We start from the raw sequence: 57,671 nt of genomic DNA, 5'->3' as shown, positions 1-57,671 counted from the left end.
CAGCGGCAAAGGCTTGCCGTCCTTGCCCAGCTCCTTGCCGTCGTGCAGATAATGGCCGGGCGAGTAATTTAGCTTGCCTTCGGTCAGCTTGCCGGCCACGCGGAATTCGCCGTGGGTCTTGTCGCCGGGGTTGTCGGCGTTGAACGGGAAGTGCGCCAGATCGCCGCGCAGGCGCAGCGTGACATCGTTGGCGACGCCGCCCTCAAGCGCGCCGGTCAGCCAGGCCCGCAGCTCGTGCGGCGTCTGCATCGGCAGGTAGTTGTCGATGCGGTCCAGCTGGAAGCCGTTCAGCGTGCCGGTGAAGTCGACCTTGCCCATGCCCTTGCCGGCCAGCGGCATCGTGTGCGAGCCCTGCAGCGTGCCGCTCAGTCCCTGCTGCAGGAAGTCCATGCTGTCGACCTGGAACAGCAGCTGGTTGTCCGGCTCGAAGGACCAGCGCGCCATCAGGTTCAGCTTGTCGAACGGCATCGACGGTTCGCTGAAGTAGTCCGGCATCTGCAGCACCAGCTGCTCCGAAGCCAGCGCGAAGCTGCCGCCCTTGTCGGTGGCGTCGATGCTGCCGCTCAGGTTGTCGAAACCGGGGATGGCCGGCATGCCCGCGATGGCCGGCGACTTGGCCGTCTTCGGTTGCGCCAGGCGCGGCGGCTGCGGCTTCAGCCCCAGCCCGACCAGGTCGCCCTTGAAGCGGTAGGATTGCAAGGCCGGATAAGCGCCCTGCCACTCGGCGGAGAAATTCTGCAACAGCCCGCGCGGCGCGAAATCGGCCAGCAGCTTGCGCTGGTGGTCGTTCAGCGGCAGGCGCTCGGCCAGGCCGGCCATGGTTTGCAGGTCCAGCTGGCGCGCGCGGATTTCAAAGCGCTCCGGCTTGGCGCCGGCGGCGGCCGTGTAGTGTTCGGACAGCGAGGTCGGCGCCATCACCAGGCCGTCGCTGGTGGTCAGGGTCAGGTTGCTCAGTTCGATGCTGTGGCCGCGCGCGCCGAAGCGCGGCTTGACCGCGCCCTGCTTGACCAGCGGCGCCACGGGCGACGTGTCTTCGCGGGCGGCGAGGCGGCCGGTCAGCTGGCGCAGGTCCAGCCGCGGCAATTCCTTGCCCAGCACGGCGGACACGTTGACCAGGCCGACATCGGCGGTCACGCTGGTCACGCGCGACTGGTCGATGCCGATCCAGGTCCGCAGCGAACCGCCACCGCTGTTCAGCTCAAACGGAAAATCCAGCCAGGGTTTCCACGTCGCCAGATCGGTGTTGCGGATGTCGGCATAGACCTCGCCCTTCCACATCGAGACGTTCGACACGCGGGCGCCGAAGGCAGGATGGGAGAAATCGGCGCGCAGGTCCAGCGGTGCGGCCAGCGCGGCCGGCGGCGTCGCCTTGAGCGCCAGCTGATGATGCAGCCACTGGTTGCGCAGCAGGATGTTGACGCCTTCCAGCGCCAGCGGCGGCGCCGAACGCATGCTGTCGGTCCATTGCAGCCGGCCTTCGCGGATGACGATCTCGCGCTGGGACAGCAGCCAGTCGGCGCCCTTGCCGTCGCTCGGCTTGTTCAGGTCGATGTAGATGCCGGCCACGTACAGGCGGCCGTCGGCTTCGCGGCGGACGGCGAGGTCGGGCCGGGTCAGCTCCAGCGTTTCGAAGCGCACGTCGGCCGCCACCACGCTCCACCACGACAGCGTGGCCGACACGCTCGGCAAGGTCAGCGCCTGGTTGCCCAGCGGATCGTGCAGCACGACGTCGCCCAGGAACAGGCTGGGGCGCAGGCCCTTCCACGAAGCGTAGATGCGGGAAATGGTGACCGGATTGCCCACCGCGCGGCTGGCGAGGCGCTCGATATCGCCCTTGTAGTGGTCGATATTCGGCAGCACGGCGTAGCGCAGCGTCAGGAACAGGATGGCGAAGGCGAAATACAGCAGCAGGAACAGCTTGACGGTGAAGCCGAGCACATGATGGGTGGCCAGGTTGCAGACGCGATAGGCCGCACTGAGCCGGTGCCAGCGCGCAGCCAAAGGGCCCTCGTCTGTCACAGTCTCCTCATCTTGTTTTTGCATCAATAAGCTAATAAATCAGGCCATGCGTCAAATAAATCGCTAAACTCGGTTCCAAGCTTTTATGCCTGCGCAGCAATTCTACCGCATCAGGTGGGCAAACCAGCGCCACTTAAGGCGGATTTACACGGATTACATCTCATTACAGCCTATGACCGCACCATCGATTGCTCCCACCGTTTCACGTTTTTACCAGCGCTGGCTGGCCGCCGCTCCCGACCGCGGCGGCAAGATTGATGAATTGGCGCAATTATCGCTTGCCCAGATCGATCTTGCTGACTATTTGACCAAAGAATCCCTCTCCGTGCCGGACGGCGCGCCGCCATTGCCGCTGCCGCGCGCGATGCGCCGGCTGCGCAACCTGCTGGTGTGCGGCCTGATCCGGCGCGACCTGGCCGGCAAGGCCAACCTGGCCGAGGTGGTGGAGGCGATGACGCGCTTCGCCGATTTCGCGATCCAGCAGCACCTGCGGGCGCTGACCGCGGAAATGGTGGCCGCCCACGGCACGCCGATCGGCCGCGATTCCGGCCTGCCGCAGGAGCTGATGGTGCTGGCGATGGGCAAGCAGGGCGGCGGCGAGCTGAACGTCTCGTCAGATATCGACCTGATCTTCGTCTACCCGGAGGACGGCGACACCGCCGCCACCGGGGCGGGCCAGCGCAGCCTGTCGAACCACGAATTCTTTATCCGCCTGGGCAAGAAACTGATCGCCGCTTTGGCGGAGATCACAGAAGATGGCTACACGTTCCGGGTGGATATGGCCTTGCGGCCGAACGGCGGCTCGGGCCCGCTGGCCGCCAGCCTGAGCATGGTGGAGCAGTATCTGATCGTCCAGGGCCGCGAATGGGAGCGCTATGCCTGGGTCAAGGCGCGCGCCGTCACCGGCCGCGGCGAGGATATCGCCGCGCTGGACGCCATCGTGCGGCCGTTCTGCTTCCGCCGCTACCTGGACTTCGGCGTCATCGACGCCATCCGCAATATGCACGCGCAGATCCGCGCCGAGGTCAACCGCCAGGAGCGGCTGCACCCGGACCGCAGCAACAACGTCAAGCTGGGGCGCGGCGGCATCCGCGAAATCGAGTTCCTGGCCCAGGTGTTCCAGCTGATACGCGGCGGCCGCGACGCCGCGCTGCGCGACCGCTCGACCCGCACCACGCTGCGCATCATCGCTGAAAAGGGTTTACTAAGTCACGCCATCGTCTATCAACTGCTGGCTTCCTACACCTTCCTGCGCAATCTCGAGCACCGCTTGCAATATATCGACGACGCCCAGACCCATACGCTGCCGGCCAACGACGCCGACCGCCTGCTGGTGGCGCAAATGATGGGGCTGCCAGACGTCGCCACCCTGCTGACCCAGCTGGAAGCGCACCGCCAGTTTGTCGCCGGCCAGTTCGACGAAATGTTCTCGGACAAGAGCAACGGCGGTGGCGAGAACGACATCAACCCGCAATCAAGCAATGAATGCGCCGATCCGGACAACCGCGAATCCATGGTGGCGCAGTTTGCCGCGCTCGGCTTCGACGATCCGGAAGGCGCGGCCAAGCGGCTGATCGCCACCTGGCAGGCGCCGCGCCTGCAATCGCTGCCGGAAGCCAGCCGCAACCGGCTGCTGGGTCTGGTCAACGCGGCGCTGCCGCTGATCGTCCAGGCTTCGCGCGAGTCCAGCGGCGGCAACCAGCAGGCCACCTTGGGCCGGCTGCTCGATTTCCTCGAGGCGATCGCGCGCCGCTCGGCCTACCTGTCGCTGCTGACCGAGTACCCGCACACGCTGGCGCGCGTGATCCGCATGGTGCACGCCAGCGGCTGGGCCGCGCAATTCCTCAGCCAGCACCCCATCCTGCTGGACGAATTGCTGGACGACCGGGTGCGCAACGCCGTCTTCGATCCGGTGGCGCTGGCCGCCGACCTGGAGCTGCAACTGGCCGCGGCGCCGGGCGACACCGAGCGCCAGATGGATATCCTGCGAGAAATCCACCACGCCCAGCTGTTCCACCTGCTGGCGCAGGACCTGGCCGGCGACCTGACGGTGGAAAAACTGGCCGACTACCTGTCGTCGCTGGCCGACACCATCGTCGCCGCCGCCATCAAGGCGGTATGGCAGACGGTGGCCACGCGCCACCGCGAGGTGCCGCAGTTCGCCGTCATCGCCTACGGCAAGCTGGGCGGCAAGGAACTGGGCTATGTCTCCGACCTGGACGTGATCTTCCTGTACGACGACGCCGACCAGGAAGCGCCGGCCCAGTACGCCAAACTGGCGCAGCGCTTTATTACCTGGATGACCTCGCACACCTCGGCCGGCATCCTGTTCGACATCGATACCGCGCTGCGCCCGGACGGCGCCAGCGGCATGCTGGTGTCGAGCGTGTCGGCGTTTGAAAAATACCAGAGCAACTCGGCCTGGGTGTGGGAGCACCAGGCGCTGACCCGCGCCCGATTCTGCGCCGGCGACGCCGCCATCGGCCGCCGCTTCGATGAAATCCGCGAAGCCGTGCTGCGCAAGGAACGTCCGGCCGACGGGCCGCTGAAGCAGGAAGTCATTGCAATGCGGAAACGAATGGTCGATGCCAAGCCCAACCTCAGCACGCTGTTCGACCTGAAGCAGGATCCGGGCGGCATGATCGACATCGAATTCATCGTGCAGTTTCTGGTGCTGCAGCACGCCGCGGCCTACCCGCAGCTGACTGGCAATATTGGAAATATTGCCCTTTTAAAAATGTGCGGCGAACTGGGTTTGATCGATGCCGGACTGGCCGCCAGCGTGGCCGACGCCTACCGCCAATTGCGCAAGCTGCAGCACCAATTAAGGCTGCAGGGACAGGATCTGGCGCGCGTCGATCCGGCCCTGGTATCGGCCCACGCGGCGCAGGTAACTGCCTTGTGGAACAGTATATTCGGTGACAACGTTGTCGAATAGCAACGCGCTGTTAATATTGGTGTTATCCTGAGTTAAACTTATCTGAATAAGAGCGCCCAGCGCCGTCACAGTCTTACTCAAACAGGAGAATGATATGAAAGCATTATTTGGTGCGGCGGTATTCGGATTAAGCATGTTTGCGATATCGTCATCCGCGTTGGCTGCCGACAAGGGCACAAAGGAAGAAGCGGTTGCCATGGTTAAAAAGGCCGTGGCCCTGATTAAATCGGACGGCAAGGAAAAGGCATTCGCCGCCATTTCGGATCCGTCGAATACCACCTTCCATGATCGCGACCTGTATATTTACGTGTACGACCTGAATGGCGTCGCTTTAGCTCACGGCAATAACCCTAAAATGGTCGGCAAGCCTTTAATCGGGCTCAAGGATAATGAAGGCAAGCCCATGATTAAAGAAATGGTCGACCTCGCTAAAACCAAGGGCAGCGGATGGGTGGATTTCAAATGGCCAAATCCCGTCACCAAGGCCGTCGAAGCCAAATCCGGCTATGTGGAAAAGGTCGAGGATATGCTGGTCGGCTCCGGCATTTATCAATAAAACCAGCCTGCCATCTGCGCCAGCCGGGACGATGTCCCGGCTTTTTTTCGTCCATGCCCGTGGAACATGCCAGAAACTAGCATGAAAATGCCATATTTGAGCTTGGCTTCGTGAGGAACTCTTAGTCTGACTCGTCTGTCTATCAGCGGTGGCATCCCGTTAATAAACAATAAGGAGTCGGAAATGACGCAAGCAACCATAATCACCCGCTCGGTTCGCATACTCTGCGCCGGCGGCCTGGCCCTTGGCACACAAGCCGCATATGCCCAGGAAACTGCTGAACCCATGCAGAAAGTGCTGATAACCGGCTCCCGTATTGCATCGCCGGCAGCGGAATCTCCTTCGCCATTACAGATATTAAGCTCGGCGGATATTGCCGCGTCCGGTGCAAGCAATCTGCAAGATTTATTGCAGAAGAATCCGACCATGGGCACGCCCACCGTCAGCCGCACCAATTCGAATTTCCTGACATCGAGCGGCGGCGTGTCGACTATTAATCTGCGCAACCTGGGCGATTCAAGAACGCTGGTATTGGTCAATGGCCGGCGTTTTGTTTCCGGCATGCCGGGAGAAAGCGCGGTCGACCTGAATACGATACCCACCGATTTTATCGAGCGGGTGGAACTATTAACCGGCGGCGCCTCTGCGACTTACGGCTCCGATGCGGTGGCTGGTGTGGTGAATATTATTTTGAAGAAAAACTTTAATGGCGTGCTGGTGGATGCGCAGACCGGAAAAAGCAATGAAGGGGATGATTTTAAAAAGAAACTGGCACTGACTTTCGGCACCACCAGCGCCGACGGCGCCAGCAATGTCATGGGCCATTTCGGCTATTCCAAACAGGGCGCGGTGTACTCGCGCGACCGCGATTTCTCGGCCGTCGACCAGACCTCGGCCATCACCCAGGGGCATCCCGAACTTGCCTTCGTGGCAAAAAAACCCAACTACTCCGGCTACGCGCCGCAAGGCCATTTCTTTGGCGACAGCGAGGATTTCACCTATGATGCAAATAACAATATTATCCCGTGGAATCAAAATGGCACGGCCGGCACCGGCGCCGGCGCCACCGGTTTCAACCGCTCGGCCTACCGCCTGATCGCCGTGCCGACCGAGCGCTACCTGTTCGCCACCACCGGCAACTGGGCGTTCAACGAGAACCTCAGCGCCTTCTTCGAGGGCAACTACGCGTCGACCAAGGCCGATACCAACATCGAAGCCTTCCCGCTGGGTTCGGACCAGGTCTACAAGCCCAGCGGCCAGGTGCCGGCGGCTACGCTGATCAACGGCGTGGTGGTCAAGAATCCGCTGGTGCCGCAGTATTTATATGACCGCATCAGCGACACCGACGGCGACGGCGTGCCGGACTACTTCTTCACCCGCCGCCTGTCGGAATTCGGCGCGCGCCGCGCCACCGTCGACCGCGACACCTTCCGCCTGGCCACCGGGCTGAAAGGCACGATCAAGGACTGGAGCTATGAAGCCTTCATCGCCTACGGCAAGACCAAGGAGGCGCAAAGCTCCACCGGCCAGGTCAATGTGATGAGCTTGCGCAACGCGCTGGAAGCCATCCCCGGCCCCGACGGCACGCCGGTCTGCCGCGACGTCCACGCGCGCGAGGAAGGCTGCGTCCCGATCAGCCTGTTCGGCTACAACAGCATCACGCCGGACGCGCTGAAATACGTCACCGCGCCCGGCTCGCTGACCACGGCGATCACGCAGAAACTGGCCGGCGGCTCGGTCAGCGGCGAGCTCCCGCTCGGCCTGGCCGCCGGCCGCATCGGCATCGCCGCCGGCCTCGAGTGGCGCGACGAGGATTCCAGCGCCATTCCCGATCCGCTGACCCAGTCCGGCCTGAACGCGGGCAACGCCCTGCCCCCGACCTTCGGCAGCTTCACCGTGCGCGAGGCGTTTGTCGAAACCCGGGTGCCGCTGCTGAAAGACCAGCCGTTCGCGCGCGAACTGAGCTTCCTCGGCACCGTCCGCCACGGCGACTATTCCACCGTCGGCAGCACCAACAGCTGGAATGCCGGCCTCGAATGGGGCATCACCTCGGACTTCAAGCTGCGCGGCACGCGCGCGCAATCGACGCGGGCGCCGAATATCAACGAGCTGTACCAGGCGCCCAGCCAGGATTTCCCCACCGGACTGGTCGATCCCTGCGAAGGCGTGTCGTCCGGCGGCACCAGCGCGCTGGCCGTCAATTGCCGCAATGCGCCGGGAGTTGCCGCCAATATGGCTGCACATGGCGGCATTTTCACGTTAAATCAGGCCGACCAGCAGGGCATCAGCGGCTATGACCGGGGCAATCCCAACCTCAAGGCGGAAAAAGGCCGCTCCACCACGATAGGCCTGGTGATCACGCCGCGCTCGATTCCCATGCTGAGCCGTTTCACCTTCACGGTCGACTATTTCAACATCAAGATCGCCGACGCCATCGTGCAGACCGACCGCCAGTATGCGCTGGACCAGTGCTACAACCAGAACAACCCAACCTTCTGCAGCTTCATCACGCGCCGCCCCTCCGCCGTCGGCAACCTGAGTTCTGGTTCGATCAAGTACAGCGACGTCGCGGTAAGCAACTCGGGCGGCTTCGGCACCGAGGGCGTGGACCTGACCGGATCGTGGTCGGACAAGGTCGGGCCGGGCAACCTGAGCGCCCGCCTGGCCTGGACCTGGCTGCGCGATTTATGGCAGAAGGCGACGCCGGAGGCGGAGAAGAACTTCGATGTCGGCGAGATCACGGCAGCCAACACCAATGCGCCGCGCAACCGCGCCAACCTGAACCTGGCCTACAAATGGGGGAACTTCGGCGCCACCTGGGTCGCCACCTACACCGGGCCGGTCTCGCTGGACGACCAATTCCTGAAAAGCCTGAGCATCGCGCCCGGCACGGTGGGCGTCGGTTCGCGCACCTACAACGATTTCCAGTTCACCTACGACGTGCGCAAATCGATGCAACTGTACCTGGGCCTGGACAACGCCTTCAACGCCAAGGCACCGCCCATCATCAGCGGCCTGCCCGGCGACAAGACCGGTACCGAAACCGATACCTCGACCTACGACGCCATCGGCCGCCGCTACTACCTCGGCCTGCGGGTCACGCTATAAGGGTGACAGATTTCCGGATTAGTGTTGTTTTTGCATGATTTCGATATGTAATATTGGCAATTTTTCCGATCTGCTAAATATAATCTCAGGGCGCTACACGATCTGTAACGCACACATGCCTAACGGTAATTATATAAAAAGCAAAATCGGGAGTTAGAGTGAAAAAAATTGCACTGAAACAGGGCGTCATCGCGGTCGCGTTGACGCTCGCCTCATCCCACGTGGTATTGGCACAGGACACGGATGCAGCGGGCAAGCCACTGGAAAAGGTCGTCATTACCGGTTCCAACCTGAAACGCATCGACACCGAAACGGCGACGCCGGTCCAGATCCTGCGCCGCGAGGAAATCAACCGCCTCGGCGTCAACTCGGTGCGCGACATGATCGACACCCTGACCTCGTCCAACACCAGCGCCTACGGCAGTTCGCTGTCCGACATCGGCGGCTCCAACTCCTTCGCCGGCGGCGCCTCGTCCGCCTCGCTGCGCAACCTGGGCAAGCAGTCGACGCTGATCCTGCTGAACTCGCGCCGCGTCGCGCCGTATGCGCTGGCCGACTACAACGAAGTGTTCACCAACCTCGATTCGCTGCCGCTGGACGCCATCGACCGCATCGAAGTGCTGCGCAACGGCGGCTCGGCCATCTATGGCTCCGACGCGGTGGCCGGCGTGATCAACATCATCACCCGCAGCGACTTCCAGGGCGTGCAGGTGCGCGCCAACTACCAGCAATCGGTGGCCAACGAACAGTTCAACACCAAGACCGCCAGCATCACCGGCGGCTTCGGCGACTTCAACAAGGACGGCTACAACGTGCTGGCCAACGTCGAAGTGTTCAAGCGCGGCAGCGTGATCTGGCGCGACGTGCTCGACGATATCAATCCCGCCTACGGCGCCAAATTCTCCGCCGTGGCGCCCAAGAGCGGCCTGATGTTCGGCAACCGCGGCGCCCCGTCCACCTACTCCTACCCCGGCAACCTGATCGGCCAGGGCCCGGTCGACGGCTGCACCACCATCAGCGCGGCCGGCCTGTGCGTGTACGACCGCTTTGCCCGCTTCGAAGCCATACCGAAGGCCGACCGCGTCAACGCGCTGGTGTCCGGCAAGCTGAACCTGGGCAACGGCACCGAAGGCTATGCCGAGGTGCTGTACTCGAAAACCAAGACCGAGTACATCGGCGCCGCCGGCACTTATGGTTCGGCCAACCCGGACGTCATCTGGGGCAACCCCAGCAACGGTCAAGGCAAGCTGTTCGGCTACCGCTTCCTGTCGCCGGACTCGCCGCTCAACACCACCGGCGAGCCGCTGGAGCTGCGCTACCGCTGGGCCGACGCGCCGTCCAACAACCCCAACGACAGCGACCAGTACCGCGTGCTGGCCGGCCTGCGCGGCCAGCTGTGGAACAAGTACGACTGGGATACCGCAGTCGGCGTGATGGGCAGCAAGACCAAGTCGCGCAGCTACGGCTCGATCAGCGACAGCGGCTTCAAGGCCGTGGTCGGCGACTACACCAAGACGCTGGCCGGCAATCCCGATTGCGAAGCCAACTTCCCCGGCTATTGCGAATACACGGCCGCCGATCCGAACTTCTTCAACCGCGGCTACAAGCTGGGCCAGAAGAACTCGGCCGAGGTGCTGCGCCAGCTGTTCCCGGAGCAAGGCTATGACGGCAAGATCACCCAGTACTTCATCGACGGCAAGATCACCGGCGAAGTGGGCAAGATCGGCGATCGCGCCATCGGCCTGGCGGTGGGCGGCGAAGTGCGTCACGAGAAATTCAAGATCACGCCGACCGACAATCTGCGCAATGGCGACATCATCGGCTACGGCGCGGCCATGGCGGACGCCAGCCGCTCCACCGAGGCGGTGTTCTCCGAGATCAACCTGCCGGTGACCAGCCAGCTGGAAGTGGTGGGCGCCGCCCGCGTCGACAAATTCCCCGGCTTCAAGACCCATGCGTCGCCGAAGATCGCGGCCCGCTTCGAAGCCACGCCGGCGCTGCTGTTCCGCGCCACCTATGAAGGCGGCTTCCGCGCGCCCAACCTGACCGAGAGCGCGCAGTCGAGCAAGTTCGCGTTCGACAACAGCGTCAACGATCCGAAGCGCTGCAGCCAGGCCCGCAGGCTGGCCGACGATCTGCGCGCGGCGGCCGCGGCGCTGCCGGACAGCGATCCGAACCAGGCGCTGCAACTGGCGCGCGCCGACACCGTGCAGTCGAACGAATGCTCCGGCGGCGTCGCCAGCATCGTGCGCAACAATCCGAACCTGAAGCCGGAAACCACGCACAGCGCCACCGTCGGCTTCGTGCTCGAGCCGGTCAAGGGCAGCAGCCTGTCGCTGGACTACTGGCGCATCGAGCGCAAGGATGAGATCGGCCTGAAATCGACCGCCGACCTGCTGGCGGCGGAAGCCGACCAGGCGCCGGGCGTGATCAACCGCCAGCCGCTGACGCAGGACAAGACCTTCACCGCCGCCGAGCAGGCCAAGTACGGCGTGACGGTCGGTCCGCTGGCCTCGACCTCGGGACAATTCGAAAACGTCTCGCGCACCAAGACCAGCGGCGTCGACCTGGGCGGCACGTCGCGCTTCAATACGCCATATGGCCGGCTGGACCTCGGAGCCAACGCGACCTACCTGCTGAGCCTGAAGAACTTCAGCTCGACGCTGAACAACTACGGCGACAACCTGGCGGGCCGCTACGGCTATTCGAAACTGGTGGCCAACATCAGCGCGACGCTGCAGACGGGCAAGCTCAGCAACAACCTGCGCCTGGTCTACAACAGCAAGACTTCGCTCAACACCGACTACTTCGACGACGTCTACACTTCGGCCGGCTGCACCGACCTGAGGTGGAGCGCCGACGAGTGCCAGGTGAAGGCGTACAAGCGCCTGGACTATAACGTGTCCTACAGCGGCATCAAGGACTTGACGCTGTCGCTGTACGTGCGCAACCTGACCAACCGCCGGCCGCCGCTGGATCTGCGCAACTTCGCCGACGTCGGCGGCGGCGTGATTCCGCAAAACACCGACGACGTCCAGGGACGCATCGTGCGCGTGACGGCGGAATACAAGTTCCGTTAATCGTTAATCGTTAGCCCAAAAGAAAAGCCTCCCGGCGCAAACCGGGAGGCTTTTTTTATTGCAGCGCTTGAATTACTTGGCGGTCATCAAGGCCACGGTGGTGTCCAGCATGCGGTTCGAGAAGCCCCACTCATTGTCGTACCACGACGACACCTTGACCAGGCGGCCCGACACTTTGGTCAGGGTCGAGTCGAAGTTCGACGAGGCCGGGTTGTGGTTGAAGTCGATCGACACCAGCGGTTCGGTCTGGTAGGTCAGCACTTCCTTCAGCGCGCCTTCGGCGGCGGCCTTCATCAGCGCGTTGACTTCGTCCACCGTCGTGTCGCGCTTGGCGATGAACGACAGGTCGACCAGCGACACGTTGATGGTCGGCACGCGGATCGCGAAACCGTCCAGCTTGCCGTTCAGCTCAGGCAGCACCAGGCCGACCGCGGCGGCGGCGCCGGTCTTGGTCGGGATCATGCTCATGGTGGCCGAACGGGCGCGGCGCAGGTCTTCGTGCATCACGTCGCTCAGCACCTGGTCGTTGGTGTAGGCGTGGATGGTGGTCATCAGGCCGGTCTCGACGCCGATGGCGTCGTTCAGCGGCTTGACCAGCGGCGCCAGGCAGTTGGTGGTGCACGAGGCGTTCGAGATCACGGTGTCGCTGGACTTCAGCACGTGCTGGTTGACGCCGTACACGATGGTGGCGTCCACGTCCTTGCCGCCCGGTGCCGAGATGATGACTTTCTTGGCGCCGCCCTTCAGGTGGGCCGACGCTTTTTCCTTGGTGGTGAAGAAGCCGGTGCATTCCAGCACGACGTCCACGCCCAGGTCGCCCCATGGGATTTCAGCAGGGTTGCGCTGTGCAAACACGCGGATCACGTCGCCGTTCACGATCATGTTGTCGCCGTCGACCGTGACGGTGCCGGGGAACTTGCCGTGGGCGGTGTCATAGCGGGTCAGGTGGGCGTTCGACTTGGCATCGCCCAGGTCGTTGATCGCAACGATCTGGATGTCTTGTTTCTTGCCGCCTTCGTAGAAAGCGCGCAGCACATTGCGGCCGATACGGCCGTAGCCGTTGATTGCAACTTTGATCGTCATACTTTGCTCCTAAATATAGTTAATGCAACAAGCAATTATAGATTATGCAATGACAGATTTGACTTTCGCCACGACGTTTTCCACCGTGAAGCCGAAGTGCTTGAACAGCACGCCTGCCGGGGCCGATTCACCGAAGGTATCGATGCCGACCACCGCGCCTTCCAGACCGACGTATTTGTACCAGAAATCGGTCACGCCGGCTTCGATTGCCACACGTGGCAAGCCTTTGGTCAATACGCGGGCCTTGTAGGCGGCGTCTTGACGGTCAAATACATCGGTCGACGGCATCGACACCACGCGCGCGGCGATGCCTTCGGCCGCCAGCGCGGACGCGGCGGCCTGGGCCAGTTCGATTTCCGAACCGGTGGCGATCAGGGTGACCTTGGCGTCGGCCGCGTCGGCCAGCACGTAGCCGCCGCGGGCGATGTCGGCGATCTGCTGGGCCGAACGCTCCTGGTAAGGCAGGTTCTGGCGCGAGAAGATCAAGGTCGACGGGCCATTCTTGCGCTTGACCGCCTCGCCCCACGCCACCATCGATTCGGTGGTGTCGCATGGACGCCAGTTGTCCAGGTTGGGGATCAGGCGCATCGACGAGATGTGCTCGACCGATTGGTGGGTCGGGCCGTCTTCGCCCAGGCCGATCGAGTCGTGGGTGAACACGAAGATCGAGCGCAGCTTCATCAGCGCGGCCATGCGCAGCGCGTTGCGGCTGTAGTCGGAGAAGGTCAGGAAGGTGGCGCCGAACGGGATGTGACCGCCGTGCAGCGTGATGCCGTTCATGATGGCCGACATGCCGAATTCGCGCACGCCGTAGTTGATGTGGTTGCCTGGCTTGCCGGAACGCAGCGCGACGCACTCTTTCCAGTTGGTCAGGTTGGAGCCGGTCAGGTCGGCCGAGCCGCCCAGGAATTCCGGCAGCACCGGGGCCAGCGCCTGGATCGCGTTCTGGCTGGCTTTGCGGGTGGCGATGTTTTCTTTTTTCTCGACGGTGGCGGCGATGCCGGCGGCCAGCGTGGCTTCAAACGAGGCCGGCAGGTCGCCTTGCATGCGGCGGGTCAGCTCGGCCGCTTTGGCCGGGAACTTGGCGCTGTATTCGGCGAACTTGGCGGCCCAGGCGGCTTCCTGCTTGGCGCCGGCGGCTTTCGCGTCCCACGCGCCGTACACATCGGCAGGCACTTCGAACGGCGCGGCGCTCCAGCCGATGTATTCGCGCACGGCGGCGACTTCCTTGTCGCCCAGCGCGGCGCCGTGCACCTTGTCGCCACCCTGCAGGTTGGGCGAACCCTTGCCGATGACGGTCTTGCAGCAGATCAGCGTCGGCTTGCTCGAGGTCTTGGCGGCGGCGATGGCGGCCGAGACGGCGGCGACATCGTGGCCGTCGACGGCGCGGATCACGTTCCAGCCGTAGGCTTCGAAACGGGCCGGGGTGTCGTCGGTGAACCAGCCTTCGACCTTGCCGTCGATCGAGATGCCGTTGTCGTCGTACAGCGCGATCAGCTTGTTCAGGCCCAGGGTGCCGGCCAGCGCGCACACTTCGTGCGAGATGCCCTCCATCAGGCAGCCGTCGCCGACGAAGGCGTAGGTGTAGTGGTTGACGACGTCAAAGCCCGGCTTGTTGAATTCGCTTGCCAGCAGGTACTCGGACAGCGCCATGCCGACCGCGTTGGCGATGCCCTGGCCCAGCGGGCCGGTGGTCGTTTCCACGCCCGGCGTCACGTCCACTTCCGGGTGGCCCGGGGTCTTCGAATGCATCTGGCGGAAAGACTTGATATCGTCCATCGTCACCGCGTAGCCGGACAGGTGCAGCAGCGCGTAGTGCAGCATCGAACCGTGGCCGTTGGACAGCAGGAAGCGGTCGCGGTTCACCCATTTCGGATTGGCCGGGTTGTGGCTGTAATGGCCACTCCACAGCGCAACGGCGATCTCGGCCATGCCCATCGGCATGCCTGGGTGGCCGGAGTTGGCCTTCTGGACGGCGTCCATTGCCAGCGCGCGGATCGCGTTGGCCATTTGGGTGGTGGGAAGCGTAGAAGTCATCGTAGGTCTATCACGGAAGTATGGAAACTGGATGCAAGGGGGCCTGCTGAACCCATTATTTTACCAGACGGACGCGTGCACCATTTAAAATTGCGGAACTTAAACCGACCGGATCAGCGCATGCCCCGCTTTTACATACCCCAGCCCCTGGCCATCGGCCAGCTCGTCAACCTGCCGGAAGCGCTGGCCCACCATATCCAAGTGCTGCGGCTGGCCGAGGGCGACATCGTCACGCTGTTCAACGGCGACGGCGGCGAATACAGCGCCACGCTGGGCCGCGTGGAAAAGCGCAGCGCCGGCGTCGAGATCAAGGCCCACCACCCGCGCGAGGTCGAACTGCCGTTCGCCGTGACCCTGGCCCAGGCATTGCCCGAAGGCACTAAAATGGACTGGATCATCGAGAAGGCGATCGAGCTGGGCGTGTCCGGCTTCCAGCCGCTGGCGGCGCAGCGCTGTGTGGTGCGGCTGTCGGCCGAGCGGGCGGAAAAGAAGATGGCGCACTGGCAGGGCATCATCGAATCGGCGTCCGAGCAGAGCGGGCGCAACCGCCTGGCCCAGCTGGCGCCGCTGCAGGAGTACAAGCAATGGATCACGCAGCAGGACCTGCACCGGCGCATCATCCTGACGCCGCGCGCCGAACAGTCGCTGGCGGACTGGGCGCGCCACCAGGCGCCGCAGGCGGTGACCCTGGTGATCGGCCCCGAAGGCGGCCTCAGCGACGCAGAGGAAGAGGCGGCGATCCGCCACGGCGCGCTGCCTCTGGCGATGGGCCCGCGCATCCTGCGCACCGAGACGGCGGCGCTGGCGGCCGTCAGCGCCCTGAGCGCGGCCTGGGGCGGCATGTAGACCACTCGGACGCATAAAAAAAAGTCCGCGCAACCTTGAGGCTGCGCGGGCTTTTTAACGACTGACCAGCTTAGAACTTCAGGCTGGCGCCGAAGGTCACGTAACGGCCCAGTGCATCGTAGGCGTTAGGGAAGGTGTTGCCACTATCCATGGACGTGGTCGACACGTTCGCACCAACGATAGGCGGTTTCTTGTTAGCCACGTTGTTCAGGCTCAGGTTGAAACGCAGGTTCTTGTTGAAGTTCCATACGCCCGACATGTCAACATAGTTGTACGCGCTGATGTGCGAGTAGGCCGGCAGGAAGGTGCCCGAACCCGGCTCGACATCGACCGCGCTGACATAACGCCAGTTGTAGCCGACGGCAAACGCGCCCACATTCCAGGTCGTGCGCTGGTTGAACTTGCGCTTGTACACCGGTGCGGTCGAGTTGCTGATGCTTGCGCAGGCAACCGAGTAGTAGCCGACGCAGTCACGGTTCACCGAAGTCGGCGTGCCCTGGAACAGGAAGGTCTGGACCTGGTTCAGCGCGAAGGACAGGTCGAAGTTGCCATACTTCGGATCCAGGTTCATCGCCTTGGCCTGCAGCTTGTAGTTCACGTTGAGGTCGAAGCCGCTGGTCGACTGGTTACCCGAGTTCGACAGCGGGGTCGCCACACCTTTCGAATCCGCACCATTGAAGGTACCGTTTGCCGGGTTACGACCAACCAGTGCGCACGCGTCGTTGAACGTGTACGAAGGATTGTTGGTGTAGCAGGCGTCCAGCACGTCGGTGGTGCTCAGGCTCGATACGGCCTTGTCGATCTTGATCTGGTAGTAGTCCAGCGAAACGGCCAGCTTAGGCAAAGGCTCCCACACGAAACCGATGGTCTTGGTTTTCGCTTCCTCAGGGCCCAGCTTAGGATTGCCGCCGGTCAGGTTGTTGATCTGGCCCGACGATGGCACCGGCAACGAACCCAGTTCGCTCAGCGGCACGCCGGTCAGACGGCACAGGTTCGACAGCGTGCCGGCGGTGTTGCCTTGCGCCTGGCTGACCTTGTTGCCCTGGCATGGATCGACCGCCAGGTTCGACAGACCGGTGGTCTGCGGCTGGAACAGTTCGTTCACGTTAGGCGAACGGGTGGCCTTCTGCACGTTGGCGCGGAAGCGGATCGATTTGACCGGTTCCCAGTCGCCGCCCACTTTCCAGCTACCGTAGTTCTTCTTCGTGCCGGCGGTTTCAAACTCGGTTTCGCGATAGCCCAGTTCAGCATTCAGCGCACGCACGAATGGCTTGTCCTTGACCAGCGGGATCGCCGCTTCGGCCGCGTATTCGCGCAGACGGAAGGTACCGGTACGGTCAGGCGTCGGCGCGCCGGTGCCCAGCACTTCGCTCTGGATCTGCGAGGCGGCATCCGATTGGGTGCCGGCCACAACTTTGCGCTGCTCGCCGGTGATCGCCATGGTGATCGGCAGGCCAGCCCATGGGCTGACGATCTTGTTGCCGAAGTCGCCGGAGAAGTTGACCGATGCCACGTCTTGCTGCACGTTCTGCAGCAGGATCGCGCTGGAATTGATGAACGCCAGCTGGGCCGGCGTGATGCTGCCGGCGGCGCCGAACACGTTCAGCGGCACGCAGCCGTTGGCCGGGTTGACGCAGGCGGTGGTGCTCAGCGCGTTCAGTGCCTGCTGCACTTTCGACAGCGAACCCCAGTTCACGCGGGTCTGGATCTGGTCGGCGGTGCCGCGGCTCCAGTAGGCGTCGTAGGTCCAGTCATAGGCGATGTCGCCCTTGACGCCGATGTTGTACTGCAGCGTCTTGTTGTCGAAGTTATTGTAGCGTGGGCCCAGTTCGACGAAGCGGCGGTTGACCGTCATCGGAACCTGAGTGGCGTTGCCCGCCACGCAGCTGGCTGCCGGAATGCCGCGACGTTCGCAAATCTGCTGGCGCGCTGCGTCCGGGATGTATGGGTTACCGATAGGCACGTTGAAGACGTTGCCGAAGGTGCCGGATTCCGCCAGCGTCGAGGCGACCTTGCTGGTGGTGTAGAACACCTCGGCATACACCTCGGCGTAGTCGTTGACCTTGTAGTTGGCCAGCGAGGTGGCTTGGGTGCGATCCAGGCCGGTTGCGTAGTAGTTCAGCGGGTTGGTGTTGTACTGCACCAGCGGGCTCACCAGCTTACCGGTGGTCGGGTTGATCTGCCAGTTGCCGGCCAGCGTATCGGTGCCGCCCGTGCCTTTGCTGATGGCGAAGCCGCCAGGAATGGTGGTGTTGGAGCCGGTGCCCTTGCCGGTCACCGAGCTCAGGCTGACGACGCCATAGTCGCGCGCGCCCTGGGTTACCGGATCGGCGACGGTCTTGCCGATGCTCAGCACCACGTTGCCGCGGCCGTCATCGAGATTGGCGCCCATGGTCAGGTCGGTACGTTTCTTCTTGCCGTCGTGCTGGTCGGCGGTGCCGCCGTAGGACGTGGTGACGTCGATACCGGTGAAGTTTTTCTTCAGGTTGAAGTTGACCACGCCGGCCACGGCGTCGGCGCCGTAGGCCACCGACGCGCCGCCGGTCAGCAGGTCGACGCGGCTCAGCAGCGCGATGGGAATCGAGTTGGTGTCGACCGTGCCGTTCAGGTTGAATGGCACCAGGCGGCGGCCATTGATCATGACCAGGGTGCGATTCGGGCCGAGACCGCGCAGGTCGATGGTGGCGCCACCGGCCGAACCGTTGTTGGTGCCAGGACCGATTGCCGGCACCGCCGCTGGCAGGCCTTTAAAGAATTCTTCAACCGCCACAGGCTGGGCGGACTTGACTTCCTCGGCGTTGACCGACGAAATCGGACTGGTCGAAGTGGTGCCTGGAGTCGTAATGCGGGTACCGGTGACCTGTACCGATTCGATTTTGCCACCCTGGACGGCTTCTTGCGCCAGGGCATTGTGCATCATCGCACTCATGCCCACCAGCATGCTGCCGGCGAAGACGGTGCGCAGCGTGCGCGACATCATTTTTTCTTGAATCATTGTAAAACTCCCATTATTAGACTCCTGTGAAACAGGAGAAACCCAACCGCATCCTAGATGTTCCAAAAAACAAATATCTATTCGAGGCCAGCCTGAAGGATTCTTATTACCTTTTTTGATTTTGCCTTGGAAACCTGGGGGTCTCCGGGTGCATATCGGGTATTGAATCTCGCTATATACGCCTGTCAAATAGTGAATTGCAGGCGCACTGCATGAAACCACTTGCATGCCAAAACTGTCAACCGACGGTCTGAAATGTTTCGCAAAAACAACAACGCCCAAGGACGCGAACAAAGCAAGGACTTTACGCAGGCATTTTTGCCGCATTGCAGCAATTTTCATTATGCATATGTTAATTTTCGATGTAACAACACTTTTGTTTTGTTATCATGTTAGATTATTGAATAAAATATCGATTGTAACGTCTTGCGCCAGATAATATGCTGACATCTGCAGATTGGTATTTCACCAATAATGCTGTGATGCAGCACGAAGAGTGTGTCTTTTTGTTCAATCCAGCTCACTTTTTGCGACCACTTGAGAGAAACCCACGCCACGGCGGAATGTTGCCATTTTGAAATCCCGTTGTTTTATCGCAACACCGCTAATTATTTCCATCTCGTCTATACAAGACTTTCACCCCGCCGTTATTATCTTTTGGACACCTGCATTCCATCCTTTAAATCCGGGATTTAAATAAACGGAGAATAAGAAAAAGCATGGCGTATTAACCCGGGAATTAATCGGAAGGACGGTCGCTCCAAGGTTGGCGCAGGACCGGGCGCTGCGGGTAAAATAGCGGCTGCGGCGGTCTGACGCCGCGCCGCTCTCCGCTAGCTACGGAGCCCCGCAATTTTTTGGACACAGACATCATGCTGCGATTAAACGAAGTAAAACTGCCCCTCAGCCACACCGAGGACCAGCTGCCGGCCGCCATCCTGGCGCGCCTCGACATCCCCGCCGCCGAGCTGCTCGGCTACACCGTCTTCAAGCGCAGCTACGATGCGCGCAAGAAGACCGCGATCGTGCTGATCTATGCGCTCGACGTGCAGGTCAGGGACGAGGCGGCGCTGCTCAAGCGCCTGTCGCACGATGTGCACCTGATGCCGTCGCCGGACACTTCGTATAAATTCGTCGCCAACGGCGAGCAGCTGCAGGGCCACGACCACAACCTGCGCCCGGTGGTCATCGGCACCGGCCCGTGCGGCCTGTTCGCGGCGCTGATCCTGGCGCAGATGGGCCTGCGCCCTATCATCCTCGAACGCGGCAAGCAGGTGCGCGAACGCACCGTCGACACCTTCGGCTTCTGGCGCAAGCGCGAGCTCAACCCGGAGTCGAACGTGCAATACGGCGAAGGCGGCGCCGGCACCTTCTCGGACGGCAAGCTGTACAGCCAGATCAAGGACCCGAAACACTACGGCCGCAAGGTGCTCACCGAGTTCGTCAAGGCCGGCGCGCCGGAGGAAATCATCTACGTCAGCAAGCCGCACATCGGCACCTTCCGCCTGGTCAAGATGGTCGAGCAGATGCGCGCCAACATCGAACAGATGGGCGGCGAATACCGTTTCGAGAGCAAGGTGGTCGACATCGAGATCGAACAGCTCAGTGGCAGCAACCGCGACGGCGGCCAGGTGCGCGGCGTGACGCTGGCCAGCGGCGAGAAGATCGCCACCAACCATGTGGTGCTGGCGATCGGCCACAGCGCGCGCGACACCTTCCAGATGCTGTACGAGCGCGGCGTCTACATCGAGGCCAAGCCGTTCTCGGTCGGCTTCCGCGTCGAGCACCCGCAGTCGCTGATCGACGCCTGCCGCTTCGGCCCCAACGCCGGCCACCCCATCCTGGGCGCGGCCGACTACAAGCTGGTGCACCACGCCTCCAACGGCCGCGCCGTGTACAGCTTCTGCATGTGCCCGGGCGGCACGGTGGTGGCGGCGGCGTCCGAACCGGGCCGCGTGGTCACCAACGGCATGAGCCAATATTCGCGCAACGAGCGCAACGCCAACAGCGCCATCGTGGTCAGCATTTCGCCGGAAGTCGATTACCCGGGCCATCCGCTGGCCGGCATCGAATTCCAGCGCCGGCTGGAGGAAAAGGCGTTCGAGCTGGGCGGCGGCACCTACAACGCGCCGGGCCAGCTGATGGGCGATTTCGTCGCCGGCCGCGCCTCGACCGAATTCGGCAGCGTGGTCCCCTCGTACAAGCCCGGCGTGCACCTGACCGACTTGGCGCAGATCCTGCCGGAGTTCGCCGTGACTGCGCTGCGCGAAGCCTTCCCGGCGTTCGACAAGCAAATCAAGGGCTATTTCAAGCACGACGCCGTACTGACCGGGCTGGAGACACGCACCTCGTCGCCAATCCGCATCAAGCGCCGCGACGACACGCTGCAAAGCCTGAACACGCGCGGCCTGTTCCCGGCCGGCGAAGGCGCCGGCTACGCGGGCGGCATCCTGTCTGCCGGCGTCGACGGCATCAAGGTGGCCGAAGCGGTGGCCCTGTCGATGGCCGCCGACAACGCGTAATCGTCCAAGCCCCCCCTCCCCCGCAGCCGTACCCAGCCCCGTCATTTTGCCCTACCCGACCAGCAGCGCCTCGGCGCGCTGGGCGGCCCGCGCGCGGCCGTCCCTGCTCCCAATATTAACTTTTCGTCACTCGCCGAGCCGCCCCAGCTCATATGAAAGTAGTGCAACGTTTAGATTTCATCTATCATAAATAAAGCATAAACGGCTAACAACTTTGTATTTTTGTGTAAAATAATCGTCTTTTTTTGAAAATACCGCCAAATGTGTTGTTTATTACACGCTTGTTACAGTCCAGCAATTGACCGTGCCAGCCTCAGGTGGTCTGATGACTGCCCTGAATAATCTATTGATGGATTATTCAAACTACGTGTCTTTAAATGACAAAGTAACAATTGGTACCCTCCTAGGAGTTCAAGCAATGATGATGGAAACTGTAATCTCGCGTTCGCTGCGCCTGATGTTTGCGGGCAGCGCCGCTCTGGTGCTGGCACAACCGGCATTTGCCCAAGACGCGCCTATCCAGCGCGTGGAAATCACCGGTTCGTCGGTCAAGCGCGTCGACGCTGAAACCTCGCTGCCAGTGCAAGTCGTAACCAAAGCTGACATCGCCCGTACCGGCGCCACCAGCACTGAAGAACTGCTGCAATCGATCTCGGCCTTCTCCTCGGCCGGCGGCACCACCAACGCCACCGGCGCCGGCACCTCGACCGGCGGCCTGTCGTCGATCTCGCTGCGCGGCCTGGGCTCGACCCGTACCCTGGTGCTGGTCAACGGCCGCCGCCTGGCAGCCTTCGCCGGCAGCGACGGCGCTTCCGTCAACGTCAACGTCATTCCACTGGCCGCCATCGAGCGCGTCGAAGTGCTGAAAGACGGCGCTTCCGGCGTCTACGGTAGCGATGCGGTGGCCGGCGTGGTCAACTTCATCCTGGCCAAGCAGACCGACGGCATCGAAATCACCGGCGGCTACGGCTCCCCATCGCAAAGCGGCGGCGGCCAGAACTCCAAGGCATCGATCACCGGCGGCTTCAACACCGACAAGCTGAATCTGGTTGTTTCGGGCTCCTACGAAAAAGAAAAAGCACTGTTCGGCCGCGACCGCGACTACGCGTCGACCTCGACCAAGCTGCCTTACTACAACGGCACCGCGACCGGCCTGGGCAACATCCAGGGTTCGTTCACGCCAGGCGTCGGCCCTGACGCTGGCTTCAGCTCGGGCGGCTCCGGCTACGGCAACCCGCTGGCCATCGGCGACAAGTGCGGCACCATCCGCATGGGCCTGCTGCCTAACGGCGCCAAAGGCGCACCATACTGCTACTACGACAGCGGCCCGGACGTCGGCCTGACTCCTGATCGCGAGCTGTTCAACTTCACCAGCAACCTGACTTATCAGCTGAACGCGGATCACCAGCTGTTCGGCGACGTGCTGTACTCGCAGAGCAAAGTCACCCAGACCTACCAGGCTTCGCCGGCGCGCGCCAGCTTCTTCGAGACCGACGGCGAGTTCGCCAAGCAAGGCGTGGACGCGGCACTGCTGCTGTACCCAAGCAATCCTGCTTACCAGTCGATCGCCGTGCCTTACCTGCAAAGCCAGGGCTTCACCTCGTTGATCGGCAAACCGCTGTCGATCACCTCGCGCGTGTTTGACTTCGGCCCACGCCAGAACGTCGACACCGCCAAGCAGGCACGTGTTGTCGTCGGCGCCAAGGGCACCATCGGCGCGGTCGACTACGAAGTCGCCCTGACCCACAACGAGTCCAAGCTGAACAGCGCTGTGACCACCGGCTACTTCTCGCAAGTTGCGTACGCCAAGATCATCAACAGCAGCAACTGGAATCCATGGGCTGCAGGCGGCGTGCAAACCGGCGCCCTGGCCGACCAGCTGAAATCGGCAGCGTTCAGCGGCGACTTCCTGGCCGCCAAATCGACCAGCGATTCCTTCGACGCCAAGATCACCGGCGACTTCTGGACCATCGCCGGCATCACCCCGCAATACGCGGTGGGTGCGCAATCGCGTAAAGAGAACTACACCACCAACCCTAGCGCAGCTTACCAGTCGGGCGACATCTCCGGCCTGGGCGGCTCGGTAGTGCCTATCGACCGCGACCGTACCGTGAACTCGGCCTTCGGCGAACTGAGCGTTCCGCTGACGAAGACCCTGGAAGCCAACCTGGCCGTCCGCGACGACCACTACGACGACGTCGGCAACTCGGCCAACTGGAAAGGCAATGTCCGTTGGCAGCCGACCAAGTCCTTCCTGCTGCGTGGTTCCTACGGCACCGGCTTCCGCGCACCGTCGCTGGTTGACCTGTGGACGCCGCAGACCCTGGGCACCTCGGAAACCTTCAACGACCCAGCGACCAAGCAAACCGGCCTGCAGGTGAACTCGCTGACCGGCGGCAACCCTAACCTGAAGCCAGAGAAGTCGAAGCAGTACTCGTTCGGCGCCGTATGGCAGCCGGTTTCGACCGCGAGCATCGGTGTTGACTTCTTCAACATCAACATCCGCGACATCCTGGCCACCCCGTCGGCACAGGAAGTGGTATCGCGCTTCCGCGCCGGCGACCCAGCCTACGCTGGCCTGGTGACCCTGAACGGCAACGACATCGTCAGCATCAAGCAGACGCTGGCCAACACCGGCAACGCCAACGTGCAAGGCCTGGACCTGTTCGCCAACTGGAAGGACAACTTCAGCTTCGGTAAGCTGGACGTCAACCTGAACGGTACCTACATGGATACCTTCGACCAGACCAGCCCGGGCGGCGACATCTCGCACAAGGTCGGCACCATCGTTGACGCTGCTGGCAATCCAGTCATCGGCGCGCAAAACGGCGGCGTGGTCCTGCGTTGGAAGCACCAGCTGGCAGGTACCTGGAGCAAAGGCCCATGGTCGACCACCCTGGTCCAGAACTATCGCACCGGCTACCAGGTTGGCCACGATCTGAACGACAACAAAGTGTTCATTTCGTCGGAAGCAACCTACGATGCCAACGTCACCTTCCGCGGCATCAAGAACCTGACCCTGGCGCTGGGCGTGAAGAACCTGTTCGACAAGCAGCCTGACCCGATTGGCACCGCGGTGACCAACCAGTTCCAGTCCGGCTACGACATCAACCAGTACGATCCACGTGGCCGCTTCGTCTACGTGACCGCTGGCTACAAGTTCAAGTAATCAGTCGTTCATGAAAAAAGCCCGCACGGCTCAGGCCGCGCGGGCTTTTTTTTGTCCTTTTTTTCTACAACCAACCGGCTTTCTTGAAGCGGTGGTGCAGGTACAGGCACACGCCCACCATCACGGATATCGCGAACGGATAGCCGTACTTCCACTCCAGTTCCGGCATGAACTTGAAGTTCATCCCCCACACGCCGGCAAACGCGGTGCAGATCGCAAAGATCGCCGCCCAGGCCGCCAGCCGCTTGTTCACTTCGCTCTCCTCGATCGCCACCATCGACAGGTTGACCTGGATCGCCGTCGCGATCGTGTCGCGTATCGAATCCAGCGAGGCGCTGATCCGGTGCAAATGGTCGTGCACGTCGCGGAAGTATTCCTGCGTGTCCTGGCACATGGCCGGCACGCGGCCGCCGTGCAGCCGCCCCACCGCCTCCATCAACGGCGACACCACGTGGCGCACGATGGTCACCTTGCGCTTGAGTTCATACAGGCGCTGGATGTTGTCGCGCTGCTTGCCCTGGCTGAAGATCAGCTCCTCGATTTCCTCCAGCTCCGTTTCCAGCATGTCCAGCACCGGGAAGTAGCGGTCCACCACCGCGTCCATCAGCGCGTACAGCACGAAGGCCGGGCCCAGGCGCAACATGTGCGGCTCCTTTTCCGCGCGCGCGCGCACGCCGAGGAAGCCCTGCTGGCTATTGCCGTCGCGCGCCGACAGCACGTAGTTGTCGCCGACGAAGATATCCACCTCGCCGACGGCCACCTGGCCGTCGTGGCACTCGATGGTCTTGACCACCACGAACAGCGAATCGCCGTATTCCTCGATCTTCGGCCGCTGGTGCCCGCGCCGCGCGTCTTCCACCGCCAGCTCGTGCAGGCCGAACTCCTCCTGCATGATCGACAGTTCATCCGGCTGCGCATCACGCAAGGCGACCCAGACAAAGGTCTCCGGCTTTTCCACATAGTCGCTGATTTCCTCGACCGGGATGTCCGCCAGCTTCTGCCCGTCCTGATAGGCCACACAATTAATCAGCATACGCATTCCATAAAAAAAAAGCTCCTGGCTTCGTCAGCCAAGAGCTTACCTCAAACCGGTGCAGGGGCTGGTTAAGCCGCGGTTAAATACCGCGCGGCCGGCCTGGTGTGCGACAGGTTGGGCTTGAGCGCCTTGCGCGCCTCATCCATGCGCGCGAAGTCGGCGGCGTCCGGCAGCGAGGGCAAGGTCACCAGCTCGCCCTGGTCCAGGCCGGCCAGCGCGGCGTCGACCAGGTCTTCCGGCGTCATCACGATGTCGCTCGGCAGGTGGCCGATCGAGATGCCGGCGCGGTCCCAGAACGGCGTGCCGATGGCGCCCGGCAGCACCGCCTGCACCTGCACGCCCTTTTCGCCCAGTTCGTGATGCAGCGATTGCGTCAGCGCCAGCACGAAGGCCTTGCTGCCGCCGTAGGTGCCGTTCAGCAGTTCCGGCGCCAGCGCGGCGATCGACGAGATATTGACAATGGTGCCGCCGCCGCGCGCCACCAGGCCGGGCGCCACGGCGCGGGTCAGGCGGGTCAGCGCGGTGATGTTCAGGCTGATCAAGCCATCCAGCTCTTCCGGCGTGGAATCGATCAGCGGCTTGACGGCGCCGATGCCGGCGTTGTTGACCAGCATGGCGATGCTGCTGTCGGTGGCCAGGCGCTGTTCGACGGCGCGCAGGTCGGCCGTCACGTTGAGGTCGGCGCGCAGCACGTCGACCTTGCGGCCGGTGGATGCCTCCAGCCGAGCCGCCAGCGCGGACAACTTGGCGGCGTCGCGCGCCACCAGGATCAGGTCGTAGCCGCGGCGGGCCAGACGGTCTGCGTAGACGGCGCCGATGCCGGTGGATGCGCCTGTGATCAATGCGGTTTTCATGTTGGGTCCTTTAGAGTTGAGTTGACAGGGCACAGTGTAGGGGCGCAAACTAAGGCCCATGTGACGTAGATACCTCTTTTTGGGACATCATGAAAAAATCCATAGGTTTGCTGCTGTTCCCCGGTTTCCAGATCGTCGACATGGTGGCGGTCACCGTGTTCGAAGTCGCCAACCTGATGCCGGGCGGCCCGTTCTACGAGATGACCATGCTGTCCGAGCACGGCGGGCCGGTGCTCAGTTCGGCCGGCGTGCCGGTCGGCACCGAGCGCTTCGGCGATCCCGGCTACGACACCGTCATGGTGGCCGGCACGCTGGAGCCGGCCGCGGCGTCGTCGCCGGCGCTGATCGCCTTCCTGCAGGCGGCCAGCAAGGCGTCGCGCCGCACGGCCAGCATCTGCACCGGCGCCTTCATCCTGGGCGAGGCGGGGCTGCTGGAAGGGCGGCGCGTGACCACGCACTGGGCCGGCGCGCGCGAGCTGCAGCGGCGCTACCCCAAGGCCAAGGTCGACGAGGACCGCATCTACATCGAGCACGACCACGTGTGGAGTTCGGCCGGCATGACGGCCTGCATCGACCTGGCGCTGGCGCTGGTCGAGCAGGACCTGGGCGTCGAGGTGGCGCGCGCGGTGGCGCGCAAGATGGTGGTGTACCACCGGCGCACCGGCGGGCAGTCGCAGTTCTCGGCCCTGCTGGAACTGGAGCCGAAGTCGGACCGCATCCAGAACGCGCTGACCTATGCCAAGCGCAATCTGCGCAAGGCCTTATCGGTGGACGAGCTGGCCGACGCGGCCAACCTGAGCCGCCGCCAGTTCAGCCGCGCGTTCCGGCTGGAGACCGGGCAATCGCCGGCCAAGGCGGTCGAGACACTAAGAGTGGAAGCGGCGCGGGCGATGATAGAGGATGGCAATCACGCGCTGGACGTGGTGGCGAGGGAGAGCGGCTTCGACGACCCCGAGCGGATGCGCCGGGCGTTCATCAGGACTTACGGCGTGCCGCCGCAGGCGATCAAAAGGGCATCGCGCGCGGCGGCGTAATTTTGAAGTTGCGTCAAAATGAGCGCAGCTAGGCGCGGGTGGCGGAGACAGTGCGTTAGCACGGCGAGACGCCCGCAACGACGCTGCGGTCTTTTTGACGCGACTTCAGTCGTCCTTGGCGCCGTCGATGCCCAGTTCCGCGATCTTGCGGGTGATGGTGTTGCGGCCTATGCCCAGCCGCACCGCCGCGTCGTTCTTGCGGCCGTGCGTGTGCTTGAGCGCGGTGCGTATCAGCGCCGATTCGAACTGCCGCCCCAGCACCGCCATCACTTCCTGCTGACCGCCGCTGAGCATGGTGGCGGCCTGCACTTCCAGCAGACCCAGCCATGCATCAGGCGAACCGGACAGCGCATGCATGCTGCCCATGTCCGGCGCCGGGATCGCCGTCACCGTGCCGTGGTGCTGGATCGTGCTGTAGGTTTCCGCCGGCGCCGACGCCAGTGCCGGCAAGGCGTGTCCGCCGCCGCCGCCCTGCTCCTGCGTCAGCTCCAGCGGCAAGTCCTTGACCTCGACCGTCTGCCCCGGCGCCATCACCGTGATCCAGTTGCACAGGTTTTCCAGCTGTCGCACATTGCCAGGCAAGTCCAGGCCGCTGAGGAACTGCAAGGTGGCATCGCTCATGCGCTTGGCTTCCACGCCCAGCTGCTTGGCGCTTTGCACCAGGAAGTGGCGCACCAAAATAGGGATGTCCTCGCGGCGCTCCCTCAAACTGGGCAGACGCAGGCGGATGACGTTGAGGCGGTGGTACAAGTCCTCGCGGAACAAGCCTTCGCGCACGCGCTGCTCGAGGTTCTGGTGCGTCGCCGTGATCACGCGCACATTGGCTTTCAGCGGCTGATGGCCGCCGACGCGGTAGAAGTGGCCGTCCGACAGCACGCGCAGCAAGCGCGTCTGCAAGTCAAAGGGCATGTCGCCGATTTCGTCGAGGAACAGCGTGCCGTTCTCGGCCTGCTCGAAGCGGCCGCGGCGCGTGGTCTGCGCGCCGGTGAAGGCGCCGCGCTCGTGGCCGAACAGTTCGGATTCCAGCAGGTCCTTCGGGATCGCCGCCGTGTTCAGCGCGATGAACGGCTGCGCCGCGCGCGGGCTGTGCTTGTGCAGCGCGCGCGCCACCAGCTCCTTGCCCGAGCCCGATTCACCGGTGATCAGCACCGTCACATTCGATTGCGACAGGCGACCGATGGCGCGGAACACTTCCTGCATCGCCGGCGCCTGGCCCAGGATCTCCGGCGTTTCCGACGGTCCTGATTCAACGCTGGTTTCGCGCAGGCTCTCGTCCAGCGCGCGACGGATCAGCTCGACAGCCTTGTCGATGTCGAACGGTTTCGCCAGGTATTCAAAGGCGCCGCCCTGGAAGGCCGCAACGGCCGAGTCCAGGTCGGAGAAGGCGGTGATGATGATGACCGGCAGGCCCGGGAAGCGCGACTTCACCAGTTGCAGCAGGTCGAGGCCGGAGTCGCCCGGCATGCGGATGTCGGACACCAGCACTTGCGGCGTCTCGAACTCCAGTGCGGCGATCGCGTCGCGCGCATTGGCAAAACTCTTGGTGGCCAGGTTCTCCCGTGCCAGCGCTTTTTCCAGTACCCAGCGAATCGATTCGTCGTCGTCTACTATCCAGATTGGCTTCATGTGTTGTGTGTATCCCGCAATATGGATCGTCAATCAAGGGACTCGGCACCCGCCCCTGTATGCCACGGCTTATGGCAACGGCAACAGGATGCGGAAATCCGTGTATCCAGGCCGGCTCTCGCACTCGATCACCCCCATGTGCTGTTGCACGAAGGTTTGCGCAAGGGTCAATCCCAAGCCGCTGCCGCCTTCCCTGCCCGACACCAGCGGGTAGAAAATCCGGTCGCGGATCTGGGGTGCGATACCCGGTCCATTGTCAATGATATGCAAGTCTAATGCCAGCCCGTAACGGACCTTGGCCAAGGTGACCTGGCGCGCCACGCGCGTCTTGAAAACGATCTCCGCGTCGCCCGCCTCGATGCGCGCGGCCAGCGCCTGGGCCGCGTTGTGCGCGATGTTGAGCACGGTCTGGATCAGCTGTTCCTTGTCGCCCCGGAATTCGGGGATCGAGGCGTCGTAGTCGCGCAGTATCGTCAGGCCGGACGGGAACTCGGCCAGCATCAGGCTGCGCACGCGCTCCAGCACTTCGTGGATGTTGACGTCGCCGACGATGTGCGGCCGGCGGTGCGGCGCCAGCAGGCGGTCGACCAGCGTTTGCAGCCGGTCCGCTTCCTTGATGATGACCTGCGTGTACTCGCGCAGCTGGCCGGCGTGCAGCGCGGGCAGCTCCATCTCCAGCAGCTGCGCCGCGCCGCGGATGCCGCCCAGCGGGTTCTTGATCTCGTGCGCCAGGTTGCGGATCAGCTCCTTGTTGACCTGGCTCTGGTCGAGGATGCGCTCCTCGCGGTCCAGCTTCAGGTGCTGCAGGTGTTCGCGCAGCTCGATCAGGATGTGGTCAGCCGGCTCGTCCAGCGCCGACACGATGCTGTGCACGTGCAGCGGATCGCGCCCCGCCCGCTCCAGCGCCAGGTCTTGCCGCAGGTCGGCAAACTTGTGCTCGCGCGCCTGCGCGCAGATGTGCTCCAGCTCGTCAGGGTTGAGGAACTGCGCGCTGAGCTTTTGCCGCGACAGCGCCTTGAGCGAGCTCTCCAGCAGATTCTCGGCTGCCGCGTTGGCGTAGGCAATTTGGCCTTCGCCATCGAGCAGCACCACGGCGGACGCCAGCAGTTCCAGGCCGGCCAGCGCCGGCGGGCGGTTCATGGCTGCCACCGCGCGGGCGGCGATATTACTGACCAGGCTCATAATGGACTCACGGTAAATTCGCCTTCAACGGATATTCGCGATCTCACGTTTCAAGGCATCGACATTTTTTTCCGAGCGGCTGATGCTGTCGCGCAGCGCGGCCACCCGCTCCTGGTACTTGGCGTAGTTGCGCTCGTCGCCACGGCGTTCCGGCTCGCCGTTGTTGAACTCCTTGCGCAACTCCGCCAGCTTCTGCGATTCGTTTTTCAGCTCATCCTCGAGGATGCCGCGCCGGTCCGCGTCGCGCGCGCGCTGCTCGGCGCCATCGACGCGCGGAAAGTCGCCCGGCGCGATCGTCGGCAGCGACGGGCGCATGACAGGCACCTGGCGGCGCGCCGGCGCCGGCACCACGGTGCCCGGCAAGTCCATCGACTTGCAATAGCTGCCGCGATTGACGTCGGTGTATTCGATGCTGCCGTTCGGTAGCGTGCACTTGTAAATCACGCCTTGCGCGTGGACCCAGCCGCAGCCCATCAGCGCCAGCAAAATGCATCGTTTCAAACTAGTTATCATTCGTTATCCGTGGGTGGAACATTCCATCCCGAATATACAACATCCAATGAAAAACGCGGGGAAAGCTGCTGCTCGCCCCGCGTTTTTTACCGGCTACAAGCGCCTGCAACAGAGGCGCGTTGTATTACAGCGAGTAGTACATGTCGAACTCGGCAGGGTGAGTCGTCATGCGCATGCGCTGGACGTCCTGCATTTTCAGTTCGATGTAGGCGTCGATCATGGAATCGCTGAACACGCCGCCACGGGTCAGGAACTCGCGGTCTTTGTTCAGGTGATCCAGTGCCTCTTCCAGCGACGAGCACACGGTTGGGATCAGCGCGTCTTCTTCCGGCGGCAGGTGGTACAGATCTTTCGATGCTGCCTCGCCCGGGTGGATCTTGTTGGCGATACCGTCCAGACCAGCCATCAGCAGTGCTGCGAAGCACAGATAGACGTTGGCCAGTGGATCCGGGAAGCGGGTTTCGATACGGCGGCCTTTTGGATTGGCGACGTGTGGAATACGGATCGAAGCCGAACGGTTACGGGCCGAGTACGCCAGTTTGACTGGCGCTTCGAAGCCTGGAACCAGACGCTTGTACGAGTTGGTGCCTGGGTTGGTGATCGCGTTCAGCGCCTTGGCGTGCTTGATGATGCCGCCGATGTAGTACAGCGCGGTTTCCGACAGGCCGGCATAGCCGTCGCCGGCGAACAGGTTGACGCCGTCTTTCCAGATCGACTGGTGCACGTGCATGCCCGAACCGTTGTCGCCAACGATAGGCTTAGGCATGAAGGTGGCGGTCTTGCCATAGCTGTGGGCCACGTTCCAGACCACGTATTTCAGGTTCTGGGTCCAGTCGGCGCGCTCGACCAGGGTCGAGAACTTGGTGCCGATTTCGTTCTGGCCGGCGCCGGCCACTTCGTGGTGGTGCACTTCGACCGGGATGCCCAGCGATTCCAGGATCAGGCACATTTCCGAACGCATGTCCTGGAAGCTGTCGACTGGTGGCACTGGGAAGTAGCCGCCCTTGACGGTAGGACGATGGCCGCTGTTGCCGCCTTCGATTTCCTTGTCGGTCGACCACGACGCTTCGTCGGAATCGATCTTGACGAAGCAGCCGGACATGTCGATCTTCCAGCGCACGCTGTCGAAGATGAAGAACTCTGGCTCAGGGCCGAAGTAGGCGGTGTCGCCCATGCCGGACGATTTCAGGTAGGCTTCAGCGCGCTTGGCGATGGAGCGTGGATCGCGGTCGTAACCCTTGCCGTCCGACGGTTCGATCACGTCGCACTGCATGAACAGGGTGGTTTCTTCCATGAACGGGTCGATGTTCGCGGTGTTTGGATCTGGCAGCAGTATCATGTCCGATGCTTCGATGCCCTTCCAGCCGGCGATCGAGGAACCGTCGAATGCGTGACCCGATTCGAACTTGTCGATGTCGAAGTGCGACACAGGCACGGTTACGTGCTGTTCTTTACCACGGGTGTCGGCGAAACGGAAATCAACGAATTTGACTTCGTTTTCCTGGACCATTTTCAGAACTTCTGCGGCTGTCATTGCCATGCGTATCTCCTAAAGGAATGTGGGACTCGTGCGCTCTAATAAGCAGTATCCGTGCCAGCCTGAAACTCATATTAATATGCCGATAGCATCTTTGAACTTGCTGGTAAAAGAATCTAAAATCGGCCAGCAGATCGAAATGCCTATATTTGCGGCAGATCAACATAGCACCAACTCAGTGCACTTCTCAAATATTGCACCTATTTTGTGCGCATTGGGAATTTTTCTAAAAACTGCACAACTTTGGTGCGTGTGTGTATCGGGCTTGAACAGGAAGCCTATAATAAACTTAATCTTATTTCTGGAACATGACATGAGCACGATAGACGATATTCTCGCGCTGGCGCGCAGCCGCAGCAAGGACTGGCCCTATGCCGGCGCGGTCACGCCGCAGGAGGCGTATGAGCTGGTCAGTGCCGACAACGCCGTCAAGCTGGTCGATGTGCGCACCAATGCCGAGCGCGACTGGGTCGGACGGGTCACCATACCGGAAGCCCAACATGGTGCGGTGCAGTGGAGCACCTATCCGGGCGGGAATGCCAACCACGAGTTCATCGAGCAGCTGAACTCGGTGGCCCGCAAGGACCAGGTGCTGCTGTTCCTGTGCCGCTCCGGCGTCCGTTCGCGCAACGCCGCCAAGCTGGCCACCGAGCACGGCTACCAGCACTGCTACGATATCCTGGAAGGCTTCGAGGGCGACAAGGACGAGCACGGCCACCGCAAGAACGTCAACGGCTGGTGCAAGGCCGGTTTGCCGTGGACCGGAGCATAACCTTCGCCGTCATTCCCGCGAAAGCGGGAATCCATGCTGAGGCACACACGGATGCGTTCTATGGATTCCCGCCAGCGCGGGAATGACGGCGGGGTGCGGATTAGACCGGCACCGCGTCGGCCACAACGGGCGACGCTTCGCCCATCAGGAACTGGATGCGCTTGCGCACGAACTGTATGTGGCTGCGCAAGCCATACAAGCCATCGGCAAAGGACAGCGGGATCGATACCTGGTTGACCAGCTCCTCGATCTCGTTGAGGCGCTTGAGCTGCTCCTCGTAGACCTGCATGCGCGTCTCCTCCTGCGCCTCCTCCACCCTTTGCTCCACCGCGCGCAGCTGGCCGTACCAGCGGTACACGCGCGAGCGGATGCGCCACACGTACAGCGGCGGCACCACCTTGGACAGCGGCAGTATCAGCGCGCCCAGCGCCACCACCACGACCCACATGCGGTCGAAGAAATTGGCCAGCCAGAAGGTCATGTAACGCTGCAGCAGCGGCGGGCCGCTCTTGTAGAACTTGGCCGCCTCCGAATCGACCGGAATCTCGGTGTACTTGGCCGACGGGAACTGCCCCTGCTGCGAGAACCAGCCGGCGCCGCCGTGGATGCTGCTGGCCGCCTGCACGAACAAATCCACCAGCGCCGGATGCAGGTCGTCGCGCGCGACCAGCGTGGCGGTCGGCGCGATCAGGTTGTAGTCCTCGGACGGGATATCGCGGCCCAGGTCGACGATCCCCTGCGGCAGCACCACGTGGCTCAGGAACGGCAGCTTGCGCGCGTAGGCCTCGGCCTGGGTGAAGTTGAACAGCTTGATGCCCGGCGTTTGCAGCAGCATCTGGATCAGCGGCGCCTCCGGCGCGGAGGTGAACACCAGGCCGTCGATGCGGCCTTCCAGCAGCTCCACCGTGGCCGGCGTGTTGGCCAGCGAGAAGCGCTCGACTTCGCCCTTCTCGACGCCGTTCAGCTCCAGCACCTGGCGCAGCAGGCGCGGCGAGCCGGCGCCTTTCGGGCCGTAGTTGATCTTCATGCCCCTCAGCTGGCTCAACTGGGTGATGGGCTTCTTGCCCTTGGTTTCGCGCAGGAACAGCCACAGCGGCTCGACAAACAGGCTGCCCAGCGAGGTCAGGCCTTCGCGCTCGGCGGCCTCCTCGTTGGTGGAGCCGCTCTGGACGAAGGCGATGTCGACCTGGCCGGCCTTCAGCAGCTTGAGGTTTTCGCTGGAGCCGGCGGACGGCATCAGCGTCACCTTGACGCCGTGCTTGGCCAACGCGGCCGCGTATTTCTTGCCGAATTCCTCGTAGGCGCTGTTTTCCTGGCCGGTGGCCAGGCGCACCGTGCGCGGCGGCGCCGGGTCAACCAGCCAGTAGGCCAGCAGGCAGACGCCGGCGATCAGCGCAATGGTGGGGGCGGCGGCGACAAACAAGTCCCGCATCGAGAATTGCGTGAACTTGAGGATTTTGGACATGTGATGGCGCATAGGTTTCATGGGCTGATACATTGCCAACAAATGAGCAACTATGCAAGGGAATCCGGGGTCAGATCCGACATTTGGACACGAGCTCTGCCGTAACGGCCGTTACGGCAGAGCTCGTGTCCAAATGTCGGATCTGACCCCGGATTTAGATCAGCCGCCGCAGGCCTGCAGCGGCGGTTTCACGACTGCGGGCACTTCTCCCCCGGCTTTCGCGACCAACGCCACGGTGGCGGGCTTCGCCACCGGATTGGGTTCGATCAGCGGCATCAGGCTCGGCGCCAGCACCACCAGCAGCTGCACCGGCAGCGCGCTGGTGAAGTCGTAGTGCTTCGATTCCGGCCCGTGCACGTAGGCCGTCATCGAACCGAAGAAGCGCTCGCCGATATTGAACACGAACGTGGCCGACCGGTTCACATAGCGCGACTCGATCAGCCGCCCGCCGCCGCCGTACACGTCGAAGCGCTGGTCGCCGGTGCCGGTCTTGCCGCCGACCGGAATCACCTTGCCGTCCGATCCGACGAAGGCCATGCGCGCCCGCTTGGCCGTGCCGTCCGACACCACGCCGCGGATCGCATCGGCCACCACCCGCGCCACCTCGGGCGACAGCACCTGCTCATTGGCGGTCGGCTTGCCCTTGGTGACCACCGTTTCATACGGCGTGTCCTTGGCGAAGTGCAGCGAGCTGATGCGCTGGCTGCTCTTGCGCACGCCGCCGTTGACGATGATCCCCATCAGCTCGGCCAGCGCGGCCGGACGGTCTGCCGACGCGCCCAAGGTGGTCGCATACGAGGGCACCAGCGACTCGAACGGATAGCCCATCTTCTTCCACTGCTTGTGGATTTCCATGAAGCCCTCGACCTCGAGCAGCCCGGCGATGCGCTTGTCCTGCGCGTGCTTGTGGTGGGTCTTGAACAGCCACTGGTAGACCTCCTGCCGCTCCTTCTCGCTGGCCGCCGTCATCTGCGACAAGGTCGCGCCAGGGTGCAGGCGCATATAGGCCGCCATCCACAGTTCCAGCGGGTGCACGCTGGCCAGGTAGCCGCGATCGGCCAGCGACCATTTGTCGATCGAATACTGGTCGTACAGCTTGGCCACGCGCTCTTCCGGCACTTCGTTCTGCGACGGCAGGTTGTCCTTCAGGAAGGCCGCGAACTGCTCCTGGCTGGCCTGCGGATACACGGTGCGGTGGATCACCGCCAGCCGCACCGGCGTGCTGCGGATGTTGGCCAGCAGGATCTTGTCCAGTTCGCCTTCCGGCTTGCCCTTGTACTTGGCGTAGAAGCGGCCGAGGAATTCCTTGCCTTCCTTGTCGGCGAAGCGGGCCAGGTACTGCGCGCGGCGCGGATCGTCCGAGTCGGCCAGCAGCGAGGCCGACGAGCCCGGCGTCTGGAACATGTAGAACTTGGCCACGTCGCGCATCAGGCGCACGAACACCAGGTTGGTCGAATGGCGCAGCGCCTCGGTCACCGTCAGGATCTTGCCGTTGTCTTCCTTGGAGAAGTTGCCGAAGTGGTGCAGGCCGCCGCCGGTGAAGAAGCCTTCGCCGGGATTGCCCGAATACTTGCGCTCCATGGCCGCGTTCAGCATCGGCGTCAGCTCGCGCCCGCCCTTCTCGATCGGCAGCGCCTTGAAGTAGTCCAGCGCCCACAGCGACAGCTTGTCCTGCGGATCAACCGTCACCTTGCCCAGCGCGGCCGCGTCCATGCCGGCGTACTTCTTGTGCATCTGGTCCATGATGTCCAGGTAGGTCACCAGCGTGCGCAGCTTGGCGGTCGAGCCCAGGTCCAGCTTGGCGCCTTCGTTGATGTCCAGCGGCTGGTCGAAGTTGTCGGTCTGCAGGCGCAGCAGATTGTTCTGCTCACCCTTTTCCAGCAAGGTGAAGCTGTACACCACGTTGGCCGGATCGCCGTTGCCCAGCATGCCCTTGCCGGTCAGGCCGGCGGCCTTGGCCTTCTCCGGATCGCGCAGGTCGCGCAGCACCTGCGTGACGGCGGTCTGCGCCTGCGCGTCGAGCGTGCTGACCACGCTCAGGTCGAGGCGGTCCAGGTTGTACATGCGGTTGTCGCCCAGCAGGTTGGCCAGGTGGTTGCGGATCGCGTTCGACGCCTTGCGGCTGACGAAGGTCATCGCCGGCGCCGACTGCAGGCCGTTGCCGGTGGCCGGATGCAGCTTCTGCTGCAAGGCCATGTCGCGCATCGCCGGCGTGATCACGCCGTCGGTGGCGAGGATGCGCAGGTGGCTGTTGGCCAGGATTTCCAGGTCCTCGGCGCCGTCGCCCAGGTAGTAGCTGGGGCGGCGCTGCGCGATCATCAGGCTCAGCGCCTCCTTGAAGGTCAGCGCGGTTTCGGCGTCCGGGTTGTCGAGCTTGCCGGCCAGCAGGCGGTTGACGTCGGCGAACTGGCGGCCGTACCACACCCACATGCCGTCGCCGATGCCGTTCACTTCGCCGTAGCCGGGCTTGGCCGACAGCGGCACCGTGTTCAGGTAGTCGAGCACGATGCGGCGGCGCGCCTTGGTCGTGTCCGGACCGTCCTGGTAGGAGCGCAGGCTGGCCGAGACCATCTGCTGCAGCTTGTCCTTCATCGAGCCGGTGCGGCCTTCCGGCGAGTGGCGGTATTTTTCGATCTGCGTGGCCAGCGTGCTGCCGCCCGCCGCGCGATGGCCGCCGGCCACCGAGCTGACGCTCTTCTCGATCACCGCCTTGCCCAGGCGGTCCCATTCGACGGCCGGATTACGCGTCGGATACTTGGTGTCCAGCAGCTCGCGGTTCTCGATGAACAACAGGCTGTTGATCAAGGCCATCGGCGCCTGTTCGAACCTGGTGTAGATGCGTTCCGGATAGCTGGCGGCAAACAGTTCCTGCGCGCGGCAGTCGACGATGGTCAGGCCGGTCTTGGTCTTTTCGCGATAGGTGGCGAACACGCCCATGTCGGCCAGCTCGGCCATCTTCGGCGAGATGCGGACCTGCGCGCTGACCTGGTAGTCGCGCTGGCTGAGCTTGCCCAGGTAGTCCGGCAGGCCGGCGTAGCCGAGGCGCTCGTCGTACGGGCTGTCTTTCGGGAAGCGGATCGACTTGCTGGCGCCCGGCTCCATCTTGTACGTCATCTTGCCGACCAGGTCGGTGAACACGCGCGCCTGCATGCTGGAGGTACGGGTTTCCTGTACCCCCCAGTAGACGGCAAACGATACGCCGATCAGCAGCACCAGCAGGAAGGCGTTGCGCGAACGCTTGCTCTTCGGTGCCGACGGCGGTGGCGGCGCGTCCATCTGGGCATGGGCCAGATGCGCTTCGGTTTGTTCGGGAGTGGGCGCAGGCACGACATGCAGATGCCGCTTGTTGCGATAGCCAAAAGCCGCGGCGCCTGCGCGCAATTTGCGCACTGCGCGGACTACGATACGGGGCCGGCGGAAACGACGATTGCTTAACATATGATTCAAACCGGTCAGCTGTTTCAGTAAAACGTACTTGGATGCTTCCACTCCATTGCACCACATCGGAGCCGTGCCAGCGGGCGAAGACGCACAATAATTTTACTGCGCCGTTTGTTTTTCGCAAAAAAACAACGGCGTTCTCTCCGAGGGAGGAACGCCGTCTACGCCCGATTGATAACAACCAAGCACTAACTGTTGCTGAACTCTACATTGAGTTTCTTCAGTTCCGCGCACAGGTACTCGAACGCCTCGGCCGTCTGCACCGGTTCGCCCTTGACGCCCAGCTCGATATGGCGGCGCCGCCTGGCGTCGCCCACGCTCGGCAGGCTGAACACCTTCACCCGCGCGAACCGCGCTTCGATCGCCACCATCAGCGGCGTCAGCGCCGACTCGGCCGCCTCGTACACGAACACCGATTGCTCGCTGTGCGGCTCGCGGTTGAACAGGTCGGCGTAATGGTGGTCCAGCACCCACTCGATCATCGGCCACGCCATCACCGGGAAGCCCGGCACGAAATAGTGCTTGTGCAGCGCGAAGCCGGCGATGTTGTTGTACGGATTGGGGATCAGCGCCGCGCCTTCGGCAAACTCGGCCATCTTGAGGCGGTGCAGGTTCTCGGCCGAGTTCAGGTCCGCCGGCTGGCCGGCCTCCTGGCCCATCTGCAGGATGCGCTGCTGGATGTTGATCTTGCCCTGCTCGTGCATCACCAACGGCAGGCCCAGCGCGTCGGCGGCGGCCTGGCGCGTGTGGTCGTCCGGCGTGGCGCCGATGCCGCCGCAGCAGAACACGATGTCGTCGCTGGCGAAGGTGCGCTTCAAGGTGGCGGTGATGCGCTGCGGATCGTCGGCCAGGATTTCAGCCCAGCCCAGTTGCAGGCCGCGCGCCGCCAGCAGTTGCAAGACCTTGGGGAAGTGTTGATCGACGCGCCTGCCGGACAGGATTTCGTCGCCGATGATGATGAGTCCGATCGCCATGGTTTCCTTTCAGATGGTGATTTCTTTGACCTCGACCGCGTCGGCGCGCAGGCGCGCCAGCGCATCGAGGCAATAATACGCAAACCACAGGCCGGTGAAGATAAAGATCAGCACATACAGCCAGATCGAGATCGCCGCCAGGAACGGGAACAGCACCACCGCCATCACGCCGCCCAGCCAGATCGCGCCCGGCAAGGCGCCGGCCGCGCCGGAGACGATGCCGATGACCAGCAGCCGCCAGCGGTGCTCGGCCAGGATCTGGCGGCGCTCGTCGGCGCTGGCGTAGTCGGCCAGCGCATCGTAGACCATCACCCGCGTCGTCAGCCAGCCCCACAGGCAGGCCTGCACCGCCACCGCCAGCGGCGGGAAGGCGTACAGCGGCAAGGTCACGATCCACAGGCCGATGAAGATCGCCATGCCGCCCAGCGCCACGCCGGCGCTGCCCAGCAGGGTGCCGCCCTTGCGCTGCTCCAGCTGCGGATAGTGGCGGCGGCCGACGTGGCGGCCGATCAGCGGCATCGCCACCACGCCGATGAAGACCAGCGCCGTCAGTATCATCAGCGGCAGCAGCAACAGCATGGCGATCAGCGGCACGACGACGGTTTTCAAGGCGCCCAGCCCAAGCGAGCTGAGCAGACTACCGCTGCGGGCGAAGCCGTCGTGCTCGGTGAACAGCAGGTGCAGCCAGTCGACCAGCGGCTGCAGGCCCAGGTACAGCAGCACCGCCCACACGCCGACCGCCAGCAGGAACGGAACCACACTCATCGCCAGCATCCTGCCGTGCCATTGCGACAGGAAGGCGCGACCCCAGGAGCGTAATACATTTGTCATCAGACCACATCCTTGCGTGCGTATTCAACCATGCGCTTGAGCGCCAGCCAGTGCTGCGACCAGAAGCCCCTGCCGTAGTCGCGGCCCGGCGCGACCACGCCGTCGGCGCCGGTCCGCGGCAGCTGGTCGCGGATGCCGGTGGCTTCGAACCGCGGCGTGAAATTAGCGGTGCGGAAGATGATATCCCATACCGGCAGCAGCACGGCGAAATTGCAGCCGCCCAGCGTTCCCTTGCCATGCGATTCGTGGCCGACGCCGATCGCGTGGTGCAGGCGGTGGTAGCGCGGCGACACCAGCAGCCATTCGCCGACGCGGCCGAAATGGATGCGCACGTTGGCGTGCTGCAGGCTTTGCAGGATGCGCGACACCGACACCAGCATCACGTACTGCGACGGTTCGACGCCGATGCACAGTGCGATGACGCCCATGTAGACGTCGCGCAGCAGGTCGTCGAGCAGGTGGTTGCGGTTGTCGCTCCACAAATTCATGTTCTGCTGGCTGTGGTGCAGGCCGTGCAGCGCCCACCACCAGTTGAACTGGTGCGAGGCGCGGTGGTACCAGTAATCGAAGAAGTCCAGCACGACGAAATACACCAGGAAGCTGCCCAGGGGACTGATGCCTGGCCACAGCGATTCGAGGTTGAACGGCTGGAAGCTCTCGAAGCGCAGCGCGGCGGCCACGCTGTCCATCAGCGGGTCGAGCGTGAAGAAGATCAGCACCGAGAACAGGCCGACGCGGTGCAGCACCGTGTAGATGAAGTCGTTCCAGCGCGCGCGCGGGTCGTTGAACTTGTGCACCGGGATCATCGCCTCCAGCGGGCGCAGCACCAGGAACAGCAGCAACAGCTCCAGCACGCCGATCAGCAGCCACTCGGTGCCTTCGAACGCCTCCTCGATAAATTCGCCGAAGCCGAGCTGGAACACCAGCGGCTGTATCGCCGTCTCGAACAACCAGCCTTGGGCGGCGCCCAGCCAGTCGGAAAATAATTGCATCATTGGTGCTTGGAATTCGTCTTGAATGAGGCGCGATAGCCCGGGTGCTCGCGCAGCGTGGCGAAGCAATAGCCTTTTTGCTCCAGGCCGCTGATCAACGGTTCCAGGTTGGCCGGCGCCCACGCATCCTTGCGCGACCAGATGCCCATGTGGGCAAGGAAGATGTCGCCGTCCCGCAAGTCGCGCAGGGACTTTTGCAGCAATACCGCATTCGGGTAGGCGGTGCTGGAAAACTCGTCGCCGGAGAGGCCGGCCGGCGCCCAGCCGACGTGGGCGTAGCCGCAGGACTTGGCCACCTCCAGCGCATGGGGCGTGGTGCGGCCGGCCGGAGCGCGCCAGATCGGGTCCAGGTGCCGGCCGGTCAGCTCGGCGAAGCGCTGGTCGACGCGCTTGATTTCCTCGCAATACTGGTCCGGCGTGAAGGTACGGACCTTGCCGGCCTGCGCGCCGAAGCCCGGCTTGGCCAGGATGGCGCCGCCGGCGCCGTCCTTGACCAGCACGTCGTGGTCGAAGGTGTGCGAGCCGAACACATGGCCTTCGGCGACGCGGGCCTTCCAGTAGGCCGACCACGACGGGTCCAGCGAATAATCGCCCTTGACGGTTTTTTCATTGGCCAGGAAGAAGGTGGCCTTGATCTTGTGGCGGTTCAGCGTGTCGGCGATCAGCTCGGCCTGGGACTGGCTGCCGGTGTCGAAGGTCAGGTAAATCGTGCCCTTGCAGGCCGCGCGCGGCGCGGCCGACTCGGTCTTCGCGGCGGCGATGGCGGACGCCGTCGCCAGCGCCGGCTTGGCGCCGGCCGGCGACACGGTGCTTGCCGCGCCGGTGCTTGCAGCGGCGGCGGCGGCCATGCCGGCCGCCTTGGCCTCCGCCGCGCGCCGCGCCGGACCGTTGAGGTTGCGGGCATGGGCGTTGGCGGCGCGGGCCGCGTCGTTCAGTTCGCGCGCGTCGCTGTTGGCAGCCTTGGCCGGGTCGGCCGCCATGGCCGCCGGCGAAACAGCGAGCGCCAGCGCCAGCAGGGTCGGGGCGGCAGCGCTGTTCATCACATGCGCTGGGCCGAGTTGAAGAAGAACACGCCGTGCGGCGAACGCCCCACCGGTATCAGCTTGGTGACCTTGCGGGTGGCCAGGTCGATCACGGCCACTTTCTTGATCCAGCGCAGGGTGACCCACATGGTCTTGCCGTCGGCGGTGATTTCCATGCAGTCCGGGCCGCCCGGCACGTTGATCTGGCCGACGTTTTCCAGCGTCTTCTGGTCGATGATGTTGATCGAATTGGAGACCCGGTTCGACACATAGGTCAGGCGGCCGTCGCCGGCGGCGCGGAAGTTGTGCGCGCCCTGGCCGGTCTTGATGCGCTTGACGGTCTTCTGGGTTTTCCAGTCGATCACCTCGACGTAGTCGCTGCCCATGATGCCGACCAGCAGGTGTTTGTCGTCCGGCGTCATGGCGATGCCGGCCGGCAGTTTACCGACCGACATGGTCCACTTGACGGCCTGCGTGCCCAGGTCGATGGCGCTGATCTGGTCGCTGCCCTGCTGGGTGATGAACACCATGTTGCTGGCGGCGTTGAACGCCATGTGGCTGGGCAGCTTGGCCAGCGGGATGCGCTTGGCCAGGGTCAGGTTGGCGCCGTCGTACTTGTACAGGTCGACGCGGTCCAGCCGCAGCGAGTTCGACACGAACCACTTCTGGTCCGGCGAAAAGCCGATCTGGTAGGGGTCGAGGATATCCTTGATGGTGCGCTGGACCTGGCCGCTTTTCGGATCGAGGAAGATCAGTTCGTTGCCGACCGAGCTGGCGACGATCAGGGACTTGTTGTCCGGCGTGGCCATCAGGTGGTGCGGCTCCTTCCCGACCGGGAAGGTGGAGAGGTCTTTGTAGGTGTCCTGGTCCAGCAGCTGCACGGTGGCGTCACGCGAATTAAGGACCACCACCACGTTGGCCTGCGCGCTGCCGATCGCGGAGATGGCGCAGACACAGGAAAGGACGATACGGCGGAAACTGCAGAGCATGAAAAATCGCTTGAAAGAGCAAAACGTTTATTTTACGTGCAAACCGAACCGTTACGAGACAAAAGCGGACAATTATTCCCGTGCCGGGGGCCCAGCTGCGCGCCCTGCTACAATTCAGGGCTGTCTTTAACGTATCCATAGAAGGAAAATCATGACCACCATCACCACCGAATCCGGCCTGCAGTACATCGAACTGACCGTGGGCGAAGGCGCCGAAGCCAAAGCCGGTCAAAACGTCACCGTGCACTACACCGGCTGGCTGCGCAACGACGACGGCACCAAGGGCCCGAAATTTGACTCCAGCAAGGACCGCAACGATCCGTTCGAATTCGCGCTGGGCGCCGGCATGGTCATCCAGGGCTGGGACCAGGGCGTGCAAGGCATGAAGATCGGCGGCGTGCGCCAGCTGATCATCCCGGCCGAGCTGGGCTACGGCTCGCGCGGCGCCGGCGGCGTGATTCCGCCAAACGCAACCTTGATCTTCGACGTCGAACTGCTGGGCGTCTAAACGGCAGGCTTAGCGCTGCCAATTACGGCGCAGCGCTTCCAGCTCGGCCCTGGTGTCGAGCATGCCGCCGACGATGCGCTGGTCGATCGCCTCCAGCAGCGCCGTCGGCATCTCGGTGCCGGCCGCGCGGTAGGCGCCCATGGCCGGCAGCGGCCGCGCACTCTGCACCAGCACCGGTATCCGCCACTCGTCATTGGCGCGGCAGGCGATCCCCACCAGATCCTGACTCAGGCCGACCAGCGTGAAGCTGCGGCAGTAGCCGCCCTCGTTCGACAAAAAACTCAGACCGACCCGCACATCGCCTTCGGACGGCACGGCGCCGCCCATCTGCTGGCTCAAGCTCGTGGCCAGCTTGCCCTGCGCGACCAGCATGCCGTTGCGGCTGGCCACCGCGGTCGGCGCCATCGCCGGCTCGCTGAACCAGCCCGGCTGCCAATGCGCCAGGCCGAACTTGCCGGCCGCCAGGCCGAGCACCATCACCAGCGCCAGGGCGCCCCATTCCGGCCAGCCCCAATGGCGCCGCGCCGCCTTGCGCGCGGCTTGCTGCGCCGCGGCGCGGCTGGCCCGCACGTCGGCCAGCTGCACCACGTTGGGCGCGCGCCGCGCGCGCAGGCCGGACGGCGCCTGGTCGGCAAACACCTCGTCGCGCGCGGCCCGCAGGCGCGCCACCCGCCGCGCGATGCTGCCGTCGCCGCGCATGGCGGCTTCGACGGCGAGGCGGGTCGCGTCGTCCAGGTCGCCGTCGGCGTAGGCTATCAAGGTCTCGTCTGAAAAGGTCATGGTCCTGTCCTCAGTCGTCCCATCATAAACCTTTTTCAGCGCGGACGCGGGTTCGGAAAAACCGGGTATCGCCTGTAAATACAGGGGTTTTATTGCGGTGCAGCGTGGCGCGGCAGCTACTGTAAGGGCTACTTCGAACAGAAACCATTACATTTGACAATATTTATGCTAATCTGCGCGCTCTAATAACCAAGGAGGTAGTAATGAAAAAAGGCGAATTGATTGCAGAATTTGCGAAACGCACCGAGATGTCAGCTGCTGCCGCCAACGGTGCAGTGAACACTCTGATCGCCATCGTGACTGAGCGTCTGAAAAAAGGCGACACGGTCGGCATCACCGGCTTCGGCACCTTCTCCGTTGCCAAGCGTGCTGCACGCAAAGGCCGCAATCCTGCAACCGGCGAAGCGATCAAGATCGCTGCGTCGAAAACTCCTAAATTCTCGGCTGGCGCGACCCTGAAGTCGGCAGTCAACCCGACGAAAAAGAAGTAATCGCAGGAACTCCCGGCACGCGGCGTTCGCGCCGCAGTGCCAGTGCCCGCGAGGGCACCGGAAACGGCGGCGCATGCCAGGTCCACGACCTGACATGTCCGCCGTTCTGTTTTTGAGTAAGCCCTCTAGCGGTTTTTCCTGCGGCCGGGGTTATGATGGCGCATCCCCATTCTGACCCAAGGAGAAATGATGAGTTTAGAAGAGCAATTCGCGCAGGCCCAGCTCGATTCCAAGAACCTGCCCGAGCGTCCGGACAACATGACGCTGCTGAAGATTTACGCGCTGTTCAAGCAAGCCTCGGCCGGCGACGCCACCGGCGACCGTCCAGGCATGACCGACTTCGTCGGCCGCGCCAAGTTCGACGCCTGGGCCGCGCTGAAAGGCACGTCGCTGGACGAAGCCAGGCAGCAGTACATCGACCTGATCGAAGAGCTGAAGTAAAAACCCGGGGTCAGATCTGAAAATTGGACACGACCTCTGCCGTAGCAGCTGCTACGGCAGAGGTCGTGTCCAATTTTCAGATCTGACCCCGGATTTCAGGCGAAGACCTTACGCATTTTCTCGGCCACCTTGGCCTCGATCTGCGACGAGAACGCGCCGTACAGGAAGCCCAGCGCGATCTGCAACTGCGCTTCGCTCGGGCGCAGCGCCAGCGAGCCGTTGACGCCGCTGCGCTCGAAGCGCAGCACGTCGCCGTCCCAGCGGCATTCCAGTTCGAATTGTTCGGCCAGCTTGTCGGCCACCTGCTGCGCTGCCGCGCGGGCCTGCTCCGGCGCCAGGCTGTGCGCCTGGACGATGTTGATGTCAGCCATCCGGCTTCCTCTGTGAATTAAGCAAAGGCGACATGATGCCAGTTGCGCCTCAGGCGCGCCAGCCCAGCAGCGCCAGCATGGCGAAAAATCCGGCCACGTAGGCCAGCGGCACATGCCAGCCCTGGCGCAGCCAGCGCCCGACCGAGCGCGATTCCGGGTACATGCCGCTCAGCGCCACCCCGGCCGACGAGCCGAACCAGATCATCGAACCGCCGAAGCCCACCGCGTAGGCGACAAAACCCCAGTCGAAACCGCCCTGCCGCAGCGCCAGCGCCGTCAGCGGGATGTTGTCGAACACGGCCGAGACGAAACCGATGCCCAGCGCGATCGGCCACGACGCCGGCGGCAGCGCCTCGACCGGCATCATCGACGCCGACCACACCAGCGCCAGCAGGAACACGGCGCCGCGCAGCGCGCCCGGCAGTTCGCTCCAGTCGGGCCGGCGCAGCGCGGCGCTCAGCAGCAGCGCCAGCCACACCGCCGCGCCGACCAGCGGAAAGGCCGCGCCCAGCGCCGGCCAGTACAAACTCGACAACAAATTGGCGGCGATCGCCGCCAGCAGCACCAGCGCCACGATGCCCAGCCGGGTCCAGTCGACGCGGACGCCCGGCGGCGCATCCTTGACGATCGGCGACCAGGCCTGCTGCTGCAGCGCGGCCGGCACCGCGCACACGGCCAGCGCCACCACCGCCGCCACGTAGGCGTGCAGCACCTGGCCCGGCGCCACGCCGGCCAGCCACATCATGGTGGTGGTGGTGTCGCCGACCACGCTGCCGGAGCCGCCGGCGTTGGAGGCGGCGACGATGGCCGCCAGGTAGCCCACGTGCACGCAGCCGCGGAACACGCTGCGCGCCACGGTGCCGCCGATGATGGCGGCGGCGATATTGTCGAGGAAGCTGGAGGTGAGGAACACCAGCACCAGCAGCATCAGCGGCCCCTTCCAGTCGTCCGGCATGTAGTGCGGCAGGACGGCGGGCACCTGGCTCCTTTCAAAATGCCTGGCCAGCAGCGCAAAACCCAGCAGCAGGCCCAGCAGGTTGGCCAGTCCCACCCACTCGCGCCCCGCGTGCGCCAGCAGGCCCGCCATGCCGGCGCCTTCGGCAAACGGCGAGAACAACACTTTATAGACGCTGATCACCAAGGCCCCGGCCAGCGCGCTCACCATGGTGCTCACGCGGCCGAACGCCACTATGCCCAGGACGGCGGCGAACAGGAAAAATTCCAGCGGCATGGCGCTCATGCACTCTCCATTACGAATTTGCTTATATGTATTGTATATAAGCGCAATTTGTGAGAAATAGCGAATTACCTTAAAATACAGTGCTTTGCTGAGGTTAGCCGGGCCATCCCACCGCCGCCGACGCTGCAGCACACCAACATTGATAGGACTGTTATGACCCACGTTGTCACCGAATCTTGCATCAGCTGCCGTTACACGGATTGCGTCGATGTTTGCCCGGTAGATTGTTTCCGCCAAGGCCCGAACTTCCTCGCCATCGATCCCGACGAGTGCATCGACTGCGCCGTCTGCGTGGCCGAATGCCCGGTCAATGCGATTTTCGCCGAGGAAGATGTGCCGGGCGACCAGCAGCAATTCATCAAAATCAACATCGACCTGGCGCGCAACTGGCCTTCGATCACCAAGACGATCCCGCCTCTGCCGGAAGCGGATCAGTTCAAGGACGTCAAAGAAAAACTGCACCTGCTGGTACGCTAAGACCCTCCCGTCTGGCAGGCGGCACCGGGCAGCGCGTCGAGCGAGCACCAGTGTTGCCTAACCACTATTGAAATAACAGGAATCCAAGTATGAATAGCACTGTCACCCCAACTGGCGTCATCGAAGCCGATGCCGTCATCATCGGCGCCGGCCCGGTCGGCCTGTTCCAGGTCTTCGAACTGGGCCTGCTGGAAATCAAAGCCCACGTGATCGATTCGCTGGGCGCCGTGGGCGGACAGTGCGTGGAACTGTATCCGGACAAGCCGATCTACGACATCCCTGCCGTGCCGTCGTGCACCGGCCAGGAATTGACCGACAACCTGCTCAAGCAGATCGAGCCGTTCGAGCCGACCTTCCACCTGGGCCAGGAAGTGACCAAGGTCGAGCGCCGCGACGACGGCCGCTTCGACGTGGAAACCAGCGCCGGCACCCGCTTCATCACCAAGACCATCTTCATCGCCGCCGGCGTCGGCTCGTTCCAGGCGCGCACGCTGAAGGTCGACGGCATCGAAGTGTTCGAAGGCTCGCAGCTGCACTACAAGGTCAAGGATCCGGCCCAGTTCGAAGGCAAGAACCTGGTCATCTGCGGCGGCGGCGACTCCGCGCTGGACTGGGCGCTGAACTTCGTCGGCAAGGCCGAGTCGGTGGTGCTGCTGCACCGCCGCGAAGACTTCCGCGCCGCACCGGCCTCGGTGGCCAAGATGAAAGCGCTGTGCGACGACTACGAAATGCAGCTGATCATCGGCCAGGCCACCGGCCATGAAGTCGATGCCGACGGCAAGCTGTCGCAGCTGAAGGTCACCGGCGCCGACGGCGTCACCCGCCGCGTGCCGCTGGACATGCTGCTGGTGTTCTTCGGCCTGTCGCCGAAGCTGGGTCCGATCGCCGAATGGGGCCTGGACATCGAGCGCCGCCAGCTGAAGGTGCAAAACACCGAGAAGTTCGAGACCAACGTGCCGGGCATCTTCGCCGTGGGCGACATCAATACCTATCCGGGCAAGAAAAAACTGATCCTGTCGGGCTTCCACGAAGCAGCGCTGGCGGCCTTCGGCGCGGCGCCCTACATCTTCCCGGACAAGAAGATCCACATGCAATACACCACCACCTCGCCCAAGCTGCACAAGGTGCTCGGCGTGGAAACCCCGGTCTTCGATTAAGCACATTAGCAACTGTCCTACACAAAAGCAGCGGAAACGCTGCTTTTTTTATTGGTTCGGCAGTATTATTGTTTGACATGCAGCGCGTTGTGGATAACACGTACGCTTGCTCAGCGGTATTTTGGAATGCTTTACGTCACCAACAAATATTCTATAATTGGCTTATGATGTAAACATTGGTGCACCGCACCAAGTCTCGACCGGGAATACATATGCTCTACCAACTGCACGAAATGCAACGCTCATTCCTGACGCCCCTGATGCAATGGGCTGACGCGTCCTCCAAACTGTTCACCAACCCCGTCTCGCCGCTGGCCCACACGCCGTTCGCGCAACGGATCGCCGCCGGCTACGAACTGATGTACCGGCTGGGCAAGGATTACGAAAAACCGGCGTTTGAAATCGACAGTACCGACGTCAAGGGCGAGACTGTCGGCATCATCGAGCAGGTGGTCGTCAACAAGCCGTTCTGCCGCCTGATCCATTTCAAGAAGGACCTGGACGCCAAACAGACCAAGGCGCTGAACCAGCCGACCGTGCTGCTGGTGGCGCCGCTGTCCGGCCACCACTCGACGCTGCTGCGCGACACCGTGCGCGGCCTGCTGCACGAGCATGACGTCTTCATCACCGACTGGACCGACGCGCGCATGGTGCCGCTGTCGGAGGGCGCGTTCCACCTGGACGACTACGTCTTCTACGTGCAGGACTTCATCCGCGCGCTCGGCCCCGACGTGCACGTGATCTCCGTCTGCCAGCCCACCGTGCCGGTGCTGGCGGCGATCTCGCTGATGGCGACGGAAAAAGACCCCAAGCTGCCGAAGACCATGACCATGATGGGCGGCCCGATCGACCCGCGCCGCTCGCCGACGCAGGTCAACAACCTGGCCACCGAAAAGAAATTCTCGTGGTTTGAAAACACCGTGATCTACGCGGTGCCGCCGAACTACCCGGCCTTTGGCCGCAAGGTCTACCCCGGTTTCCTGCAGCACGCCGGCTTCATCGCGATGAACCCGGGCCGCCACGCGCAGAGCCACCGCGAGTTCTACATGCACCTGGTCGAAGGCGACGAGGAAACGGCGGAAAGCCACCGCAGGTTCTACGACGAATACAACGCCGTGCTGGACATGCCGGCCGAGTACTACCTGGACACCATCAAGACCGTGTTCCAGGACTTCGCGCTGCCCAAGGGCACGTGGAAGATCGGCGGCAAGCTGGTGCGTCCGCAGGACATCACCACGGTGGCGCTGTTCACCGTCGAAGGCGAGCTGGACGACATCTCCGGCGCCGGCCAGACCCAGGCCGCGCATGACCTGTGCAGCGGCATTCCGGCCGACATGCAGCAGGACTTCGTGGCGCCAGGCGCCGGCCACTACGGCATCTTCTCCGGCCGCCGCTGGCGCGAAATGGTGTGCCCGAAGATCACCGAGTTCATCAAGAAGCACGGCTGAGTCCAGCCCCTCCTCCCCGCCTCATCCTAAAGGGCCCATGTGTTGCATGGGCCCTTTATGTTTTTCACCAAGCGCATAATAATTTTTCGCAGATAGCGCTTCCAGCGGCATCGCGTAATCGGCGCGTCACACGGCATCCCTAGTCTGTAACGCTTTCTCACTGACTACGGATTTTTCGCCATGCATTTCGCCCCTATGCGCCCGCTCGTGCTGGCCTTCAGCGTCGCCCTCGCCCTGAGCGCCTGCGGTTCAAATTCCGAAGACCAGCCGCTGCTCATTCCGGCCGCGCCGGCCGACCAAGGCGCGGCGGAAGTGGTCGCCGTGCCGGCCGCCACCGCCTTCGTCGACACCGCCGCCACCAACCAGCGCGGCGACGCCCGCTACGCCACGCTGGCCACCAACGCCGGCGTGCGCGTGCTGGGCGGCTTCCTCGCGGTATGGAAACCGCTGACCGAGATCGTCGACGCCGGCGTGACCGCGCCGGCGGTGGACGGCTTCCCGGCCGTGACCGCCTCGACCTGGAGCGGCGTGCCCAACGACGGCAACCCGGACGGCACCATCGTCAACGCCGCCGTGCACGCGGCCAACATCGCCTACGTGGTCAACGCCACCGCCAACCGCAGCGCCGCGCAGGCCACGCAAGCCTACCTGGACGACCGCCGCGGCAAGGGCTACAGCGTCACCGACGGCCTGGGCCCGCTGACCGCCGCCTGGCGCGCGGCCGCGCAGCAGACCACCACCATCACCGCGGTCGCGGCCGACGCCACCAGCGTGCTGTACAACGACGGCGGCAACAACACCGGCGTGGGCGGCAGCGCCAACGCCGGCTTCGGCAGCGTGGTCGACCTGGTCAACCTGGTCGGCAACAACGCCTCGACCGAGCCGGCCAAGCGCTTCTACAAATACGCCCGCCCCTACCGCTGGAGCAGCGCCGTGCAAGTGCTGCCGGCGCTGGTGCCGGCCAAGAGCGCCACCCCGACCACCGACGGCGGCTTCACCAGCGGCCACTCGGCCGAGGCGACGCGCGACGCGGTGGCGATGGCCTACGCGCTGCCGGAGCGCTACCAGGAACTCATCAGCCGCGGCCTGGAGCTGGGCGAATCGCGCATCCTGGCCGGCATGCACTCGCCGCTGGACGTGCTGAGCGGCCGCATCCTCGGCCAGGCCAGCGCCGCCGCCAACCTGGCCGACGCCGCCAACGCGGCCAAGAAAGCCGCCGCCGTCGCGCAGGCCCACGCCACGCTGATGGCCGCCACCTCGACCACGGCCGACACCTTCGCCGCCTACGCGCAATCGGGCACCGTCGCCAGCGACCGCTTTGCCGACTACGCCGCCAACAAGGCCAACTACCTGCGCCGCAGCACCTACGGTTTCGCGCCGATCGGCGCCACCACCGCCGCAGCCACCGTGCCGAAGGGCGCGGAAGTGCTGCTGGAAACCCGCCAGCCCTACCTGAGCGACGCCCAGCGCCGCGTGGTGCTGAAGACCACGGCGCTGCCGTCCGGCTATCCGGTGATGGACGATCCCGAAGGCTGGGGCCGGTTGAACCTGTTCGCGGCGGCCGACGGCTACGGCGCCTTCAGCGGCAACGTGGTGCTGAGCATGGACGCGGCCAAGGGCGGCTTCAACGCGGCCGACCGCTGGCGCAACGACATCGGCGGTACCGGCAAGCTGGTCAAGCAAGGCAGCGGCACGCTCAAGCTGGCCGGCAACAACAGCTGGACCGGCGGCACCGAACTGACGGCCGGCGCGCTGCAGGGCGACTCGGCCACCGCCTTCGGCAGCGGCGACGTCTATGTCAGCGGCGGCACGCTGATCGCCAACGCGCCGGCGGCCCTGAAGCTGGCCGGCAAATACACGCAGCTGAGCGGCAGTACCACGCTGGAGCTGGACATCGGCGGCGGCGCGCAAGGCAGCATGACGGTGGCCGGCACCGCCACCATCGCCGGCGGCACGCTGCGCGTGAAGTTCGCCAACGGCTACAAGCCCAAGGCCGGCGACAGCCTGACCGTGCTGACGGCGGGCAGCCTCAAGGGCAAGTTCACCACCGTCACGGTGGACGGCTACGCCAACGTCACCCCGGTCTACAGCACCACCACGCTGTCGCTGACCATCGGCGGTTAAGCCTGGCAGAGCCCGGCAAGATATCCCCAAATATATCACGACGTGATATATTTGGGTCATGACCGCCAAATCCCCTCCCGCGCTGAGCAAGTCCGACTTCGCCGCGCTCTCCGAATTCCGTTTCCAGATGCGCCGTTTCGAGCGCTTTTCCGAAGACGTGGTGCAAGCCCACGGCATCACGCCGCTGCAGTACCTGCTGCTGCTGCACATCAAGGGCTACCCGGGCCGCGACTGGGCCACCGTGGGCGAGCTGGCCGAGCGCCTGCAGGCCAAGCACCACGGCGTGGTGGCGCTGGTCTCGCGCTGCGAGGCGATGGGCCTGGTCGAGCGCCGCAACAGCGCCATCGACCGCCGCCGCGTGGAAATCCACCTGCTGCGCGAAGGCGAAACCATCCTCGCCCAGCTGGCCGAGCAACACCGCATCGAACTGCTGTCGCTGGACGGCGTCTTCACCATCCCACGACTGCGCCATGAATAAACCCTACGACTCCCGCCGCGACTTCGACGGCAACTCCCGGCTGATCCTGATCGCCAGCATCGCCGCCGTGGTCGGCGCGCTCAGCACCGTGACCGCCGACCTGCTGCTGCACGCGATCCGCTTCTTCACCAACCTGTTCTTCTTCCAGAAGCTGTCGACCAGCTTCACCTCGCCCGCCGCCAACACGCTGGGCCTGTGGGTGATCGCGGTGCCGGTGATCGGCGGCCTGGTCATCGGCCTGATCGCGCGCTACGGCTCCGAGGCGATACGCGGCCACGGCATTCCGGAAGCGATCGAGGCGATCCTGTTCAAGAGCAGCACGATGTCGCCCAAGGTGGCCGTGCTCAAGCCGCTGGCCTCGGGCATCGCCATCGGCAGCGGCGGCCCGTTCGGCGCCGAGGGCCCGATCATCATGACCGGCGGCGCGGTCGGCTCGCTGATCGCCCAGCACTTCCACCTGAGCGGCGCCGAGCGCAAGGCGCTGCTGGTGGCGGGCGCCGTGGCCGGCATGACGGCGGTGTTCGGCACGCCGATCGCCGCGCTGCTGCTGGCGGTGGAGCTGCTGCTGTTCGAACTGCGCCCGCGCAGCCTGGCGCCGGTGGCCGTGGCCTGCGCGGTGGCCGGCTTCCTGCGTCCGCTGCTGATCGAGAGCGGCCCGCTGTTCCCGCTGCATACGGCGGTGCTGCCGCCGTCGGCGCTGCTGTCCTGCCTGGTCGGCGGCCTGCTGTGCGGCGCGCTGGCCTGGGTGCTGTCGACCGCGCTGTACCGGGTCGAGGACGGCTTCCACAAGCTGCCCGTGCACTGGATGTGGTGGCCGGCCATCGGCGGGCTGGCGGTCGGCATCGGCGGCTACCTGCAGCCGCGCGCGCTGGGCGTGGGCTACGACGTGATCGCCGACCTGCTCAACAACCATCTTGCGGCCGGCGTCATCGCCAGCGTGCTGGTGGTCAAGGCCGTGATCTGGCTGCTGGCGCTGGGCTCGGGCACGTCCGGCGGCGTGCTGGCGCCGCTGCTGATGCTGGGCGCCGGCCTGGGCGCCCTGGTCGGCCCCTACCTGCCCGGCGGCGAGCCGGCCGTGTGGCCGCTGGTGTTCATGGCCGCCACCCTGGGCGGCATGATGCGCGCGCCGGTGATGGCGGTGGTGTTCGCGTTCGAGCTGACGCACGACGTCAACGCGCTGCTGCCGGTGCTGGCCACGTCGACCGTGGCCTACGCCTTCACCGTCATCACCATGCACCGCTCCATCCTGACCGAGAAGATCGCCCGCCGCGGCCACCACATCTACCGCGAATACGGCATCGATCCGATGGAGCGCCACAGCGTGGCCGAGGTGATGACGGCGACGGCAACCAGCATCGACGCGCAGGCGCTGATCGCCGACGTGCTGGCCAGCCACTTCGGCGCGGACCAGCGCCACCGCGCCTTCCCGGTGGTGCGCGACGGTGCGCTGGTGGGCATGCTGGACCGCGCCGGCATCGAAAACAGCGCGCGCGCCGCCGGCGCCGCGCGCGTGGGCGAGCTGTTCGGCGTCAACGCGCCGATCTTCGCGCTGGCCGACGAAACCTGCCGCGCGCTGGCCACGCGGCTGGCCGTGCACCAGCTGGAGCGGCTGCCGGTGGTCAGCGACGCCCAGTCGCGCCGGCTGATCGGCATCGTCAGCCGCAGCGACTTGATCAAGCCGGCGCTGAGCCTGCACGCGGAGGAACTGGAGCGGCAGACCGTGCGCCGCGTGTGGCCGGCGAAACCGCGCGCCTGACAAGGTTTTTCGGCCCGGCCGGCGCAGATATCGGATAATGACGCTTTATTGTCAGGCTTATCGCCATCCATTCCGCCGTGCCGACCTCCAACACACTTGCCGACCGCATCGAAGACGTCCTGCCGCAGACGCAGTGCACCAAGTGCGGCTATGACGGCTGCCGTCCGTACGCCGAGGCGATCGCCGCCGGCGCGGCCGCGATCAACCAGTGCCCGCCGGGCGGCGCCGAAGGCATCGCGCGGCTGTCGTCGGTCACCGGCCACAAGGTCATTCCGCTCAATCCCGTCAACGGCCTGGAGCGCCCGCGCGCGGTGGCCTACATCGACGAATCGCTGTGCATAGGCTGCACGCTGTGCATCCAGGCGTGCCCGGTGGACGCCATTGTCGGCGCCGCCAAGCTGATGCACACCGTCGTGCCCGACCTGTGCACCGGCTGCGACCTGTGCGTCCATCCCTGCCCGGTCGACTGCATCGTCATGTACCCGGTCACCGAGACCACCGGCTGGGCCGCCTGGAGCCAGCCGGACGCCGACGCGGCCCGCGAACGCCACGACTTCCGCGCCTTCCGCCTGAAGCGCGAGAAGGACGAGAACGACGCCCGCCTGGCCGCCAAGGCCGAAGCCAAGATGAAGGCGGTGCAGGCGCTCGATCCGGCCGATGCCGCCGGCGAAGCCGAGAAGGAACGCAAGCGCGCCATCATCGCCGCCGCGATGGAACGCGCGCGACTCAAGAGAGAACAAGACGCTCAATGAATCCAGCCAAACGCTACGAAATGTTCGTGCGCTTCCGCGCCGCCAATCCCAAGCCTGAAACCGAACTTGAATACACCTCGCCGTTTGAACTGCTGATCGCCGTGCTGCTGTCGGCGCAGGCGACCGACGTCGGCGTCAACAAGGCCACGCGCAAGCTGTATCCGGTGGCGAACACGCCGCAGGCGATACTGGACCTGGGCGAAGAGGAACTGAAGACCTACATCCAGACCATAGGCCTGTACAAGACCAAGGCGAAGAACGTCATGGCGACGTGCCGGATGCTGGTGGAGCTGCACGGCGGCGAAGTGCCGCGCGACCGCGAGTCGCTGGAGGCGCTGCCCGGCGTGGGCCGCAAGACCGCCAACGTGGTGATGAACACGGCCTTCGGCGAACCGACGATGGCGGTGGACACGCACATCTTCCGCGTCTCCAACCGCACCGGCCTGGCGCCGGGCAAGAACGTGGAAATCGTCGAGCAGAAGCTGCTCAAGTTCGTGCCGAAGGAATTCCTGCACGACGCCCACCACTGGCTGATCCTGCACGGCCGCTACACCTGCAAGGCGCGCAAGCCCGAGTGCTGGAACTGCATGCAGCTCGACCTGTGCGACTACCGCTCGAAGACGCCGGCGCCGGACGGCGTTTAATCCGGGGTCAGATCCGACATTTGGACACGAGCTCTACCGTTGCGACCGCAACGGTAGAGCTCGTGTCCAAATGTCGGATCTGACCCTAATGCCGTTAAGTTAAGGAACTAGGCCGGCCCCAGTTAGTTGTTGTAAACATGCGCGAAGGCTGTTAACCTTCGCGCCATGCTTTCCGACGTTCTCCCTTTGACCACGTGTGACTTGCCAGCTCCGGACTGGGGCCGGCTTGGGGAGCAGTTGCCCGTCGAATGGATCATGGGAGCATTGAGCTACACCGGCAAGGCGAGTATTCGGCAGCGGCGTCTGCCGGCGGAGCAGGTAGTCTGGTTGGTCATCGCGCTAGCGATCTACCGACATCACTCAGTGCGACAAGTGCTGGGTGAATTGGAACTGGCGCTACCGGATCTGAAGGACACTTGCGTCACTGATAGCGCTGTAACGCAAGCACGTCAGCGGCTGGGCGAAGAACCGTTGGCGTGGCTATTCTCAACGTCCGCGCGCCATTGGCAGATGCAAGACGCCCATCGTTCCGACTTCCACGGCCTCCAACTGCTCGCCATGGATGGGACGACCCTGAAATTAGCCGATAGCGCGGAAAACCGGGCACATTTCGATTCGCCACACTTCGCCAAGGGAGCTTTGGCCAGTTACCCCCATGCCCGCATGGTGACATTGGCTGCGCTGCGCACCCAGTTGGTCTTGGCCGCCGATTTTGGCCCCTATAGCAAAGGCGAGATGAGCTTTGCCTTGCCGTTGCTAGACGATATACCCGACCATTCGCTGACGGTCTTCGATAAAGGTTTTCTAGCCGCCGAGCTGTTGCATAAACTTCGTATGCAAGGCCAGGAGCGGCACTTCCTCGTGCCGGCCAAGGCTAATACGCAATGGCGTCTTGTGAGCGGCGACAGTGAGGATGGCATCGTCGAAATGCGCGTTTCCCCACAAGTACGCAAGCGCGTCCCCTCCATGCCCGAGCAGTGGCAAGCGCGTGCCATTGCAACGAAAGATCCGACGGGCAAACTGTGCTATTTGCTGACCTCATTGACGGATCGCCGGCGCTTCTCCGCCAAAACCGTCCGCGACTGTTATAGCGAGCGCTGGCAGATCGAAACGAGCTACCGCGAGATCAAGCAAACCATGATGGGGATGGCCCTATGCCTGCGCAGCCAAAGTGTCGCAGCAACCAGGCAGGAAATCTGGGGCATTCTTATCGCCTATAACCTCGTGCGACTAGAAATGGCGCGCACGGCCGACCAGGCAAAATGCGCTCCCAATGACGTTAGCTTTGTCTTCGCCCTCGGCATATTTCAGCTCGAGATGCTACATGCGGCCTCCGAACGGGCCTTGGGCAATCTACCAGGAACGATCAAACGGATGCGCGAGAGGATGATCCTCGAACTCAATGTCTATCGACCCGACCGGAAATTCGATCGGGTCACCAAAGCAAAACCGCAACGCTATCCTGAACGGAGGCTCAGGAAATCCTTAACTTAACGGCATTAGGGTCTGACCCCGGATTTGCCCCGGATTAAACCAGCACCAGGTTGTCGCGGTGGATCAGTTCCTTGCCTTCGACGAAGCCGAGGATGGCTTCGATCTCGCTTGAGGGCTTGCGCATGATGCGGCGCGTCTCGGCGCTGGTGTAGTTCGACAGTCCGCGCGCCACCGGCTCGCCGTTCTCGCCGATGCAGGTGATGACGGCGCCGCGGCCAAATTCCCCCTTGACTTCCACCACGCCGATCGGCAGCAGCGACTTGCCGTCCTTGGTCAGCTTCTGCACCGCGCCCGCGTCCAGCACTACCCGGCCGGCCGTGTGCAGGTGGTCGGCCATCCACTGCTTGCGCGCCGTCAGGTGGCCGGTCTGCGCCGCCAGTTCGGTGCCGATGGATTCGCCGCTGGCCAGGCGCTCCAGTACATTGTCTTCGCGGCCGTAGGCGATCACCGTGTGCGCGCCCGACTTGGCGGCGCGCTTGGCCGCCAGGATCTTGGTCAGCATGCCGCCGCGACCCAGGCTGCTGCCGGCGCCGCCGGCCATCGCCTCCAGCGCCAGGTCGCCCGCGCGGCCCTGCTGGATCAGCGTCGCCGTTGGATCCTTGCGCGGATCGGCGCTGTACAGGCCTTGCTGGTCGGTCAGGATGATCAGCGCGTCGGCCTCGATCAGGTTGGCCACCAGCGCGCCCAGGGTGTCGTTGTCGCCGAACTTGATCTCGTCGGTGACGACGGTGTCGTTCTCATTGATAATCGGTACCACGCCCAGTCGCAGCAAGGTGGTCAAGGTCGAGCGGGCGTTCAGGTAGCGTTCGCGGTCGGCCAGGTCGGCGTGCGTCAGCAGCACCTGCGCGGTGCCCAGCTGGTGCGCGCGGAAGCTGGTCTCGTAAATTTG

General features: G+C 63.8%; 42 protein-coding genes (2 of these 42 cut by a window edge). 21 read left to right on the top strand and 21 right to left on the bottom strand.

Annotation, left to right across the window (positions count from 1 at the left end; all coding sequences use genetic code 11):
- A protein-coding gene (locus ACSQ3S_RS07800; protein ID WP_436142036.1) for a YhdP family protein crosses the window boundary here: on the bottom strand, positions 1-2,043 show its 5' end (the start). It extends 2,157 nt beyond the left edge of the window; only the first 2,043 of its 4,200 coding nucleotides appear in the window; the start codon lies at positions 2,041-2,043; the stop codon falls past the left edge of the window.
- Positions 2,044-2,191: 148 nt separating this feature from the next.
- Here ACSQ3S_RS07800 and glnE point away from each other — a divergent pair, with 148 nt between their 5' ends.
- From glnE to ACSQ3S_RS07780, 4 genes are all read left to right on the top strand, one after another.
- Positions 2,192-4,957 carry a bifunctional [glutamate--ammonia ligase]-adenylyl-L-tyrosine phosphorylase/[glutamate--ammonia-ligase] adenylyltransferase gene (gene glnE, locus ACSQ3S_RS07795; protein ID WP_436142035.1) on the top strand — a complete coding sequence of 922 codons (2,766 nt, stop codon included), beginning with the start codon at positions 2,192-2,194 and terminating at the stop codon, positions 4,955-4,957.
- A gap of 94 nt (positions 4,958-5,051) precedes the next feature.
- Complete coding sequence (locus ACSQ3S_RS07790; protein WP_176655551.1) at positions 5,052-5,513, top strand: cache domain-containing protein; 462 nt, start codon at positions 5,052-5,054, stop codon at positions 5,511-5,513.
- Between the two features lie 183 nt (positions 5,514-5,696).
- Positions 5,697-8,621: a TonB-dependent receptor domain-containing protein gene (locus ACSQ3S_RS07785; RefSeq protein ID WP_436142034.1), complete on the top strand. Its 2,925-nt coding sequence runs from the start codon at positions 5,697-5,699 to the stop codon at positions 8,619-8,621.
- A 158-nt stretch (positions 8,622-8,779) separates the two neighbouring features.
- The gene (locus ACSQ3S_RS07780; protein ID WP_436142033.1) at positions 8,780-11,701 is read left to right on the top strand and encodes a TonB-dependent receptor plug domain-containing protein; all 2,922 of its coding nucleotides are present in this window, start codon (positions 8,780-8,782) and stop codon (positions 11,699-11,701) included.
- A 72-nt stretch (positions 11,702-11,773) separates the two neighbouring features.
- Here the strand turns inward: ACSQ3S_RS07780 and gap are convergent, their stop codons facing one another.
- Together gap and tkt are read right to left on the bottom strand one after the other, a co-directional pair.
- Positions 11,774-12,784: a type I glyceraldehyde-3-phosphate dehydrogenase gene (gap, locus tag ACSQ3S_RS07775; RefSeq protein ID WP_436142032.1), complete on the bottom strand. Its 1,011-nt coding sequence runs from the start codon at positions 12,782-12,784 to the stop codon at positions 11,774-11,776.
- A 42-nt stretch (positions 12,785-12,826) separates the two neighbouring features.
- Positions 12,827-14,821 (bottom strand): transketolase, encoded by a 1,995-nt coding sequence (gene tkt / locus ACSQ3S_RS07770; protein ID WP_436142031.1) that lies wholly within the window; start codon positions 14,819-14,821, stop codon positions 12,827-12,829.
- Positions 14,822-14,941: 120 nt separating this feature from the next.
- Here tkt and ACSQ3S_RS07765 point away from each other — a divergent pair, with 120 nt between their 5' ends.
- On the top strand, positions 14,942-15,667 hold the full coding sequence (locus ACSQ3S_RS07765) for a 16S rRNA (uracil(1498)-N(3))-methyltransferase (protein WP_436142030.1): 726 nt from the start codon (positions 14,942-14,944) through the stop codon (positions 15,665-15,667).
- Positions 15,668-15,737: 70 nt separating this feature from the next.
- Here the strand turns inward: ACSQ3S_RS07765 and ACSQ3S_RS07760 are convergent, their stop codons facing one another.
- Complete coding sequence (locus ACSQ3S_RS07760; protein WP_436142029.1) at positions 15,738-18,662, bottom strand: TonB-dependent receptor domain-containing protein; 2,925 nt, start codon at positions 18,660-18,662, stop codon at positions 15,738-15,740.
- A gap of 872 nt (positions 18,663-19,534) precedes the next feature.
- Here ACSQ3S_RS07760 and ACSQ3S_RS07755 point away from each other — a divergent pair.
- Positions 19,535-21,184: an NAD(P)/FAD-dependent oxidoreductase gene (locus tag ACSQ3S_RS07755; protein WP_436142028.1), complete on the top strand. Its 1,650-nt coding sequence runs from the start codon at positions 19,535-19,537 to the stop codon at positions 21,182-21,184.
- A 418-nt stretch (positions 21,185-21,602) separates the two neighbouring features.
- On the top strand, positions 21,603-24,353 hold the full coding sequence (locus ACSQ3S_RS07750) for a TonB-dependent receptor (RefSeq protein WP_436142027.1): 2,751 nt from the start codon (positions 21,603-21,605) through the stop codon (positions 24,351-24,353).
- Between the two features lie 64 nt (positions 24,354-24,417).
- Here ACSQ3S_RS07750 and corA read toward each other — a convergent pair whose 3' ends face one another.
- Positions 24,418-25,386, bottom strand: a complete 969-nt coding sequence (gene corA / locus ACSQ3S_RS07745; protein WP_436142026.1) for a magnesium/cobalt transporter CorA — start codon at positions 25,384-25,386, stop codon at positions 24,418-24,420.
- 71 nt (positions 25,387-25,457) lie between these two features.
- Entirely contained in the window at positions 25,458-26,243 is a 786-nt protein-coding gene (locus tag ACSQ3S_RS07740) for an SDR family NAD(P)-dependent oxidoreductase (protein WP_176655541.1), read from the bottom strand.
- A gap of 89 nt (positions 26,244-26,332) precedes the next feature.
- Here ACSQ3S_RS07740 and ACSQ3S_RS07735 point away from each other — a divergent pair, with 89 nt between their 5' ends.
- Positions 26,333-27,277, top strand: coding sequence for a GlxA family transcriptional regulator (locus tag ACSQ3S_RS07735; protein ID WP_176655540.1), 945 nt, complete (start codon positions 26,333-26,335; stop codon positions 27,275-27,277).
- 105 nt (positions 27,278-27,382) lie between these two features.
- Here ACSQ3S_RS07735 and ntrC read toward each other — a convergent pair whose 3' ends face one another.
- The 4 genes from ntrC to glnA all read right to left on the bottom strand — a co-directional run bounded on the left by ntrC (position 27,383) and on the right by glnA (position 32,138).
- On the bottom strand, positions 27,383-28,903 hold the full coding sequence (ntrC, locus tag ACSQ3S_RS07730) for a nitrogen regulation protein NR(I) (RefSeq protein WP_436142025.1): 1,521 nt from the start codon (positions 28,901-28,903) through the stop codon (positions 27,383-27,385).
- Between the two features lie 69 nt (positions 28,904-28,972).
- Positions 28,973-30,085 (bottom strand): nitrogen regulation protein NR(II), encoded by a 1,113-nt coding sequence (gene glnL, locus ACSQ3S_RS07725; RefSeq protein ID WP_176655538.1) that lies wholly within the window; start codon positions 30,083-30,085, stop codon positions 28,973-28,975.
- A gap of 24 nt (positions 30,086-30,109) precedes the next feature.
- On the bottom strand, positions 30,110-30,598 hold the full coding sequence (locus tag ACSQ3S_RS07720; protein ID WP_353400156.1) for a DUF4124 domain-containing protein: 489 nt from the start codon (positions 30,596-30,598) through the stop codon (positions 30,110-30,112).
- A gap of 124 nt (positions 30,599-30,722) precedes the next feature.
- Complete coding sequence (glnA, locus tag ACSQ3S_RS07715; RefSeq protein ID WP_176655536.1) at positions 30,723-32,138, bottom strand: type I glutamate--ammonia ligase; 1,416 nt, start codon at positions 32,136-32,138, stop codon at positions 30,723-30,725.
- A gap of 310 nt (positions 32,139-32,448) precedes the next feature.
- Here glnA and ACSQ3S_RS07710 point away from each other — a divergent pair, with 310 nt between their 5' ends.
- Positions 32,449-32,907, top strand: a complete 459-nt coding sequence (locus ACSQ3S_RS07710; RefSeq protein ID WP_413449490.1) for a rhodanese-like domain-containing protein — start codon at positions 32,449-32,451, stop codon at positions 32,905-32,907.
- Positions 32,908-33,007: 100 nt separating this feature from the next.
- Here ACSQ3S_RS07710 and ACSQ3S_RS07705 read toward each other — a convergent pair whose 3' ends face one another.
- The 7 genes from ACSQ3S_RS07705 to ACSQ3S_RS07675 form a co-directional block, all read right to left on the bottom strand.
- Complete coding sequence (locus ACSQ3S_RS07705) at positions 33,008-34,372, bottom strand: TAXI family TRAP transporter solute-binding subunit (protein ID WP_436142024.1); 1,365 nt, start codon at positions 34,370-34,372, stop codon at positions 33,008-33,010.
- 159 nt (positions 34,373-34,531) lie between these two features.
- Positions 34,532-37,648 (bottom strand): transglycosylase domain-containing protein, encoded by a 3,117-nt coding sequence (locus ACSQ3S_RS07700; RefSeq protein WP_436145000.1) that lies wholly within the window; start codon positions 37,646-37,648, stop codon positions 34,532-34,534.
- Between the two features lie 353 nt (positions 37,649-38,001).
- Positions 38,002-38,787, bottom strand: a complete 786-nt coding sequence (locus ACSQ3S_RS07695; protein WP_436142023.1) for a competence/damage-inducible protein A — start codon at positions 38,785-38,787, stop codon at positions 38,002-38,004.
- A gap of 9 nt (positions 38,788-38,796) precedes the next feature.
- On the bottom strand, positions 38,797-39,618 hold the full coding sequence (locus ACSQ3S_RS07690; RefSeq protein ID WP_176655532.1) for an EI24 domain-containing protein: 822 nt from the start codon (positions 39,616-39,618) through the stop codon (positions 38,797-38,799).
- Positions 39,618-40,613: a sterol desaturase family protein gene (locus ACSQ3S_RS07685; RefSeq protein ID WP_353400151.1), complete on the bottom strand. Its 996-nt coding sequence runs from the start codon at positions 40,611-40,613 to the stop codon at positions 39,618-39,620. Before ACSQ3S_RS07685 ends, ACSQ3S_RS07690 begins: the two co-directional genes overlap by 1 nt.
- Complete coding sequence (locus ACSQ3S_RS07680; RefSeq protein ID WP_436142022.1) at positions 40,610-41,650, bottom strand: polysaccharide deacetylase family protein; 1,041 nt, start codon at positions 41,648-41,650, stop codon at positions 40,610-40,612. Before ACSQ3S_RS07680 ends, ACSQ3S_RS07685 begins: the two co-directional genes overlap by 4 nt.
- Positions 41,650-42,621 carry a cytochrome D1 domain-containing protein gene (locus ACSQ3S_RS07675; RefSeq protein ID WP_176655530.1) on the bottom strand — a complete coding sequence of 324 codons (972 nt, stop codon included), beginning with the start codon at positions 42,619-42,621 and terminating at the stop codon, positions 41,650-41,652. The genes ACSQ3S_RS07680 and ACSQ3S_RS07675 overlap by 1 nt, the downstream gene beginning before the upstream one ends.
- 151 nt (positions 42,622-42,772) lie before the next feature.
- Here ACSQ3S_RS07675 and ACSQ3S_RS07670 point away from each other — a divergent pair, with 151 nt between their 5' ends.
- Positions 42,773-43,129 carry an FKBP-type peptidyl-prolyl cis-trans isomerase gene (locus tag ACSQ3S_RS07670; protein ID WP_176655529.1) on the top strand — a complete coding sequence of 119 codons (357 nt, stop codon included), beginning with the start codon at positions 42,773-42,775 and terminating at the stop codon, positions 43,127-43,129.
- 9 nt (positions 43,130-43,138) lie between these two features.
- Here ACSQ3S_RS07670 and ACSQ3S_RS07665 read toward each other — a convergent pair whose 3' ends face one another.
- Positions 43,139-43,909, bottom strand: a complete 771-nt coding sequence (locus ACSQ3S_RS07665) for a hypothetical protein (protein ID WP_436142021.1) — start codon at positions 43,907-43,909, stop codon at positions 43,139-43,141.
- Between the two features lie 203 nt (positions 43,910-44,112).
- On the opposite strand from ACSQ3S_RS07665, the gene ACSQ3S_RS07660 reads away from it, so the two are divergent.
- Positions 44,113-44,400 (top strand): HU family DNA-binding protein, encoded by a 288-nt coding sequence (locus ACSQ3S_RS07660; protein WP_090316135.1) that lies wholly within the window; start codon positions 44,113-44,115, stop codon positions 44,398-44,400.
- 189 nt (positions 44,401-44,589) lie between these two features.
- Positions 44,590-44,841, top strand: a complete 252-nt coding sequence (locus ACSQ3S_RS07655) for an acyl-CoA-binding protein (protein WP_176655665.1) — start codon at positions 44,590-44,592, stop codon at positions 44,839-44,841.
- Positions 44,842-44,936: 95 nt separating this feature from the next.
- Here ACSQ3S_RS07655 and ACSQ3S_RS07650 read toward each other — a convergent pair whose 3' ends face one another.
- On the bottom strand, positions 44,937-45,212 hold the full coding sequence (locus ACSQ3S_RS07650) for a polyhydroxyalkanoic acid system family protein (protein WP_176654507.1): 276 nt from the start codon (positions 45,210-45,212) through the stop codon (positions 44,937-44,939).
- 49 nt (positions 45,213-45,261) lie between these two features.
- A complete protein-coding gene (locus ACSQ3S_RS07645) occupies positions 45,262-46,452 on the bottom strand; it encodes a citrate transporter (protein ID WP_436142020.1) in 1,191 nt (396 codons plus the stop codon).
- Positions 46,453-46,605: 153 nt separating this feature from the next.
- Between ACSQ3S_RS07645 and fdxA the strand changes: the two genes are divergently transcribed.
- The 9 genes from fdxA (at position 46,606) to ACSQ3S_RS07600 (ending at position 56,782) form a co-directional block, all read left to right on the top strand.
- Positions 46,606-46,929: a ferredoxin FdxA gene (gene fdxA / locus ACSQ3S_RS07640; RefSeq protein ID WP_436142019.1), complete on the top strand. Its 324-nt coding sequence runs from the start codon at positions 46,606-46,608 to the stop codon at positions 46,927-46,929.
- Between the two features lie 89 nt (positions 46,930-47,018).
- Complete coding sequence (locus ACSQ3S_RS07635; RefSeq protein WP_413446918.1) at positions 47,019-48,086, top strand: NAD(P)/FAD-dependent oxidoreductase; 1,068 nt, start codon at positions 47,019-47,021, stop codon at positions 48,084-48,086.
- Between the two features lie 212 nt (positions 48,087-48,298).
- A complete protein-coding gene (locus ACSQ3S_RS07630; protein WP_353400135.1) occupies positions 48,299-49,534 on the top strand; it encodes a polyhydroxyalkanoate depolymerase in 1,236 nt (411 codons plus the stop codon).
- Between the two features lie 180 nt (positions 49,535-49,714).
- Complete coding sequence (locus ACSQ3S_RS07625; protein ID WP_436142018.1) at positions 49,715-51,658, top strand: phosphatase PAP2 family protein; 1,944 nt, start codon at positions 49,715-49,717, stop codon at positions 51,656-51,658.
- A 58-nt stretch (positions 51,659-51,716) separates the two neighbouring features.
- Positions 51,717-52,136: a MarR family winged helix-turn-helix transcriptional regulator gene (locus ACSQ3S_RS07620; RefSeq protein ID WP_176654512.1), complete on the top strand. Its 420-nt coding sequence runs from the start codon at positions 51,717-51,719 to the stop codon at positions 52,134-52,136.
- On the top strand, positions 52,129-53,892 hold the full coding sequence (locus tag ACSQ3S_RS07615) for a chloride channel protein (RefSeq protein WP_436142017.1): 1,764 nt from the start codon (positions 52,129-52,131) through the stop codon (positions 53,890-53,892). Before ACSQ3S_RS07620 ends, ACSQ3S_RS07615 begins: the two co-directional genes overlap by 8 nt.
- Positions 53,893-53,969: 77 nt before the next feature.
- Positions 53,970-54,644 carry an electron transport complex subunit RsxB gene (rsxB, locus tag ACSQ3S_RS07610; protein ID WP_176654514.1) on the top strand — a complete coding sequence of 225 codons (675 nt, stop codon included), beginning with the start codon at positions 53,970-53,972 and terminating at the stop codon, positions 54,642-54,644.
- Complete coding sequence (gene nth, locus ACSQ3S_RS07605; RefSeq protein ID WP_176654515.1) at positions 54,641-55,288, top strand: endonuclease III; 648 nt, start codon at positions 54,641-54,643, stop codon at positions 55,286-55,288. Before rsxB ends, nth begins: the two co-directional genes overlap by 4 nt.
- A gap of 165 nt (positions 55,289-55,453) precedes the next feature.
- The gene (locus ACSQ3S_RS07600) at positions 55,454-56,782 is read left to right on the top strand and encodes an IS4 family transposase (protein ID WP_176656081.1); all 1,329 of its coding nucleotides are present in this window, start codon (positions 55,454-55,456) and stop codon (positions 56,780-56,782) included.
- 34 nt (positions 56,783-56,816) lie between these two features.
- Here ACSQ3S_RS07600 and proB read toward each other — a convergent pair whose 3' ends face one another.
- A protein-coding gene (proB, locus tag ACSQ3S_RS07595) for a glutamate 5-kinase (RefSeq protein ID WP_436142016.1) crosses the window boundary here: on the bottom strand, positions 56,817-57,671 show its 3' portion. It continues 264 nt past the right edge of the window; the window shows 855 of its 1,119 coding nt (coding positions 265-1,119); its start codon lies beyond the right edge, outside the window; its stop codon occupies positions 56,817-56,819.

It is taken from the genome of Duganella sp. LjRoot269, from assembly GCF_964254095.1.
GTDB classification, from domain to species: domain Bacteria; phylum Pseudomonadota; class Gammaproteobacteria; order Burkholderiales; family Burkholderiaceae_D; genus Rugamonas; species Rugamonas hordei.
Note: the sequence above shows the minus strand (reverse complement) of the source record. Positions and strands in the feature narration are given on the sequence as shown.

Bases quoted from the DNA above. Each gene is read 5' to 3' on its own strand.
- ACSQ3S_RS07700 (WP_436145000.1), bottom strand. From the start codon at position 37,648: ATGGACGCGCCGCCACCGCCGTCGGCACCGAAGAGCAAGCGTTCGCGC.
- ACSQ3S_RS07765 (WP_436142030.1), top strand. From the start codon at position 14,942: ATGCCCCGCTTTTACATACCCCAGCCCCTGGCCATCGGCCAGCTCGTC.
- ACSQ3S_RS07660 (WP_090316135.1), top strand. From the start codon at position 44,113: ATGAAAAAAGGCGAATTGATTGCAGAATTTGCGAAACGCACCGAGATG.
- ACSQ3S_RS07690 (WP_176655532.1), bottom strand. From the start codon at position 39,618: ATGACAAATGTATTACGCTCCTGGGGTCGCGCCTTCCTGTCGCAATGG.
- ACSQ3S_RS07620 (WP_176654512.1), top strand. From the start codon at position 51,717: ATGACCGCCAAATCCCCTCCCGCGCTGAGCAAGTCCGACTTCGCCGCG.
- ACSQ3S_RS07735 (WP_176655540.1), top strand. From the start codon at position 26,333: ATGAAAAAATCCATAGGTTTGCTGCTGTTCCCCGGTTTCCAGATCGTC.
- nth (WP_176654515.1), top strand. From the start codon at position 54,641: ATGAATCCAGCCAAACGCTACGAAATGTTCGTGCGCTTCCGCGCCGCC.
- ACSQ3S_RS07625 (WP_436142018.1), top strand. From the start codon at position 49,715: ATGCATTTCGCCCCTATGCGCCCGCTCGTGCTGGCCTTCAGCGTCGCC.
- ACSQ3S_RS07750 (WP_436142027.1), top strand. From the start codon at position 21,603: ATGATGATGGAAACTGTAATCTCGCGTTCGCTGCGCCTGATGTTTGCG.
- ACSQ3S_RS07600 (WP_176656081.1), top strand. From the start codon at position 55,454: ATGCTTTCCGACGTTCTCCCTTTGACCACGTGTGACTTGCCAGCTCCG.
- ACSQ3S_RS07645 (WP_436142020.1), bottom strand. From the start codon at position 46,452: ATGAGCGCCATGCCGCTGGAATTTTTCCTGTTCGCCGCCGTCCTGGGC.
- ACSQ3S_RS07710 (WP_413449490.1), top strand. From the start codon at position 32,449: ATGAGCACGATAGACGATATTCTCGCGCTGGCGCGCAGCCGCAGCAAG.
- ACSQ3S_RS07680 (WP_436142022.1), bottom strand. From the start codon at position 41,650: ATGAACAGCGCTGCCGCCCCGACCCTGCTGGCGCTGGCGCTCGCTGTT.
- tkt (WP_436142031.1), bottom strand. From the start codon at position 14,821: ATGACTTCTACGCTTCCCACCACCCAAATGGCCAACGCGATCCGCGCG.
- glnE (WP_436142035.1), top strand. From the start codon at position 2,192: ATGACCGCACCATCGATTGCTCCCACCGTTTCACGTTTTTACCAGCGC.
- ACSQ3S_RS07720 (WP_353400156.1), bottom strand. From the start codon at position 30,598: ATGATAACTAGTTTGAAACGATGCATTTTGCTGGCGCTGATGGGCTGC.
- ACSQ3S_RS07740 (WP_176655541.1), bottom strand. From the start codon at position 26,243: ATGAAAACCGCATTGATCACAGGCGCATCCACCGGCATCGGCGCCGTC.
- ACSQ3S_RS07705 (WP_436142024.1), bottom strand. From the start codon at position 34,372: ATGTCCAAAATCCTCAAGTTCACGCAATTCTCGATGCGGGACTTGTTT.
- ACSQ3S_RS07635 (WP_413446918.1), top strand. From the start codon at position 47,019: ATGAATAGCACTGTCACCCCAACTGGCGTCATCGAAGCCGATGCCGTC.
- ACSQ3S_RS07695 (WP_436142023.1), bottom strand. From the start codon at position 38,787: ATGGCGATCGGACTCATCATCATCGGCGACGAAATCCTGTCCGGCAGG.
- ACSQ3S_RS07650 (WP_176654507.1), bottom strand. From the start codon at position 45,212: ATGGCTGACATCAACATCGTCCAGGCGCACAGCCTGGCGCCGGAGCAG.
- ACSQ3S_RS07670 (WP_176655529.1), top strand. From the start codon at position 42,773: ATGACCACCATCACCACCGAATCCGGCCTGCAGTACATCGAACTGACC.
- glnA (WP_176655536.1), bottom strand. From the start codon at position 32,138: ATGGCAATGACAGCCGCAGAAGTTCTGAAAATGGTCCAGGAAAACGAA.
- ACSQ3S_RS07760 (WP_436142029.1), bottom strand. From the start codon at position 18,662: ATGATTCAAGAAAAAATGATGTCGCGCACGCTGCGCACCGTCTTCGCC.
- ACSQ3S_RS07790 (WP_176655551.1), top strand. From the start codon at position 5,052: ATGAAAGCATTATTTGGTGCGGCGGTATTCGGATTAAGCATGTTTGCG.
- ACSQ3S_RS07755 (WP_436142028.1), top strand. From the start codon at position 19,535: ATGCTGCGATTAAACGAAGTAAAACTGCCCCTCAGCCACACCGAGGAC.
- ACSQ3S_RS07785 (WP_436142034.1), top strand. From the start codon at position 5,697: ATGACGCAAGCAACCATAATCACCCGCTCGGTTCGCATACTCTGCGCC.
- ACSQ3S_RS07655 (WP_176655665.1), top strand. From the start codon at position 44,590: ATGAGTTTAGAAGAGCAATTCGCGCAGGCCCAGCTCGATTCCAAGAAC.
- gap (WP_436142032.1), bottom strand. From the start codon at position 12,784: ATGACGATCAAAGTTGCAATCAACGGCTACGGCCGTATCGGCCGCAAT.
- ACSQ3S_RS07630 (WP_353400135.1), top strand. From the start codon at position 48,299: ATGCTCTACCAACTGCACGAAATGCAACGCTCATTCCTGACGCCCCTG.
- ACSQ3S_RS07665 (WP_436142021.1), bottom strand. From the start codon at position 43,909: ATGACCTTTTCAGACGAGACCTTGATAGCCTACGCCGACGGCGACCTG.
- corA (WP_436142026.1), bottom strand. From the start codon at position 25,386: ATGCTGATTAATTGTGTGGCCTATCAGGACGGGCAGAAGCTGGCGGAC.
- ACSQ3S_RS07675 (WP_176655530.1), bottom strand. From the start codon at position 42,621: ATGCTCTGCAGTTTCCGCCGTATCGTCCTTTCCTGTGTCTGCGCCATC.
- fdxA (WP_436142019.1), top strand. From the start codon at position 46,606: ATGACCCACGTTGTCACCGAATCTTGCATCAGCTGCCGTTACACGGAT.
- ACSQ3S_RS07685 (WP_353400151.1), bottom strand. From the start codon at position 40,613: ATGATGCAATTATTTTCCGACTGGCTGGGCGCCGCCCAAGGCTGGTTG.
- ACSQ3S_RS07615 (WP_436142017.1), top strand. From the start codon at position 52,129: ATGAATAAACCCTACGACTCCCGCCGCGACTTCGACGGCAACTCCCGG.
- glnL (WP_176655538.1), bottom strand. From the start codon at position 30,085: ATGAGCCTGGTCAGTAATATCGCCGCCCGCGCGGTGGCAGCCATGAAC.
- ntrC (WP_436142025.1), bottom strand. From the start codon at position 28,903: ATGAAGCCAATCTGGATAGTAGACGACGACGAATCGATTCGCTGGGTA.